Source organism: Pseudobutyrivibrio ruminis AD2017, from assembly GCF_000424305.1.
Taxonomy (GTDB): Bacteria; Bacillota; Clostridia; order Lachnospirales; family Lachnospiraceae; genus Pseudobutyrivibrio; species Pseudobutyrivibrio ruminis_B.
Map to the genome: position 1 here is coordinate 173,014 of NZ_AUJQ01000004.1, position 57,671 is coordinate 230,684.

Annotated in this window: 53 protein-coding genes and 1 pseudogene (1 of these 54 running past the window's edge); 1 reads left to right on the forward strand and 53 read right to left on the reverse strand. The window is 35.6% G+C overall.

Features of this window, described 5'->3' with window-relative positions; genetic code table 11:
• Nucleotides 1–335 precede the first annotated feature (335 nt).
• Nucleotides 336–748 (forward strand): annotated as a pseudogene (locus G611_RS16045) (IS110 family transposase).
• On the opposite strand, the gene G611_RS15685 reads toward G611_RS16045, so the two are convergent.
• The 53 genes from G611_RS15685 to G611_RS0102845 form a co-directional block, all read right to left on the reverse strand.
• The gene (locus tag G611_RS15685; RefSeq protein WP_028242282.1) at nt 651–2,354 is read right to left on the reverse strand and encodes a hypothetical protein; all 1,704 of its coding nucleotides are present in this window, start codon (nt 2,352–2,354) and stop codon (nt 651–653) included. The pseudogene G611_RS16045 and the gene G611_RS15685 sit on opposite strands and share 98 nt — an antisense overlap.
• 36 nt (nt 2,355–2,390) lie before the next feature.
• On the reverse strand, nt 2,391–3,449 hold the full coding sequence (locus G611_RS0102595) for an IS3 family transposase (RefSeq protein ID WP_028242283.1): 1,059 nt from the start codon (nt 3,447–3,449) through the stop codon (nt 2,391–2,393).
• Nucleotides 3,442–3,801 carry a hypothetical protein gene (locus G611_RS13660; RefSeq protein ID WP_051195022.1) on the reverse strand — a complete coding sequence of 120 codons (360 nt, stop codon included), beginning with the start codon at nt 3,799–3,801 and terminating at the stop codon, nt 3,442–3,444. Before G611_RS13660 ends, G611_RS0102595 begins: the two co-directional genes overlap by 8 nt.
• A 9-nt stretch (nt 3,802–3,810) precedes the next feature.
• Entirely contained in the window at nt 3,811–3,939 is a 129-nt protein-coding gene (locus G611_RS15560; protein ID WP_081656948.1) for a transposase, read from the reverse strand.
• A gap of 55 nt (nt 3,940–3,994) precedes the next feature.
• A complete protein-coding gene (locus tag G611_RS0102605; protein WP_028242284.1) occupies nt 3,995–4,951 on the reverse strand; it encodes a glycosyltransferase family 2 protein in 957 nt (318 codons plus the stop codon).
• Nucleotides 4,952–4,968: 17 nt separating this feature from the next.
• Nucleotides 4,969–6,105, reverse strand: a complete 1,137-nt coding sequence (rffA, locus tag G611_RS0102610; RefSeq protein WP_028242285.1) for a dTDP-4-amino-4,6-dideoxygalactose transaminase — start codon at nt 6,103–6,105, stop codon at nt 4,969–4,971.
• Nucleotides 6,102–6,842: a GNAT family N-acetyltransferase gene (locus tag G611_RS0102615; RefSeq protein WP_028242286.1), complete on the reverse strand. Its 741-nt coding sequence runs from the start codon at nt 6,840–6,842 to the stop codon at nt 6,102–6,104. The genes rffA and G611_RS0102615 overlap by 4 nt, the downstream gene beginning before the upstream one ends.
• Nucleotides 6,843–6,986: 144 nt before the next feature.
• The gene (locus tag G611_RS0102620; RefSeq protein WP_028242287.1) at nt 6,987–7,226 is read right to left on the reverse strand and encodes an acyl carrier protein; all 240 of its coding nucleotides are present in this window, start codon (nt 7,224–7,226) and stop codon (nt 6,987–6,989) included.
• 12 nt (nt 7,227–7,238) lie between these two features.
• Nucleotides 7,239–9,026 carry an HAD-IIIC family phosphatase gene (locus G611_RS0102625; protein WP_028242288.1) on the reverse strand — a complete coding sequence of 596 codons (1,788 nt, stop codon included), beginning with the start codon at nt 9,024–9,026 and terminating at the stop codon, nt 7,239–7,241.
• A gap of 8 nt (nt 9,027–9,034) precedes the next feature.
• On the reverse strand, nt 9,035–10,468 hold the full coding sequence (locus G611_RS0102630) for a DUF6056 family protein (RefSeq protein WP_028242289.1): 1,434 nt from the start codon (nt 10,466–10,468) through the stop codon (nt 9,035–9,037).
• A 209-nt stretch (nt 10,469–10,677) separates the two neighbouring features.
• The gene (locus G611_RS0102635) at nt 10,678–11,781 is read right to left on the reverse strand and encodes a hypothetical protein (RefSeq protein ID WP_155942227.1); all 1,104 of its coding nucleotides are present in this window, start codon (nt 11,779–11,781) and stop codon (nt 10,678–10,680) included.
• A 124-nt stretch (nt 11,782–11,905) separates the two neighbouring features.
• On the reverse strand, nt 11,906–12,883 hold the full coding sequence (locus tag G611_RS0102640) for a glycosyltransferase family 2 protein (protein WP_028242291.1): 978 nt from the start codon (nt 12,881–12,883) through the stop codon (nt 11,906–11,908).
• Nucleotides 12,876–14,402: a lipopolysaccharide biosynthesis protein gene (locus tag G611_RS0102645; protein ID WP_036947869.1), complete on the reverse strand. Its 1,527-nt coding sequence runs from the start codon at nt 14,400–14,402 to the stop codon at nt 12,876–12,878. Before G611_RS0102645 ends, G611_RS0102640 begins: the two co-directional genes overlap by 8 nt.
• Complete coding sequence (locus G611_RS0102650) at nt 14,392–15,342, reverse strand: GNAT family N-acetyltransferase (RefSeq protein ID WP_028242293.1); 951 nt, start codon at nt 15,340–15,342, stop codon at nt 14,392–14,394. The genes G611_RS0102645 and G611_RS0102650 overlap by 11 nt, the downstream gene beginning before the upstream one ends.
• A 17-nt stretch (nt 15,343–15,359) precedes the next feature.
• Complete coding sequence (locus G611_RS0102655) at nt 15,360–16,457, reverse strand: DegT/DnrJ/EryC1/StrS family aminotransferase (RefSeq protein ID WP_028242294.1); 1,098 nt, start codon at nt 16,455–16,457, stop codon at nt 15,360–15,362.
• Nucleotide 16,458: 1 nt separating this feature from the next.
• Nucleotides 16,459–16,800, reverse strand: a complete 342-nt coding sequence (locus tag G611_RS0102660; protein ID WP_155942228.1) for a hypothetical protein — start codon at nt 16,798–16,800, stop codon at nt 16,459–16,461.
• Nucleotides 16,801–17,609: 809 nt separating this feature from the next.
• Nucleotides 17,610–17,825, reverse strand: a complete 216-nt coding sequence (locus G611_RS0102665) for a hypothetical protein (RefSeq protein WP_196801527.1) — start codon at nt 17,823–17,825, stop codon at nt 17,610–17,612.
• Nucleotides 17,826–17,869: 44 nt separating this feature from the next.
• Entirely contained in the window at nt 17,870–18,250 is a 381-nt protein-coding gene (locus G611_RS0102670) for a hypothetical protein (protein WP_028242297.1), read from the reverse strand.
• On the reverse strand, nt 18,216–18,620 hold the full coding sequence (locus G611_RS0102675; protein ID WP_028242298.1) for a sugar 3,4-ketoisomerase: 405 nt from the start codon (nt 18,618–18,620) through the stop codon (nt 18,216–18,218). The genes G611_RS0102670 and G611_RS0102675 overlap by 35 nt, the downstream gene beginning before the upstream one ends.
• Nucleotides 18,611–19,576, reverse strand: a complete 966-nt coding sequence (locus G611_RS15095) for a glycosyltransferase family 2 protein (protein WP_028242299.1) — start codon at nt 19,574–19,576, stop codon at nt 18,611–18,613. The genes G611_RS0102675 and G611_RS15095 overlap by 10 nt, the downstream gene beginning before the upstream one ends.
• Nucleotides 19,576–20,838 (reverse strand): hypothetical protein, encoded by a 1,263-nt coding sequence (locus G611_RS0102685; protein ID WP_028242300.1) that lies wholly within the window; start codon nt 20,836–20,838, stop codon nt 19,576–19,578. The genes G611_RS15095 and G611_RS0102685 overlap by 1 nt, the downstream gene beginning before the upstream one ends.
• A 19-nt stretch (nt 20,839–20,857) precedes the next feature.
• Nucleotides 20,858–22,339: an MBOAT family O-acyltransferase gene (locus G611_RS0102690; RefSeq protein ID WP_028242301.1), complete on the reverse strand. Its 1,482-nt coding sequence runs from the start codon at nt 22,337–22,339 to the stop codon at nt 20,858–20,860.
• A 15-nt stretch (nt 22,340–22,354) separates the two neighbouring features.
• Complete coding sequence (locus tag G611_RS0102695) at nt 22,355–23,677, reverse strand: hypothetical protein (protein ID WP_155942229.1); 1,323 nt, start codon at nt 23,675–23,677, stop codon at nt 22,355–22,357.
• An 86-nt stretch (nt 23,678–23,763) separates the two neighbouring features.
• Complete coding sequence (locus G611_RS0102700; RefSeq protein WP_028242303.1) at nt 23,764–24,972, reverse strand: hypothetical protein; 1,209 nt, start codon at nt 24,970–24,972, stop codon at nt 23,764–23,766.
• A 22-nt stretch (nt 24,973–24,994) separates the two neighbouring features.
• Nucleotides 24,995–26,083, reverse strand: coding sequence for an acyltransferase (locus G611_RS0102705; protein WP_028242304.1), 1,089 nt, complete (start codon nt 26,081–26,083; stop codon nt 24,995–24,997).
• Nucleotides 26,080–27,951 carry a DUF6020 family protein gene (locus G611_RS0102710; RefSeq protein ID WP_028242305.1) on the reverse strand — a complete coding sequence of 624 codons (1,872 nt, stop codon included), beginning with the start codon at nt 27,949–27,951 and terminating at the stop codon, nt 26,080–26,082. Before G611_RS0102710 ends, G611_RS0102705 begins: the two co-directional genes overlap by 4 nt.
• A gap of 11 nt (nt 27,952–27,962) precedes the next feature.
• Entirely contained in the window at nt 27,963–29,441 is a 1,479-nt protein-coding gene (locus G611_RS0102715) for a DUF6056 family protein (RefSeq protein ID WP_028242306.1), read from the reverse strand.
• Entirely contained in the window at nt 29,442–30,860 is a 1,419-nt protein-coding gene (locus G611_RS0102720) for a hypothetical protein (RefSeq protein WP_155942230.1), read from the reverse strand.
• Nucleotides 30,861–30,913: 53 nt separating this feature from the next.
• Complete coding sequence (locus G611_RS0102725) at nt 30,914–32,542, reverse strand: hypothetical protein (protein ID WP_028242308.1); 1,629 nt, start codon at nt 32,540–32,542, stop codon at nt 30,914–30,916.
• Nucleotides 32,529–33,473, reverse strand: coding sequence for a glycosyltransferase family 2 protein (locus G611_RS0102730; protein ID WP_028242309.1), 945 nt, complete (start codon nt 33,471–33,473; stop codon nt 32,529–32,531). Before G611_RS0102730 ends, G611_RS0102725 begins: the two co-directional genes overlap by 14 nt.
• Before the next feature lie 18 nt (nt 33,474–33,491).
• A complete protein-coding gene (locus tag G611_RS0102735; RefSeq protein WP_028242310.1) occupies nt 33,492–35,195 on the reverse strand; it encodes a hypothetical protein in 1,704 nt (567 codons plus the stop codon).
• Nucleotides 35,196–35,316: 121 nt separating this feature from the next.
• Entirely contained in the window at nt 35,317–35,907 is a 591-nt protein-coding gene (locus tag G611_RS15100) for a hypothetical protein (RefSeq protein WP_028242311.1), read from the reverse strand.
• Nucleotides 35,908–36,037: 130 nt separating this feature from the next.
• Complete coding sequence (locus G611_RS0102745; RefSeq protein ID WP_036947873.1) at nt 36,038–36,997, reverse strand: KpsF/GutQ family sugar-phosphate isomerase; 960 nt, start codon at nt 36,995–36,997, stop codon at nt 36,038–36,040.
• Entirely contained in the window at nt 36,984–37,997 is a 1,014-nt protein-coding gene (locus G611_RS13675; RefSeq protein WP_036947960.1) for a homocitrate synthase, read from the reverse strand. Before G611_RS13675 ends, G611_RS0102745 begins: the two co-directional genes overlap by 14 nt.
• 1 nt (nt 37,998) lies before the next feature.
• Nucleotides 37,999–38,667, reverse strand: coding sequence for a cytidylyltransferase domain-containing protein (locus G611_RS0102755; protein WP_028242313.1), 669 nt, complete (start codon nt 38,665–38,667; stop codon nt 37,999–38,001).
• A 111-nt stretch (nt 38,668–38,778) separates the two neighbouring features.
• Entirely contained in the window at nt 38,779–40,197 is a 1,419-nt protein-coding gene (locus G611_RS0102760) for a hypothetical protein (protein ID WP_028242314.1), read from the reverse strand.
• Nucleotides 40,190–41,137: a glycosyltransferase family 2 protein gene (locus G611_RS0102765; protein ID WP_028242315.1), complete on the reverse strand. Its 948-nt coding sequence runs from the start codon at nt 41,135–41,137 to the stop codon at nt 40,190–40,192. The genes G611_RS0102760 and G611_RS0102765 overlap by 8 nt, the downstream gene beginning before the upstream one ends.
• A 42-nt stretch (nt 41,138–41,179) precedes the next feature.
• A complete protein-coding gene (locus G611_RS0102770) occupies nt 41,180–42,034 on the reverse strand; it encodes an NAD-dependent epimerase/dehydratase family protein (protein WP_028242316.1) in 855 nt (284 codons plus the stop codon).
• Between the two features lie 64 nt (nt 42,035–42,098).
• Complete coding sequence (locus tag G611_RS0102775) at nt 42,099–43,115, reverse strand: hypothetical protein (RefSeq protein ID WP_155942231.1); 1,017 nt, start codon at nt 43,113–43,115, stop codon at nt 42,099–42,101.
• A 29-nt stretch (nt 43,116–43,144) separates the two neighbouring features.
• On the reverse strand, nt 43,145–44,128 hold the full coding sequence (locus tag G611_RS0102780) for a GNAT family N-acetyltransferase (RefSeq protein WP_028242318.1): 984 nt from the start codon (nt 44,126–44,128) through the stop codon (nt 43,145–43,147).
• A gap of 9 nt (nt 44,129–44,137) precedes the next feature.
• Nucleotides 44,138–45,295, reverse strand: a complete 1,158-nt coding sequence (locus G611_RS0102785; protein ID WP_028242319.1) for a glycosyltransferase family 4 protein — start codon at nt 45,293–45,295, stop codon at nt 44,138–44,140.
• Nucleotides 45,296–45,297: 2 nt separating this feature from the next.
• Nucleotides 45,298–46,500, reverse strand: a complete 1,203-nt coding sequence (locus G611_RS0102790) for a glycosyltransferase (RefSeq protein WP_028242320.1) — start codon at nt 46,498–46,500, stop codon at nt 45,298–45,300.
• Nucleotides 46,497–47,267 (reverse strand): AglZ/HisF2 family acetamidino modification protein, encoded by a 771-nt coding sequence (locus G611_RS0102795; RefSeq protein ID WP_028242321.1) that lies wholly within the window; start codon nt 47,265–47,267, stop codon nt 46,497–46,499. Before G611_RS0102795 ends, G611_RS0102790 begins: the two co-directional genes overlap by 4 nt.
• A 9-nt stretch (nt 47,268–47,276) precedes the next feature.
• On the reverse strand, nt 47,277–47,888 hold the full coding sequence (hisH, locus tag G611_RS0102800; protein WP_028242322.1) for an imidazole glycerol phosphate synthase subunit HisH: 612 nt from the start codon (nt 47,886–47,888) through the stop codon (nt 47,277–47,279).
• A gap of 63 nt (nt 47,889–47,951) precedes the next feature.
• Complete coding sequence (locus G611_RS0102805; RefSeq protein WP_036947877.1) at nt 47,952–49,109, reverse strand: N-acetyl sugar amidotransferase; 1,158 nt, start codon at nt 49,107–49,109, stop codon at nt 47,952–47,954.
• 104 nt (nt 49,110–49,213) lie between these two features.
• Nucleotides 49,214–50,572: a sugar transferase gene (locus G611_RS13680; RefSeq protein WP_036947879.1), complete on the reverse strand. Its 1,359-nt coding sequence runs from the start codon at nt 50,570–50,572 to the stop codon at nt 49,214–49,216.
• Nucleotides 50,569–51,537, reverse strand: a complete 969-nt coding sequence (locus G611_RS0102815; protein WP_028242324.1) for a hypothetical protein — start codon at nt 51,535–51,537, stop codon at nt 50,569–50,571. Before G611_RS0102815 ends, G611_RS13680 begins: the two co-directional genes overlap by 4 nt.
• Nucleotides 51,537–52,616 carry a Gfo/Idh/MocA family protein gene (locus G611_RS0102820; protein ID WP_028242325.1) on the reverse strand — a complete coding sequence of 360 codons (1,080 nt, stop codon included), beginning with the start codon at nt 52,614–52,616 and terminating at the stop codon, nt 51,537–51,539. The genes G611_RS0102815 and G611_RS0102820 overlap by 1 nt, the downstream gene beginning before the upstream one ends.
• Nucleotides 52,617–52,619: 3 nt before the next feature.
• Nucleotides 52,620–53,885, reverse strand: a complete 1,266-nt coding sequence (locus G611_RS0102825; protein WP_028242326.1) for an O-antigen ligase family protein — start codon at nt 53,883–53,885, stop codon at nt 52,620–52,622.
• A gap of 20 nt (nt 53,886–53,905) precedes the next feature.
• Complete coding sequence (locus tag G611_RS15105; protein ID WP_196801529.1) at nt 53,906–55,447, reverse strand: ComEC/Rec2 family competence protein; 1,542 nt, start codon at nt 55,445–55,447, stop codon at nt 53,906–53,908.
• Nucleotides 55,435–56,607: a DUF6077 domain-containing protein gene (locus tag G611_RS0102835; RefSeq protein WP_028242327.1), complete on the reverse strand. Its 1,173-nt coding sequence runs from the start codon at nt 56,605–56,607 to the stop codon at nt 55,435–55,437. The genes G611_RS15105 and G611_RS0102835 overlap by 13 nt, the downstream gene beginning before the upstream one ends.
• Nucleotides 56,607–57,308: a cytidylyltransferase domain-containing protein gene (locus G611_RS0102840; RefSeq protein WP_028242328.1), complete on the reverse strand. Its 702-nt coding sequence runs from the start codon at nt 57,306–57,308 to the stop codon at nt 56,607–56,609. The genes G611_RS0102835 and G611_RS0102840 overlap by 1 nt, the downstream gene beginning before the upstream one ends.
• A 57-nt stretch (nt 57,309–57,365) precedes the next feature.
• Nucleotides 57,366–57,671 carry the final stretch of an N-acetylneuraminate synthase family protein gene (locus G611_RS0102845; protein WP_028242329.1) on the reverse strand. 744 nt of this gene lie beyond the right edge of the window, so only the last 306 of its 1,050 coding nucleotides appear in the window; the start codon falls outside the window, past its right edge; it ends in the stop codon at nt 57,366–57,368.

Here is a 57,671-nt window from a genome sequence, read left to right on the forward strand (position 1 = left end):
ATTTTTCCTGAAGCTTTGACTACTCGATAAAGTGTATTGCCATTACCCTTATCTGAATCGTTAATAAGCTAGATGTGCTATTTATATCTGAGCACTTATTTCAATCAAGTGTACAAGGATAATCGTTGGTGGATATCACAGTATCAATACTTAATTGAAAGGAGAACGTTATTATTTTCGTCGGTATTGATAGTACAAAACTTAATCACTTTGCAACAGCCATATCTTCTGATGGCTAAGTGCTACTAGAGCCTTTTAAATTTACCAATGACACTGTCGACGGCTTCTGTCTACTGGCTTCCAAACTCAATTCTTTTGAGTAGGACCAGCTCATCATTGGTCTTGAATCTACGGCTCACTATGACAATAACCTTTTGATGTTCCTAACACCAAAAGGCTATAATGTTTGCCTCATCAATCCTATTCAGACTGCGCAAATGAGAAAAACAACATTCGCAAAACTAAGACTTATAAGGTTGATACTATTATCCTTTGTAAAGTATTAATGATGCATCCGCATAGGTTCGTTACGCTCTATGACATAAGTCTTATTCAGCTCAAGAACCTCGGAAGGTTCAGACAAAAGATGGCGAAGCAGCGTACAAGATTAAAAATCCAGCTGACTTTAACTTTTATTTATGCTGTCAGCCCTATGCTTTTTGATAATTTTCAATATAATAAAGAAATAATACAAAATAACTTGCATACAACATCGGATACAAATATGCAGCTCTCCCTTCTGGCATAAACAACATTACCGCTAAAAATTCAACAAAAATAACTATAAATGATATGATGAACGGTATTCCTTTTTTCCATTTTCTTTTTTTATCTATACAATATAACAATTCTTTCAGAAAAAAAACTATGACTGAAAGGATTGCAACTACATGAATAATAATATTAAGCCCAGATTTTATTATAAGTTCTTGCCAAACACTTATGACCTCATTTATAATCACACTTAATGCTATCCTTGTTTGATTTTTCTCCCAAGCTTCTGTATTCCATGTTTTGTTAATTTCATTTTGTCCTATTTGCCATTTATCATATACGAACGACTCTAATTCTACTGTATTATCGCCATCGTATACATATGTTGTCCGATTAGCAGGCAGCTGCAATGCTTTATAAAAATTATTTATCTGAACATCCAAATATGTTGCAAGATTATGGATTATAATATTATAATAGGCAGACATATACGAAGACGCCTGCTCATCAGTCGCCATGGTCTGATTAAAATCCTGTCTTCCTTGATTCCAGTTAAAACTCCTATAGCCACCCATACCATATTCCTTTAGTACTTCTATAGGGATTATATTTTCTATCGATTTAATATCACCTTCTGCGTCTTCATAGGATAAGTTTGCATTAGGATTATTAAACACGCTATATAATACGTTAGTTGTATTTAACATCATATAATCTTGACCATAATATTTTTTTGAACCAAGCTCTTGTATTTGACTTAATACAACAAAAGAAATACAAATGGGCACAAGCAAATACAGTTTTACCTGTGATTTTGTCTTATTACTTAATGCGGCAAAAAAATATACCACTATACCTGCCAAGCCAACTAATATACCTTCACTTCTCCAAACCATCACGAATGTTGCCATTAGTGAAAATAGGATTGTCTGTTTTATTCCTCGTAACCATTCTCCTTTTTTTACAGAAAAATATATAAAAGATATATATAATAAAATTAATACCGTATAAAAATTATTTCTATATGCATTAAATGTTAAATGGTATGACTCTGGTAATAAAAAAAATAGCAACGATATATACTTAAAATCTTCATTATTACATGTTTTTTCAATTCCTAAATATATATAGCTAACTACAGACCAAAAAAAGAACCATTGAACAATAAATACAGCAATCGGGTGTGGCACTACCATTAGACAACCACCATATAATGCACCAGTATAGACACTTTGCCAATACGTTGGTTGAAATCTTATAGCCATCAAATAATTCGTATAATTATCTATCTCAATTCCCCAAAATTGAGGATATAGAATAACCCCACACACTATACCTAATAAAAGTATGCTTCCAAGAATAAACATGTCCGATTTATTTACATTTCCATGCAATATAAAAAAAATGATTTTCCACCATCCCAATATAATAAAGAAGCAAAATAATCTTGACAACAAATACACCAAATGAAGTTCACCTGATGCTGATATAACATTTTGATTTCTTACAGCCGTAGCATACATATCCCAATTTCCGAACCCAATAAATATCTTTCCCTGCCATGCAAACGAAAGCAAAAAATGTATAATAGGCACTATAATTTCATATTTACTTTTAATAAACTTATTGATTATTTTCAAAATCTGTTCCCCTCCTCTTTTTCCCTTCGTTTATTCTTAGGAGACTTTCGCCTCCTGCTTATCTCCAGTTACTTGTCTTGGATTCAACCACTCAATCTCTGAATATTTCCAGTTTCTGATATCTCCACTCCATCTTTCTGGATGTGCTTGCCTTTCCGCTTCATAGACTTTAGTTCTTTTCCTAAGAATCTCTTTATCTAATCCACGTTCTGCTGGTGTCACAAATTGTATACCACTGTGACGGTGTTCCGTATTGTACCACTTCACATAATTCTTTACCCGGAGACGTGCTTCTATGATGTCATTGAATCCTATTGGCTGATAATTAGGCATATATTTTAATGTCTTGAAAAGGCTTTCTGCGTATGAATTGTCATTACTTACTCTAGTTCTACTTCTTGAAGGAGTAACTCCAAGTGCATAAAGTGTTTCCAACATAGTTGCCCCCTTCATTTGACTACCATTATCTGAATGTAGCACCAAAGGGCGCTTATTCAAAAATACCTTTTCATTTCTGTATATACGCGATATTAGCTTTCCAGCCAAATCTGCAGATTCACAATCGTAAACTTCCCAACCAACAATCTTTCTACTAAATAAATCTGAAAACAAATATAAATAGTAATATTTTCCTTTGATTGGTCCATTTAGATATGTGATATCCCACATCCAAACCCGATTCGGTCCAGTTGCTTTATGTGTTGATACTACACGTTTTGTCTTAGCATGATCACGCCCTCTGTGTGACAACTCATTTACTTCTTTTAGCATCTTAAAAAAGCTACTTTTGCTAGCGATATAGATTCCTCTATCCGCTAGTATTGAATCAACCTCACATGGTGTCTCAGAAACGAATTCTTCTGAATTCACCGTGTTCAGTATCAACTGTCTTTCTTCCGGTTTCAGCTTATTTGATGGTTCCGGACGCACACATGTGGTGCGTTTATCTATATATTCGTTGTTAGTATTCTTCCAACGATTATAAGTTCTTTTACTGATTCCAAGTTCAGCACAAGCTTTGTGTAGTGCTGCTCCTGAATCAACAGCCTCACTGATTAGCAGTACTGCTGTTTTGCAATCTGAAGCGCTAATCATTCGACCTCGAAATCGCATTTGCTTTTTTTCTTAGCACTAAAAGTGCTGCTGTTTCTTCTAAAGCTTTTTCTTTTCTGGCAAGTTCTTTTTCTAAACGTTCATTTTTCTTACGTTTTTCTCGAAGTTCCTTGCTTGATTTTAAATTAAATTCTTTTGTAGAATCATTTGCATCTATACAGGCATCTCGCCATTCTTTGACTTGCTCTGGATAGATACCCTTTTCTCTGCAATACTCAGAAAATTCTATTTCTGATAAGTTTGCTGTTTCTAAAACAACTGTAAACTTATCCTGGCTACTCCATTTATCAGCATTCTTATACTTTGATGTAGCTGATAAACCTCGCTTGTTCATGGCTTCATCTCACCATCTGTATAAGGTATTAATTCCTACCCCAGTCTCTTTTTGAATATCCATAACGACCACATCTTCTTCGAGAAGTCTAGTCACTATAGCTTCTTTCATCTCCTTTGGATATCTGTTATAGCTCATACTCGTCACCTGTCCCTTTGGTAACTCCCATACCAAAATGGGAGATGGGTGACAACTACCCTACATCAGAGGGTGTATAATAGCTCTCCTTTGCATTAACCATCTCTTTTATAACATACTGTGGTGACTGATTAATTGTTATATAGATTCTTCCAACATATTCACCTATCATTCCAAGTACCAAAAGAATTAATCCCCCTAGTATTAATAGAACAGAAATGGTAGAACTCCATCCAATCATTTTAACTGGATTAACTAGCTTACTAATAATTACATAAATCGCATAAATAAAGCCTAATCCTGCTATAATGCAGCCACTATAAGAAGCTATTCTTAAAGGTATAATTGAAAAGGATGTAAAACCATTCATCCACAACCCAAACAACGACCTCAAAGTATACCCACTTTCTCCTTCCATTCTATCTCTATGATGGACTGAAACATTACATATATTTTTAGTAGTTCTTAACACCAAACCTACAACATATGGATAAGCACCTTTATATTTTACTACTTCATCGATAACAAAACGCTTAGCGGCAAAATAACTAGATATGTATAGCTCTTTTGGTTTGCCTAACATCACTTCTGTCATGATTTTGTTAACATGACTTCCCCAATTTCTAAATCTAGAATGCCTCTTATGTGAATACTCTGCATATACAACATCATATCCTTCATAAATTTTATTTAAAAGCTTGTCAACTTCATTTCCAGGAGTTTGCCCATCATCATCCAAACAAACAACAACATCACCTGACACCACAGAAAAACCTGCCATTAATGCTGCATGTTGACCGAAATTTTTTGCATGATTAATTCCAATAATTCTATCGTTATCTTTACATAATTTTCTTATTACAGCAAAAGTATCATCCGGACTACAATCATTTACCAAGATTATTTCATAATCGTCTTGAGCCATATCAACCATTTTCAGAGTTATCTCTTCAACTACTTTTTCTATTGTTTTTTCCGATCTATAGCATGGGATAACAAATGATATTTTCATTTCCGCACACTCCTATACTAATTATTGTGTTGATAAAAGTCTTTTACTACCTTAATTACTTTCTCTTGGTCTACTTCTTTAAGGCCATAGTATAGAGGTAGTCTAACAAGCCTCTCGCTTTCCTTTGTAGTATATACATCGTCCCCGTTAAATCTACCATACTTTTTTCCTGCTGGCGCAGAATGTAACGGAATATAATGAAATACCATTAGTACATCATTTTCTTTTGCATAACTTATCAATTCTGTTCTTTCAGTTAAATCTTTGCATTTCAGATAAAACATATGAGCATTATGTGTACATCCATCTGGTATAGTAGGACGTTCCACATAGCCAGCTTTTTCAAGCTCTTCAAACGACTCAAAATATTTGTTCCAAGATTTCATTCTATCATCAAAAATCTTTTTATACTGTTCTAGTTGAGCATATAAATAGGCTGCATTTAATTCTGATGGCAGATAAGACGAACCTGCCTCGACCCAGGTGTATTTATCAATCTGTCCTCTAAAAAATTTTGATCGATTAGTTCCTTTTTCTCTAATTATCTCAGCCTTTTCTATATCATCTGCATTCTTTATAAGCAAAGCTCCACCTTCGCCCATCGAATAATTCTTAGTTTCATGGAATGAATATGCACCAAAATCACCAATAGTTCCAAGCATTTGCCCATGATATGTACTAAAAATAGCTTGAGCAGCGTCTTCTACAACCTTTAAATTATATTTATTAGCCAAATGCATAATAACATCCATCTCGCATGAAACACCTGCATAATGTACAGGAACTATCGCTTTAGTCCGTTCTGTAATAGCTGCCTCAATTTTTGTTTCATCAATATTCATTGTGTCTGGTCGTATATCAACAAATACTACTTTGGCACCTCTGAGCACAAATGCGTCAGCCGTAGAAACAAACGTGTAAGAAGGCATTATAACTTCATCTCCAGGTTGTATTTCGCACAATAATGCTGCCATCTCTGTTGCATGAGTACATGAAGTTGTTAACAATACTTTTTCTGCACCAGTTTTTTCTTCTAACCAATTATTACATTTTTTAGTAAATTCTCCATCTCCACAAATTTTATGTTTCGATATTGCTTCAAAAATAAATTTTTCCTCCACCCCTATATAAGGCGGAATATTAAAAGGTATCATAGAACATTTTCCTCGTGTTTAATATATATATAATTTATATTTTTTATCTTATATCCTAGTTCCAAATGAGTCTTTAATGAATCGATATTATTCGATGAAACTCTAGCTTGTATTTTCTTTTTATTAGAATTTTTGGCTACTGCCATAGGGAAATATATAGTAGCCACTCCAAAGCCTTTATTGTTTGCATCAAATAACCCTGCTAGAAATGAATCCGCGTCACGTCCATTATTGGTGTCAAAAGAAATAGCAAAAAAACCTATTTTTTCACCATCCAAAGAAACAATATAAGGTGATGCATTTTTTGTATTCACCTCTTGCAAAAACCAATTTGCATATCTGTTTGCAGATTTTTCTACTGAGAAAAACGGATCTAAGGCTATTTTATCAGTTATAAAAATCCCTTTACGTATCATTTGTTCTATCTCATGTATTTCTTTATCACTAGCAGGATGACAATCCATGCTAGTAATAAATCTTTCAAGTATTGGGTCAAGCGACAATTGTTTCAAATTAGCCTCTAGCTCAAATTGACTTTCAGCATATAAAAAGCCTTCATTCTGAAGAGCATAACACATCTTCATCGAATTTACTGGGACTCTACAAACTTTATACTGAAAAATATCATTTCTAATATTTTCTAGTACAGTTTCAGCTCTATCACATGAATCTAAGCGATATTCAACCGCTGTCACACCAATATTCTGTCGTTCCCAAGGCATCTCTACTCTAATCATTTTCTATCCTCCAGCGACTATATTCAATTTATATTATAGCTATCCCCTAATACAATACTTTAAATCACACTATTTTCTAAAGAAATAATAATTTCACCTTATTAATGTATGCAAACATATAATCCCATATAAAATTTTCCACTATCAAGATTTACTTAATATTAAATCAATCATCGCACCTACATTTTTCATATTCATAATATCTCTCATTGCAAATTTCACATTAAATTCATCTTCAATAGCTGATATTATAGTTATATGCATCAAGCTATCCCAACCATCTATATCGCTAGCCATTGTCTTCTCCGATAATTCTATTTCTTCATCATCTAATATTTCTCTTACAAGTTCCTGTATTTTGTTTAAAACTTCATTTCTATTCACACCCTATACCTCTTATTTTCTTATAATTTTAATATACTTTGTTTTTCTATTATCATCGGATACTCTTTTTTCCCAAACAGTGTTTCCACTATCATCTTCAGATTTTTTTTCAAATCCTTGCTGCAAATAAAAGTCACGCACCATACCATTTTTCGATGTAGGATAATAATATCCATAAATATATTCTATCCCTTTATCCATACATGTAGCAATTAATTCGTCCATCATGGCTATTTCCATATCACGCTTTAATACTCTACAGCTCATTAACCACAATTCTATATGGAGTACTTTATCATCAATATGTCCAGCAACCACACTTACAACGCCATTATCACCGAATTTGTCACTCAATTTGCCATATAAAGTGATGTAATTTTCATTTTCTGCCATTTTTTGAATTTCAATCTGTGAACAACGTTTTGTCGTTAAATTAAATTGATTACTTTTATTTGTTAACTGTGCTATTCTTGAATAGTAAATATCTACAAAATGACCTATCTCTGCGACCATATCTAATGACTTCAAATAATCACCATAATCTGCAAAACACTCCCTTTGTTTGTTTCGCTTAATATTGGCAATATACATGTCATTTCTTTTAAAATCATCATCAGATAGTTTTGTTGTTTCAAAATATCCAGCTTCATCTAAAGTTTTTATGTATGATTCAATTTCACCAATTTCAGGGACTGAAACTCCCACCAAACTTTGTCGAATAATCTCACGCTCTGCCGGATTATCATCTACAAAAACAAATGACTCTGTTAACAAATTCAATTCATTAGCTTCTTCTACCAAATTTCTGTCTTTAGTATCCCAATTTGCCCTAAAAGATGCAAAATCATCATATTTCAGCACAGAATCTGGTCTTTCAAATCCTCCTCTTGCAACAGATTCATCATTCTTTGATATAACCGTCAAAAGTATCCCCTTATCTCTCTGTTCCTTCACATATTTTTGAAATTCTGCATAAGCTTGACCGAGCGAAGTCTCTTGACCTATTTCTATATTTTCTGCGCCATCATCACCAATAACCCCGCCCCATAATGTATTGTCTAAATCTAGTGCTAAAACTTTTTTATTCTTTCCTAATAAGGATTTTACGATTAAAGCTACGCCATACGATGTATACGGTATTGCATTAATGCACAAAGCATACTTATACATATCCCAATAAAATGGATTTGACCATTCCTTTAATCCATAATTTGATGATTCATAATTTATATCATGAATATAAAAATTTTCATGCTCACGACTATATTGATAAAAATGCTCATTTAATCGATTAACAAAATTTATTCTCCCCTGGAAATGACATGCGTCTTGATTTCCAAAATTTCTGTAAAATGGCAGTTCATTATTATTTTGAATAATAATACACCCATATTTATCTATTAAATGATCCCATAGCATTTTCATTCTATTATATTCAGCTTCAAGTTTGTCTTCTACTTGTTTATCTGAATCAATAACTTGAGGCCATTTACTGATATTCCTTGATGAAGTATGTATATATATTATCTCTGGCTCAAACTGAACAAGTTGAGGATTATCAAATAATCCATCTTCAAAATATTTATTATATTCAGATTCATAAAAAACTGGTTTTATTCCGAAATTTAACAGAAATATTTCCAATATGTTTTTTATTTCATCAGTTGTAGAGCCACCTAAAATTGCTATTCTTTTCTCAATAAAAACCCTAGATGAATCACTTAACAATTCCTTCTTAATTTTTACCTTTTTTCTTAATATCAATTCTGAATCGAATGGATAGTCCAATATATTCAACATATTGTATTTTACTCCGTCTGTTCCACTACTCTAATACTATTTTTACCAAAAAACTTTGCAACGCTTTCATTGACCCAGTATGTTTCATCATCTCTAATATCCGGATTTTGAAGAATCCAACTTCTCTCATAATCATTCGAGTTTACGCTAACCACTACATTTTCCTCAGCGGAAGTTTCTATCGCTTTAAATATATTTTTATAAAACTCAGATTCTTCTCTTACCATCTCTGCACTTTTTATTAAATATATATATGGCATTTTCACATCTAAATCATTGTCGTTAATGTAAAATTTTATATTTGTTACGCAAAAAACCAATGTAACAATTACTACGCTCAATATATTTCTTTTTACAATTTCTTTGCTTAATAATTCTATTTCTGATACATATGCCCCTAAATACAAGCCTCCAACTAGCACATAAGTCAAAATAGTAAAGTCTATAAAAAAATGAACCCTATTAGGCGTATAATCCGACATATAACCAAAGGTCACAGGAAAAACAACACCTACCAGCGATATCACACCAAATACCACAACCCAAAGGGGATTATATTTTCTTTTCAACTTTGAATTCATAACGCCAACACAAAACGTTACTATTAATAATATTATTGTAAATGGATTAGCTAATACCTCCATTAATCCTTCAATTATATTTTTTTCTGTGTAGTATATAACTTTGAATAAAGAAATTTCTCTATCCAACGATTCTTTTCGTGCAAAATTTCCTGGAGCGAAGACTGACACGCATCCTCCTATTATCATAGATACGAAGGGTACATATCTTTTATATATTTTTTTTTCGTCTGAAATAACGAGTATTATTAAAAAAAACAGCCCTAAAAAAATATCAAATTCATATACAGAGCATGCAATAAAGCCAACCAATGATGTGGTTATTATACTTAGCTTTGTAGATTCTCTTGAAAAAAAATTAATAATAACAATCTGATCGAGCATTAATAACATCACTGCCCATAAATAAGAATTACCGATAAACCAATAGAAAATCTCACTATATAATCTTTGGTTAAACAAGCTTAAACAAAATACAAGAAATATAAATACATATTCATTTTTTTCATCCCCTAATATATAAACACATATTTTATCTACATATCTTTTTAACAGCCATATAAATCCCCCAAAAGATACTATTAAAAAAATACCTATAGCATAGCTATATGCTTTTGCATACATAAGAGGGTTTAGTAAATACTCGATGAAAATTAATGGCCATTGCCCTCCCCATGTATTATAAAAATCTATAGTAGCTTTAATTACCTTAATAAAATAATTACCATTGATAGACAAATCTGATGCCATCGAAAAATCATCCGCTGATGGAACACTAAAAATAATCGTATTCAGCAATGGTAATATTATAATTAAAGTAATAACCAATGTACTTATATTCTTTTTTATTTGCTTTATCAAATAATCCCCTCCTTATCTATAAATAAATGTAAATATCCGTAAAATCAAGATTCCTAAGCTAATTGATTAAATATATAATTATAAAAATATAGTGTTAGCAATTTTATTATGCACTATAAGATATTATATAACTTTCTAAATAATACAACACTGGACATGTGCATATTATAGTCAATAATTATTGTCAAAATCAATAAATCAAATTACAATCACTCTTTCACTTTCTTTTGTAAGCAACATGTTCTAATCATACCACTAATGATAAGTCCCCATATCCATGTGTATATTTGTACTTTCGATATAGCCTCTGTTGAATAAAAAATATTAAATGCTAAAAAAGCAGGTACCAACAAATACTTAATTTCACTACTTACATTTTTATTAATAATCATTCTGAATGTATAGATTACCGTAAGGATTTTAAAAATATATATAAGACCAAATGAATACATTCCATAATCTCTTGCATAATCCAACCAAAGATTATAGCTAGTATTTATGCCATTTGCATTAATATAAAACCCTTTTCGATTGTTTTCTGTAAATAAATTTCTTACAGCTTCACCAATATTTTGGTATTTGTAACTATGTAAGATTCCACCATCTGCACCCCAGAAAGAATTATAATAAATGTTTCTGAGACCTCCTAAATTTACACGATACACCATAGTCAAAATCAGTATAAGCATTACAGACAATACTATGGTTACGATAGTGCTAATTATTGTATTACATTTTGTTTTAATAACCGTGTATGTCCATATAATTAATAATGCGAAAATTTCCAATACAAAAAAATAAGTATTGTAACGAGTATGTATTCTAATACTTGCTATTTGCACCAAAACATTTGCTATTATTATTAGGCAAGATACAAACTTGTTATTCTTAAAAGTCATCACTGCCCATATTAACGAAGCCGTTATCATAAAAAACATAACTTCTACTAAACGTCTATTCATCAAATCGGGATTATCTATAATATTCCCTAAAATAGTACCTTCTCTAGTATTCATAACACAGTAAATAGCACTAGATAGCGCATACACTGCCATGGGGATACTCATAGAGGCATATACAAGCTTTACCGACTTTTCATAGGTTTCAAAAGTATTTACCAATAGCACTCCTAGCAAATAGGCTACAACAGGTGACAAAATCTTACTAACATCAACAGTATCAGAATTACCTATGAAGTAAAATCCATAGTAAATTCCAACAACAAGTCCCAATGCTAAAAAAAACACTGCAAAATCAAATTGTACTTTACCGCATTTATAGGCTAAATAAATAACAATAACCGCTCCTACCAAACAGAACATGCTAATTGGTATAATCTCGGCTATTAGGCAATAAATCCCTAACAATGTGATTACTATATAACTGATATTATTTAAAAAACTATGTTCAGTGTGCATATATAAATCTGCGACCTTTCTATTGCTTGAGTATACTTTTTATTAGTCTTAGTTTATTAATAAAGCTTTGGGCTTTATCATTGGTAAAATCTAAATCAGCAGTTGATATTTCATTAAGATAACTTGTAAATAGATAATTATCTTTAGCAGTCATGCTATATGATGACATTATACCCTTTTTCAAAAACAAGTATCTCATTAGTGCTTGGTAGCTATGTATTGTTTGTTCTGTAAAAAAATATGTATCCTTATCCTTAAAATACTTACGATAAAAATTATATCCTATTGCATTTTCAATAAGGTGTCTTATTTCAGAGCCGCCCTGCCACATACCTTTTTCATGTATTCTATAAACAGATACAACATCATCAAAGGCATATAAAGGCCCCTTTTCCAAATGAAGAATTCGTCTGAAATCTTCTCCACGGAGTGCACATTCTTCAAATGTACCTACAGCATTTTTATAGCAATCCGGCAAGCCATTAATAAAAATGGTATTTCTAACCATTATTGCTGATGTATGTATGAATGGCATTGTTGCATTAACATAACTATCAAAATCGTAGCTATTATTCATGTACTTCTTTTCTACAACATAATCTGCCAGCTCTCCATTGCGAAGAAATCTTGTATTTCCTGCACAAAGCATGTATTCACGATGTGAATCCAAAAAATCTACTTGTTTTTGAATTCTATTATCATCACACCAATAATCATCTCCATCTAGAAATGTAAAATATTCGCACTGCAGGCCATCAAATATTCTATTTGAATTGCTAAGAGAACCACTATTCTTCTCAGCTAGCGCAAGCTCAAATTTTTCTGGATACTTTTCTTTATATTCCTTTAAAATATCTATAGTTCCATCAGTCGAACAATCATCTGCAACAATAATCTTATATTCATATTCCGTTTTTTGCGCTAGCACACTATCCAATGCCTGTCTTATATAATCCTTTAAATTATATGTTGTGATGCATACACAAACCTTAATCATGATTTCTCCTCAATATCCTGTTTATTATCCCAATTGAATATTTAAATTCATCCGTCATACCAAACATAATCAATATTATAACTATAGAGAATAAAACAGCACACATTCCTTTTATTATAAATGTGATAAAAATATTCACAAAAAATATTTTATTTATAAGTACAACACTAAGCAATACAGCAATCAAAAAACTTAGTAACATTTTCACCCAAAGAATGAAATATCCTTTTTTGCTTACCATGAGTTTTTTATCGTATAATAAAATAGATTTTAATGTTATCTGAATTAGTTGTGTCGAAATTGTTCCCAAAAAAATTCCAGCCATTCCGACAATTCTACCAAGCACAATTGAAATTATCAAATTTACTATACTTCCAATTATCCCTATATACTTATCAAAACTAAATAGCCCTGACACCTCCATATATTGCCACAATGGATCACAACAAATCTCTAAATATATATTAGCTATTGCTATTATGATGACATAATATTCTAAGATATATTTTTCGCCAAAAACGATTGCAACAAAGTCACTCGAAATTGCAAGTAAACCAGCTGAAACCACAATAGCATACATATAATAAATAAAAGTTGTTTTCTTCAAAACATCTGAACAGTGTTCTCCATCTTCTGTCACCATTAAATTTCCAACACTACCTCTAATTCCATTGGAAATTTGTCCAGTAAACATTCTTACACCCGTAAATAACATGGTGTAATTACTATATAGACCAACTTTAATTGTACTAACTAATTTAGAAATAAGAATGTTATCTGTTGAGCTTGTTACAACACCAGATAGTTTCTTTAAAAAAATATCCTTGATATCTTTAAATATTACACTCATTTCTTCCTTAGACATTGTATCTCTATAATCTAAAAAAGGATATGCGCGACTCACATATATACTAGCAACAATATTGATAAGCATTGACTGTGCAATTAATAAGCACAGGTACAATATATAATTATGAGTCAATAACAAGGCTATAATAATTGTGACTGTGCAAATAACTTTTACAACTAATGTTATTATTGATAATATATACTGCTTTTGATCAGCTGTTAGTAAAGATGTTCTGTATGAAAAAAAATAAGAAACTGCTGAATTAAAAACAAACAGTAAAAAAATCTTTCGTATATACGATACAGGAAAATCTACATCTGTAACCAATAACTCTACAAAAGGGGTAATACAAATTCCGACTACTAGTACAACCATTCCAATTGTATTATATGTTTTTTTGTACAATGTCATCAGCTGATTAATACGTTTTTTATCGTTCTGCTCAATAGGCAAATACAAATGATATATTATAGCCATACCTACGCCTAACTCAGCTAACGATAATACTGTTATTATTTCGGTGAATAAACCATTTAAACCTAAATAATCTTCACCTAAAGTCCTAAGGAAAAATACTCTTGTCACAAATGACAACAATACTGTTCCCACTGTGACAGCTATTCCCACCGAGGTATTTCTAATACTGTTAATTGTTCGACTATTCTTCATTATTTATTTCCCATGTGGTATATATATTTGTTCGTCCACCAAACCCTTCTTTCTGTGATATTAATCCATAGTTCAATATCCTACCATTATCTTCTGTGGATATACCAAAATCAAGCCACTCTTTATTTCCAGAGTATTTATCAATTACTGTTTTAATTACTAGGTCTAATGCGCCAATTTGTCTTGCTTCTTCATTGGCAGCCATATACTGTGTATGGACAACATTCTCATACTCAAAAATAATAGTACCCGCTATCATTTCTCCATCTTTTAATGCTGCAAACAAATGTATATTATTTGGAAATAAATCATGCAAATAGTTAATCTCATTAGCCGAATGAACCGCATTAGTATTGTGATGTTCTTGTAACACAGCATTTTCTAAATCAATAAATTTTGCATATGCATCAACATCTGTTAATATCTCGACATCTACTCCTTCACGTTTTGCTCTAGAAATTTGAGCTTTTCTACCTTTTGGCATCTTCAAAGGAGCTTTTAAATTCACGACAGTAGAGGCTTCTATTTTAAATATAGTGGCATTATTTATATAAAGCGCATATTTATCTTCTTCTGCAGGCTGACTATGATAAAAATGTGGAATAGTTTTATAAATTATTTTTTTTATTTCTTCTTTTTTTGAATATTCCTTTAAAGCATCAAAACAATCTAACATAGTATGCTGCTTCATTTTATCATTTGTAATAAAACCGCCATATGTTAATCCGCCATGAGATATTAATTCATTTTCTCTCTGTGACATCGGTAAGAGTGCCACTAAAGTCTCATCATCATAAAACATTAATGAATGGTCTTGAAATCTATCTGAATGATACTCCATATAATTGCGATTAAACATAAATAGGCTATTTTTGCTATTGTTATTAAAATCGTTCCACTCTTCTTTTTTCTCTGCCGAATATCTTACTATACTTATCATTCTAACCTCTCTGATTACTATACCCACGTATTTATAGCATCTATCACATAATTTATTTCTTCATCTGTCATACCATAGTACATAGGTAAGCTAAGCTCAGTTTCACTTATAATTTCCGCATTAGGGAAATCCCCTTTATGATATCCCAAATTCTTATAACATTCCTGTAAATGTACCGGAATAGGATAATGTTTATTTGTTCCTATCCCCTTATTGTTAAGATATCGTTCTAACCCTTTTCTATCCTCAGTTCTAATACCGAATATATGCCATACTGGATTTGCATAGTCTGGAATAAAAGGTTTTATTACTTTAGGATTAGTAATACCTTCCAAATATTTATTCGCTATATTTCTACGTGCTTCGTTCATTCTATCTAAATGGTTGAGCTTAACTAATAAAAATGCTGCCTGCATTTCATCAAGTCTTGAGTTATTTCCTACATATATATGATGGTATTTATAATCCGAACCATAATTGCCAAACGCTCTAACTTTTTTTGCTGTTTCTTCGTTAGAGCAAACAGTTGCACCGGCATCACCAAGTGCACCTAAATTTTTTCCTGGATAAAAGCTGAACCCTGCTACATTCCCAAATGAACCTATCTTTTTTCCTTTATAAGTTGCTCCATGAGCCTGTGCACAATCCTCTATAATAAACAAGTTGTGCTTTTTTGCAATTTCTACTATAGGATCCATATCGCATGGTTGCCCATATAAATGTACTGGCATAATCGCCTTAGTTCTATCTGTAATAGCATTTTCTATCAAAACTGGATTAATATTAAATGTTTTTAAATCTGGATCTACTAGTACTGGTGTTGCCCCAGTATATGTAACTGCTAATGCCGTTGCAATAAATGTATTAGCAGGAACTATTACTTCATCACCTACACCTATTCCTAACGCCTTAAGTGCCAGCATTAAAGCATCTAAACCATTTCCAACGCCTATACAATATTTTGTTCCACAATATTCTGCAAAAGCTTTTTCAAATTGTTCATCCTCGACGCCTTCTATATACCAACTTCTAGTATATACACGCTCAAAAGCAGCTCTTAAATCTTTATCTAATTCTTTTTCCATTGGTTTAAAGCTTACAAATGGTATTTTCATTTTATTTCACCTTTCTAAGTTCAATATCTTTTATTTCAATATTTCCATTATACACAATTTTAATACCCATTATCTTTTCACCCCAACCGCCACATAATTCCTCATCATCAACTTTTATATGCTCAAGTAATTCCAACTCTTTGTCATTTAGTTCATATGTATCATTATTTTTTACTGAATAAATAGATATTATACCTTTTCCTTTCACATTTGCTTTATATTCCAAGCCACCAGTAGGAATACCACAGTGCAAGTAAAAAGCCTCTCCTTCAATTTTTAATGTTGGTGTTTTTTCATCTAGGACCTCACAGTTTCCTTGGTATCCATCAGAATTCTTTGGCATATTCTTTACATCAGGCAAATATTCACTAATCGAATTCTCAAAATTTGGATTATATACTAAATTTCCATCCTCAATTATCTTATCAAAACAAAGACCATAGGCCTCTTTTTTGTAATCACGCTGATTCCTGCTCTATCACAAAAATTCAATATTTCATTCAAGAACACTCTTTCAGAGTAAGTATCGAGAGAATCTATTACTTCACTGTGTATAATGCCATTAGAATTATCATGACGCAGCTATTCTATAAAATCATAGAATTCTGGTTCAGCCTCATACATTTGCTCAGGATTCGTCAAATTAGAGTTATCATCATACACATTTTTTGTCCATCTTGTCTCGACGGATAAAATGTATCATGTGTAAACAAATAACCATTATTCCGAAGACAGTCCGTCCAACTTCTATTTTCCCCCGTTATTGAGGACTTAAATCTTGCTAAATAATTATATAAAACTTTATTCTCTAGATTATAGTAATACCGTCTATCTTTTTCATAGACAAAAGGACTGTGCGGATTACCAGGATAAGACCATGTACAAAAAGAAAAATCCTTATTATAATTATCTTTAAAACATGCATCCGTTATTGCAATATATCTTTCCCATATTTCGTGGTTCGCAGATGTTTTAGCTCCTGTAAATATACCCCCGGTATAACATTCCTTCTTTTCATTATATCTTCCAAATGATTTACCTTTGGTACCTAAATACCTATTAGATAAGTAATCTAATGTATCCAGAAGACCTGTATTATCTCTATATATACTATATCTATTTCTAAGTTCTTGACATTCGGCATCTGTAAGCTCACACTATTTTTTGCCCCACATTAGAAAAACTACAATTAAAATCCTCCTCAACCTCATTAGGAAAAGGATAATCCTTATAAGTAACAGCTACCACGTCATCAATTCTATAACCAAAAACATTTCTACCATCGCCTCTATCAGCACGCATTTCATCATTAGATGGAAAAACACGCTGATTTCCTTCGATTTTATAAGGATCCTGTCCATTTATCATAGGGTCCATAAATATATAATTTTCATGCTTCCAACAATGATTACCTATCTCATTTCCTGTTCAATAAGATAATCTATTTTAGAAATATATTTAATATCAAATATTTCTTCTTTAGGAATTGTGTTATAGGTATCATACGCATTATGCGAAGCAAATATAGGCACTACCATCATAAAATCGCTATCTCTAAAATCATCAAACCCAATAGCTAAATATTTATCATTACTATTCCTATTGTCATATTCTATTTTATTAAAAGTTGGCTCGTCATCATATTTACATTCAATAATGAAATTCGTCCAGCTTCCATACAATTTTGTTTTTATTCTATACTTAAATACTATCGCAAATATCCCCAATAATATAATTCCTAGGATAAATAATATTACTTTAATCGATTTTTTTGATAAATTTAAGGAATTCATCATAATCTCTTATATAATCCTTTTCATCATATAGCTCTGAGGCCAAAACCATCAAGACAGCATCTGGGGAAAAATCAAACATTTCCCTCCACATGTTATTTGCGACATAAAGTCCCTCGTATGGTTTCTCTAATGGAACTACTTTCTTTTCAATACCATTATCTAACCTTATCTTGCAACTACCATGTATACAAATTAAAATCTGTTCTAAACTCTTGTGTGCGTGATGACCTCGCACTACACCTTCTCCCGTATCATACATGTAATACACTCTTTTTATCTTAAACGGAATATCTTTGAACTCTTCCAATGCTACAAGTTGTCCTCTTTCATCACCATGTGGCTGAAACATATATTTTACTACTTGCATTTACTACCTCCGCTTTTCATATAATGAATTATTTTTTTTATTATAGAATACATATGTATTCTATAAAAGAATAAACGCACTCTAATTCCTGCCGATACACAACAATCCTCTGAAGCTAATAATTGTTCAAGAGCCAAATCGTATTTATTATCCATACAAGCTATAAAATTTCGATTCCAGTAATTGATCATACCATTATCTACATACTCTTTATATTCTTCTAGCATTTTCTTTTCGCTTTGAGCAAATCTCAAAAATCTAGCTTCTTCCTCTTGTCCTGCGGAAAAATGGCTTGCCGACTCATCTAAAAATCTATAGCCTACAAGAGGTTTGTCAAGATACCCTATACTTGCTCCCTTAGCCGCTAGACGTAACCAATATTCCCAGTCTTCAAAACACAAATCCTCTCGGAATAGACCATATTTATCAAACGTTCCTTTTCTAAATAAAACAGTTGGTGCAGCAATATAAGATGAATCATATAAATAATTTAGAATATCGTTCCCACTTGGGGGTATCTTTCTGTAAAACAATTCATAATTATTATTTAATGGCCATTTTGATTGCTCGTTTATTCTATAGGCATTTGCGAATACAATTTCATCGTTATTTTGCTCCAAATATTCGACTAGTGAGCTTATTGCATTGGGCAATAGCAAATCATCCGAAGCTATTGACTTTATATAATCTCCCGTTGTTTTTTTTACCAACTCGTTCATGTTACGAGATATACCTAAGTTATTCTCATTCCTATAGATAACACAAGCATTAAAACGATCTTCATTTTCTTTGACCCATTTCTGAGCTTTTTCATATGTTTTATCTGACGAAACATCATCCCCTATAATAAGTTCTATATTTTCATAATCTTGGTCTTTTATACTCTCAAGACAATCAATAATATATTCCTCATGGTTATATGTGGGAACTATAATACTAACCTTTTTTTCATTCATTATGCTAAATCCCTTCCAAGATTCGCTTTATCTTTTAATAATGCTAATTCATAATCACCTTTATCTTCAAGTTCCACACGTGCTCTTATCATTCCCCAATAGAACAATCCAAAAATAAGGAATTCTCTATGGGCAAAACCATTAGGCTCTAATGTGTAATATAAATGCAGATACAAGAAAGACGGTATTACCAAATACTTAAGATTAGTTTTTGATTTTATCATCAACAAAAACGCATCTATAAATGTAAGCAGCTTAAACATTAGTAATAATACTAATATAAACACACCATATTTATCACCATATTCCAACCACATATTATGTGACCCTTCAGGGCTGGCGTAATCAAATCCTCCAAGCAGATTATCTGGTATTGCTTTTATTACCGCCACCAAGAAATCATATCGTTGATTATGGAATACACTTCCACCACCTACTAAATATGAGTTCTTATACATTTTATACAGACCAAAAATGTTAAGCCTAAATAATATCAATAATACTATTATAGTTACAATTGCTGTTAGCAAAGCCTTGATAACTTTGGATTTCTGTGTTTTATCAAATGATTTCCATCTTCCAATTAATAAGACAAATATAAACATAGGTATCTGAATGATTGTATATGTAAGACTATATCTACCCTCATTCATAACCATAGCAAAAACTATATATGCATCTAATGCAACTATTATCCAAGCCTTTTTATTATTCTTCATAATCAACATTAAGGCAAATACTAGCGAGCTGATTATAAATACATAATTATATTCATGGGTTGTTCTGGAATAAAATTCTCCATTCCACAGATTGAAGAGATATTCTGTCTCGTATAAATGTAAGATTTTTCCTCTCACAACCTCTCCAATGCCTAACGTTATCATTCCTGCAGACATACAAAAATAATTTCTATAGAAATTATTATCTGCCATAGCTTTGTCTTTACCAACAGCAAGTTTACCGATAATGTATGGCCATACTAATATCCACGCATATGGTACTTCATAATCTATCCAGTTACGGCTATTATGAAATCCTATCAAGAAAAAGGCTGTAAAAATCAAAAGCATCTTCAAATCTATTTCTACATGACCATATATAAACAAACCTGTGATGGCCATAATAGAAATGATTATTCCAAGAGCTTTCAGCTGTGTGTATTGAATTCCTGTGTAGTAAAATCCCAGAATGAATAGCAGGGATGCAAGCACCACCTGCCATATTTTTGCTAAGGATTCTCTGTTAATAATTGTCTTATTCATTCAACATGATTCCTCTATATTAGAATTGGAAATAGATAAATTCTTGTCCACCAATATCCATTGAAAAAATTATAAATAACAAACAGCCCCAATATAGCACATATCGAACTACAAAGTGTTTGTTTGATACCCATTCTACCAATACGTTGTTTTTTGTCTTTATAATGCTTGATATAACTAATACAGCTGTTGCTCCTACAAGCATAAATGCATTTCTCATATCAAGACCTAACGCCCAGATATCCACTTTTAATGTGGCAAGATTCTTTAGATAAAACGAATTTTTAAGTACTACAAATGCCTCTGTTATACTATTTGCTCTAAAGAATACCCAAGCAATATCAGCCAAAACAAAAGTAACTATAATCTTAAGTATATACAGTACTTTACTATCTTCCGATATATGTAATGTAGTTCTAACCTTATTTCTAACAGGCATTAATATTTCGCCTATTATCTGATACATACCGTGAATCAGTCCCCAGGCTATGTAAGTAAACGCCGCACCATGCCATAATCCACTTACAAAAAAGGTTATCATAATATTAATATACTTTCTAACTCTGCCTTTTCTATTACCACCAAGAGGTATATATAGGTAGTCTCTTAACCAGCTACTAAGTGATATATGCCATCTTCTCCAGAAGTCTTTTATAGATGTAGCAAAATATGGGCAATCAAAATTATCCATCAAATTATATCCTAATACCCTGGCAGAACCTTTTGCAATGATAGAATAGCTCATAAAATCACAATATATCTGAAGTGCAAACAGCACACTGGCAAGCACAAGCTGATATCCAAAATATCCATACACATTGTTATAAACCACGTTAACCAAAACTGCTGCTCTATCGGCTATAACAAGCTTTAAGAAAAATCCCCAAAGCATTGTGAGAAGTCCTGATCTAACACGTTCATATTCAAACTCTCCTGGTGTAGAAAGCTGTTTTAGAAGATTCTTTGAACGTTCAATAGGCCCTGCCACAAGCTGTGGAAAGAAAGATACGAACAGTGCATATCTAAAAAAATTTTTCTCTGCATATATTTCGTCTCTATAAACATCCATTGTATAACTAAGAGACTGAAATACAAAGAATGAAATACCAACAGGTAATACAATATCTACAGTAGGTATAGTAACCGCAACATGTAGCTTCGCAAATATTCTATCTAATGTATCTATTGCAAAATTAGTATATTTGTAATAGAAGAGCATGCCAACGTTTAATATAAAACTACCTGCTACAACCCAGTTTTTAAGTTTACGCTCTTTTATTGCATCATATTTCTTTCCTTTGATGTTCTCCATTAAAAGACCGCTAGTATATGTAATTAATGTGGAAGCCATCAATAACAAAATATATTTAGGATTCCAACACATATAGAAATAATAACTTATTATTAAGAGCCAATAATTTCTGATTTTCTTTGGAATAGCAAAATACACTAATGTAACTACCGGAAAGAATATCAAAAATTGTGCCGAATTAAATAACATATATATCCTCTTTCTTTACTCAACAGTTATGTAATCTGAAAATTCATCTATATCTTTGACATATGCAATGTCTTTTATTCCTACCAACTGTTGATTTGAATTATCTATTATAAATGCACTTACACCTTCTGCAAGATAATTCCATCTATATTTTTTACCATTGAAGGTTACCATAGCACTTGTGCCTTCATCTTTTATTTCATACTCTATTTCATCATCATGAATAGAAGGGCTAGCATCATACAAATTATTACTTATACCGCTATCATCTACCATTGACTTCAATAGAATATCATTAGGCTTTAGGAACTGCATATTAAACTTATCTATTTGTCCCACAGAATCATGCAGCAATATTGTATAATTCTTATTTTTCATAAACTGGAACAAATACTGGGGTGCATTTTCTGTTGTCAGATAGTCATCAACCCCAAGCATTTGATTTTTTGTATATTTCTCGTTAAAGAGATTAACATATCTATTTTTTATAGTTGTAGTAAATACAAGAGCTCCATCATTATTTAAGTGTATTTCATCTGCAAATTTACTATTTAAGTATTTCTTATCAATCCAGTCAAATGATACATTATCATATCTTGTTATAAACTGATTATAATAATCATATACAGCTTTTTTGTATTTATCTGTCATTATAGTATTACCTGGTAATGGTGGCTTTACTATATGTACAGCTATATTATTATCTACACACAGTTTTATAGTCTTCTCAAAATACTCTCCATACATTGGCTCTATCAAAAAATCATCGTATACTCGATTTTGCGTTGTCTGGAATTCTGTTTTGCCTACTCCTACTACTCGCCCTCTATGCAACTCGGCCTCATCATATCCCTTAACATTCGCTTCATATCTGTTTTGCCCAATTGAATTTGTGAAGAATGTAATATATTTGCTTGGAAAATATATCTGATTTAACAATAAATCACTTATAGCATTCTTATGATAAAACATATCTGTTTCATCTGTTCTTCCTCTATTAACAATCTCCAGATTATCCATTAATTTAAACCTGTGCGATGGAACAATCATATTCCAAAATGCTTCCGTATTTTTAAAATGAGAATCATGATACGAAAGAAATACATCTGTTGGCGCCTCATTATTTTCCAAATAATCCTTCAGCACAAGATAGCCCTCTACTGTAGAACTACCTCCAACTGATAAATTAATTGTATTGTCAGAAAGGATTTCTGGTATGTATGCTGAATTAGAAGATGAATCGCCTATTATAACAACATTATAATATTTATCTTTTTCTGCATGAGCAAAATCCTTGTTCCAAAAACTATAAGCAAAATCGATATTACTGTAATACATCCTATATGAATAAAAGAATATTGACATTCCCCATAAAGGAACTGTTACCAATATGCATTTACATACTAATTTAAATATAACCTTCATCAATCTTTCCCTGTTATTATCTTTTGCTCCTCCCCCTGGTTTTCAAAATATCCCTCTTCTACAATTTGTTCTGTGTAGTTATTTGTCACCATATAATAGTTATCAGTTTTTTCTAATGTGTAGTCAAACCCCTCTATCCACTCATTTATATAATCCAAATCATATTCTGTTTTGATATCTTGATCAACAGCCAAATATCTCGCAAGTGAAAGTGTATTATCCGAAAAAACATCAGGATACATTTCCTTAATCTTTCTTGTAAATAAAAGTGCTCCATGATTATTCATATGGTTAGAATCCTTAAACTGGTCTATATCATATAGTTGTACTGGCCAACTAAAATCCACATTTGAATAGCCACTGGCTAAATTGGCATAGTAATCATTAATCTGCCTAATATACTCATCTGTATAAAACGTGTTTGATGGTGTAGGCATTTTTACAATATGAAGCTGTATACTGTTTTTAGCACAAAGCTGTATCAATCTTATATAATACTGTTCCTGTAACTTACTAACTGTATACTCTTTATATCCAATGTCTCCTTCGGGAACATAGACCTCATTTGATATACTACAATGTCTACCTATTCTTGCAGTAGTCTCATTATATGTTTTAGTATTTACTACTTTTCTGTTTTCCTCTAGACCCTTTATTACGGAATACATATATTTGCTAGGCATCCATAATTTATACATTATCACATCCGACCAATAGCTTTCAGATGTAAGTTCAGCTAAAGAGGCATCTGCATACTCCAGTATTGCTTTATATATTTCGTAATTTTGTTTTAATGATAATTTATGAACATAATTGCTATTTTTCCACGTAAAATCGTCCTGTGCTAAATGATAATCTGCGAAACTAATAAAGACATCTTTTGGAGCTTTATTATTATTAAGATAATTTTCTAAAGTGTAGTAATTTTCAACTACACCTGTACCTGCCAAAGCCAAATCTATTGTTGAGTCTGATAATAGTTCTGGCAAATATGCAGAATTTGCAATAGAATCTCCTAATATTACAGTGCTATAATATTTCCTGTTTTCATTATGCGTAAAATCATTATTCCATAACAAGCCCAAACTATCTTCATTAACAAAATTAAGTATTGATAGCTTACAATAAATACACATGATCCAAACAGGTATTAGCACCATAATGCATTTTGAAAAAAGCTTCGCCCATTTTTTTATATTTTTGTTCATAATCTAAATTCCTGATTATTATTTATAGTATTTTCCCTAGTAAATATGTTTTTTTCAATATCCATGTAATAATTGAACCTAAAGTGACACTAATAATAACCCATCCAATAGATTCCATTATCGCTGTGCTGAAATGAATATTAAGGTATCTATTATAATACAGCAATCCCTTTAATACTGGATCCAACAAATACACTCCAAATGTAAGCTTACCAAATGATACTATAACATAATCTAATGTTTCTTTATGATTTTGTCTTTCCTGTCTCTGTGTTACTAGATATTTGACTAATATAAACGCATAGATAGCAACCACATAATCAAAATCATAATGCTGTATTATGTCGTTACCATATCCATCCACCCTACCTTCTCTGTATGTCAGAACACAGGTTACAAGTATCGACATAACTGTTATCAGTGTCAAGTTTAACAGCTCTACTATTTTAACCTGTTTTATATCTAAACAATTATCCAAATAATGTCCCATTAATGGGAAAAATATGGCATTTGTGACGGCTAATGGCACTGTAATACTATCTGCAAGTGTAATAGGTGCCAAATTGTAATGAGCTAAAAAAACATTAAAACATGGCACAAATGATACCAATAAAAAGTGAAGGGTAAGTATCACATAAAAATCCGCCCTTTTCATATGAATAGCTATTCTTTGTAACAACGGCAACATAAACAAAAAGCAAATATAAGTATATATATACCAATATGAATATGTTTCTTCTATGGAATTTGCTGCCAGGCCATATATAAAATCCTTAAAATTTGCTTCATAACTAGGGTCATAAAACAAATCTAATTTACAATACTCTAAATATACTATTATTTCAAACAACAATAAAACTGCTATAAATCTAAATATCTTCTTCCAATAATCTTTATTGGTGTATTCATAATTCTTTTTTAACAATAATGCACCTGATATCATCAAAAAAATAGGTACATTAGCACGTGTAACAGCACTACCAGCCATGTATATCCATCTGGTAACTCCTTCCTCACGCATATATGCTGTATAACCGTGCAAATGGTTATACAGCACTAATATAATCGCTATTACCCTAAGTAAATCTAAATGAACCTTTCTCTTACTCATTTACGCTCCCCACACCTATTAAGATATGAAAAATACGCCACACATACTGGCAATGAATAAATAATAGGGAATGCATATCTAGATGCATACTGAATAACAGGTGCTAACAATATAATAAATATACTAAATATTAATGGTGTTGCCACGATTAAGAATCTTCTGGTTTTTCTATTCTTGAATGCTAATACTACCATAGCAAGTAATAATAATGTCGGAACAGCTGGATGCGCCATCATTCCCACTACTGGCGATGAATACCAGAAATTATTCCAAAAATATGCAAACTCCTGAGCTCCATCAAAAGCAGCTGAATCTTTAAATCCATGGTTATCCTTAAGCGGAGCCATTCTATCTTCATGTCCTATAAAGAACTGATTATAAACCACATTGTTTTCTTCAAAAGGATATATGAGGTAAAAGTTTTGGTTAAGGAATGCAGCAATGTATGTGTCTGGATATTTAAAGAACATCTTCATCCATGTAATTAAATATTTCTTTAAATCAGCTTTTGAAATATCCTCGTAATACAATCCCTTTACAGGATCCGCAATATATGGCTCATAAAAATGAACAAGCTCATCATACTCTATCACATTGTTGATGGCTTCCTTTTCTTCATCAGTCATAACAGCATCATACTTCTTAACAGTACGTGCAATCTGTTGTGCAGGAAGGGATAAAGCTTCTGTAAATGGACCATTTTTCATTCCTGTAGCTGCTTTTAATCCCGATTCCAGGCAATTGCTACACACTATTGTAATAAGCACGATTGCAATGATCCTGGTCGCGTAAGCCTTGTTTATCCTCTTTCTTTTTATAAATGCCACTATAGTAAATATAAGAATAGTTGGATAAAGTACGTATGCCCCATTATGTCTAAGTAATAAAGTTCCTGCTATTGCAATTACAGTCAATACTATATGTCTTCTACTTTTGATATATTCATCTATATCCAATAAACCATATATTATTTCCACAATCAGCAAAAGATTTGCCAATGCAAATAATCCATCTTTCAATGGCACATTAACTCTGTTTGCATAATATGGGGACAGAACACACATAATTAAATACAAGTATGTTATCCATTTCTGCACATCAAGCTTTTTGATTAGTGAAAACGAATATGTGATTACTGATACATATACCGCAAATTGAAATAACACTATTATATATAATCCTGCACTTGCATTACCTAATGCACCGCATATTCGGGTTAATATTCCAACTGTAAGTGTTGTTACTGCAGGATGATGTGCTGTCAAATCGCCATATCCATAATACTGAAATAACTGTGCCCATGTATCAGAATTCATAAATGCTGGGTAGCATATAACAGCAGGAACAATCCATGCCATAACTAGTATTAAGGCAATTGTTAAGTAGTAGTTCTTTTTTAATAACTTATCTAAGAAATTTTCATCTGCTAATACTGGTTTATTTATAAAATAATAGAATAATGCTATTAAAATATAGACTAAATAAAACCCTCCTGCCAAAAATATTAATGATTTTATCATTTGTCCATAAGAAGCAGTAAGATTTACAAACGAATCATCAATGACAAATGATTGTCCTAATAACCATACTGAAGATACTATAAAGCTAAATATACCTACAGCTATCTTACATGGCACATCACTAATATATTTTCTTGTTCCAATATAGTAAAACACTATAAATAAGATAGTAGCCTCAAAAGATTTGTTATCCATGCTAGAAAACAAATCATCGAATACAGCCGCTATTGCTGTCGAATATTCTTTGCCTGACGAATGTATCCCAAAGCTCATGGTCAGCATCAATGATGCCATGAATGCTCCTACAAGGCACACTATAGGTTTTACTTTTAATAACTTATCTTGCATTAATATATTTCCTATTCAACATGTAATGTAATACTGTTTTTTCCATATAATTTAGCTGCAGCTTGATTGCATCCTGCGTAGTAAATGTCAGGGCCTACTGGCCAATCACTATCAGATCCATCATCGAAGCTGGTGTAATAAACATACTGGCTCCATGTTAACTGGTCTCTATATATTATTACATCATCCTCTGGGCTATTTTTAGCTTCATTACGAATATCTTCCCAGTAATAATAACTTTCCTTTATTACACCTGCACTCTTAACAATATCTGCTGGTATAAATGGTGCCATACCTGAATGAAAAGACAACATATATACTACTGATATCAAACACCCAATTCCTATTATCGGTTTAGCTTTTCCTTCAAAAGCTATTCTATTTGCTATAAGTTGTCCTAAGCAAAATGCAATTACACCGAATCCAATTAGTATCAAATAATCTTCAATAAAATATGCTCTTGGAGAAAACTCAGCCTGTAAATCCTTACCATTACCTAATACATAGGGATAAATAGCTCCAACAGCAGAAATGACCGTGCAAACAATACCAAGTACTAGATGCCAAGCTTTAATTCTGGCATCTTTATACGCCATACCTAATACAACTATAAATAACACGATTAATACTAACCACGGCCTAGTTTTGATGCCGACAATTAATCTTGTAATTATACGATAAACTGTAACAAACAGCGCCTTTATATATTCTGGCTTTGTATCGTCTCTTTGTCTTTCAAAATTACCTGGTGCCGCAGCCATTAACAAACCACTGATTATATATAGTGCAAGCGGAATTCCTTTTTTTACAAGCTTAACATCTGCCATCTGTTTATTCCTGACAATAAACACAAACAACAGATAAAACACACCTGTAGCAACGCAATTCATCAAACTGGTACAGGTAATAATACCGATTATTACCATTTTCCAATAATCTTTACTTGCCTTTGTATTTGTATAAGCGGCTATATTAGAAAGATTCCATATGTTTAGAAACATCATAAATGAATAGCCTGGTACTCCTGACCACCAATTATAAACGTCACTGTAGTAATATCCTGTAAATAAAAGCAATGCAAATAAGAATGTAGCAATATTCAGTACTTTAGCATCTTCTACATATGATACATTCTTTATTAACCTTCTTATTGCCCAAAGAGTAGCAATTGTAACCAGCAGAAATACTACTATCATATATATGCCAAAACTATGTCCATTATCCCCTAACCAATATAAAGGATTAAACAGTACCTGTATAATAACAGCAAATATCCCTGACTGTCCAAACCAATGCATATAATTCCAACCGGCACGCATCAAAGCTTCACCAATTATACCTTTGCCCCACCAATTAATGCCTAATGCAAAATCATCATTTGCTGGCATTGAATAAAATACCGAATAAACAAATGGTGCAAATAATAATATATAGCCTATTGCAAGTAAAATAATGTATTTTTCTTTTATGGTCTTTTTTATAGTTTCCAATTACTCTTCCACCTGATTATTTTCAAAATGTAGTGTTATTGACTTCTTGCCATAATAAACATTTGGCATAATAAACTTTGAATCATAAACAGTGTCAAAATCTACGGCGAATTTTTCGCCATCTGTAAGTCCCATGAATAAAAAGTATGGTGACCACTCTACATCTGATTCTCTTGTAATAACCACATCCTCTTCATCAGAAGTTTCTATTTCTGTTATGATACCATCCCATAATTCATAGCTCTGAGCCATAAGTCCCTTGCTCTTTAAAATATCCAATTGCACAATATTTAAGTAAGCATAATTCTGAAGTAATGAAACGTATACAAACATTACTAATACAATAGATATTATTAATCTATTATTACTATCAAACTTGAAGCCTGTCTTCTGCGCAACCAATCGACCTATATTTAAGCAAATAATGCACATACCTATTTCCAAGAAATAATCCAAGGCATATTGCATTCTGTTATCAAGATATGTACCGGTAAAAGCCCTTCCATATAAATATGGAAATATAGTTCCTACTGTAATTACTCCGGTAAGAATAATACAATGAATCGTTCTATGAGCTTCGTTTTCAACTGTTGCCATTCCTAGCAGTAACATTCCCAACATAAGTGTCACTGCAAGAGGATGATCAACAATAATATCCTGTACTCTTGCGACAACATCTATTATAGACTGCTTGAATGCTCCAACGAAACTACTTTGAACTCCGTATACAGACTGTCTCGCAAAATTACCCGGCGCAAATACAACTGTAATTCCTAAAACTATATATCCAGCTAAAGGTATAGCATCCTTAATCTTCTTATTCTTAGCACTTTTCATGTATCTGCCACGGAAAAGCATTAAATAAATATATAAAACCGCTAATGGAATATCACAGAATTCATTTGTAGCTGGAATAATCCCAGCAAGTAACAAACCCACATAATATTTATTATCGTTTGTATCTATATATTTGATTGTAAACGCTATACTAAGCAATATTAGCATTAGTGGCAATGCATAAGCTGTGGCACCTACATACCAATTATAAGCTTCTGAATAGTAATATGTGCTAAACAATACTGCTATTGTAATTAAAACAGCTGTATCTGTTTTAGAGCCTGTTTGTATAATCTTTTCAAATATGACCTTTAATGTATATCTCAGAAGTATAAATAGTAGTAAAAACAATACTATCATATATAACCCATAAGCATGACCAAGATGCTTATGGAGATTAAGTGGATTAATAATCTTTTGAATAATAAAAATTAACCATCTTCCACTGTGATACTTCCAATTCCATATACTATATCCAAATGCATTTGCTATAAGATTATCAGAACATGTATTTGCACCAAATGCAAAATCATCACTAGCCGGAACAGCATAAAACATGCTCAAACACATTGGAATAATCAAAATTGAATATATTATTATATGCGCTATTTTTCTTAGATTAAATTCTTTCACCATTATTCTCCAATTACTTTTCTATTCATCAAGTAATAACCACTCATACCAACTATAAAACCAATGCTAATTAGCTCTGCTATACGCCATGCAATAGGTTCCACATACTTTACTGTTAAATACGACGCATCCACATCTGTATCTACTGTCAGGCAATTGTTAGCTGAAACTCCTGTGGAGATTTCATTGCCGGTTTTATCAAACACCTTTACATTATCATACGCCAGCACTGGTAGTACTTGTACTCCATTTTCCAGCTTTACATCTGTATTCTTTAGCGCCTCTGCATCGGTGCCTGCTGGCAAATACAGCTTATCTGCCCATTCTGTAATAGCAGTTTGGTTAGTCACATTCTTACCAAACGATAATGTATAGTCAAACACGCCTGTTGTTATTATAGCTACTGCTGCAACTATCACTAGTGTTGCTATCCTAATATGGTCAGCTTTTGTTATCTGGGACAGGCCATAAACCCCTGCTATTATAAAGCAAACTGCAATTATTGACAAAAATCTCCATGGATACTGCACTGAAGACATTATCCTGCCCAAGCCACCAAGCTTTAGCATAACATCCCATGGGAAATAAACTGTAGACATCCAGCCCGCTATCAGTCCAAATACTGTCAACTGGATGAAGTACTTATTAATCTTTTGCTTTTTAGCTATTGCAGCTATCACATATACAATCATTGCAACAAAGCATAGTAATATTAGTAACCCTACTCTGTAGCATTCCTCATGCTCAGTAGACCATGTGGTATTGTAACCATAGCCTAATGTAAATGGATGAAATAATTGGCTTATGTAAAGCCCTTCACCCCTAATGCTTTCTGCAAACAACGTAGAGTTGATGTTCAACTTCATCCCTGTGTAAGACATTACAAATGGAACAATATAAAATGCATTAATGCCTATTATCAACGCCACCGATAATAATAGTTGCTTAATAATTCTCATGGTGTCCTTGTAGTTTACCACCACAAACAATGCGCAAAACATAGCAACAAATTCGGTGGTAAGCACATGGCTTTCTATAAGACCAGTGGCTGCTATTATAAGTGGTAAGCATCCCTTAAAGCCTGGCTTCTCAGTTGTATATATTCTATATAATCCATAAATACACAGCGGAATAAAAATCATCGCTGTGTACTCACCTAATGCAGTACGTACATACAGATTAGTAAGTCTATATCCATACAATGTGTAGATGCCAGTTGATAGCAGTGCCAATACATTGTCCTTGAATAGCCCCTTAAAGCTATAATAGCCTACCAGAATAGTAGCTACATTTACTAATATCAAATAGATATTGTAAGCTCTGAAAACAGGAAGCCCCGCCATGTATAACAAGGCTGGAATATACAAAAAAACATTGCCATAAAATAATGAACTCACATATCCATGACCATACCAGGCATTAGCCTCGTACCTTACAGGAAACTGTCCAGCCTGCAAACCTTCAGCAATAGCTTGTATCCTGCCAAAGTGAAACTTTAGATCATGCCCATCATACACAGCGCTTCTAAATGCTGGAACTGATGATAGCACTATAAGTGTTATCAGAAACACTGCTATAACTATTCTGTTATCTATTATTTTCCTTAGCTTAGAAGCTTTATTCATCTTCATCAGATTCTTCCTGCACTAAATATATTGGTCTATTCTTTGTTTCTAGATATGTCTTGGCCATGTATTGTCCTTGGATTCCCAAGCATAACATCTGCACACCAGACACAAGCAGAATAATACATACCATTGATGGCCAACCACTGGTAGGGTCTCCAAATACTAGCGTACGTACAATAATTATCAAAATAAATACAAATGCTACAATGCACATGATTGTACCAAGAATGGATGCCAGCATAAGTGGTGCTGTACTAAAGGCCTCTATGCCATCCAATGCATAGATAAACAGTTTCCAGAAGGACCACTTAGTTTCTCCTGCTACACGCTCTACATTTTCGAATTCAAGCCATTTACGTTTGAAGCCAACCCAGCCAAAAATACCTTTGCTGAATCTGTTATATTCACCCATATCTAATATGGCATTTACCACACGTCTAGTCATCATCTGGTAATCTCTTGCGCCATCTACGATATCAGCATCACTTATCTTGTTCATAATCCTGTAGAATTTTCTAGCAAACCATGAACGAATTGGTGGTTCTCCCTTGCGGTCTACACGTCTGGTAGCTACGCACTGATACTCACCACTTTCAATGTATCCTAACATCTCTGGAAGCAGCGCTGGTGGGTCCTGCAAATCCACATCCATGATTACTACATAATCACCCTTGGAATGCTTAAGCCCTGCGTAAATCCCAGACTCCTTGCCAAAGTTCCTTGAGAAAGAAACATAGCGCACCCTCTTATCTGTTTTTCTAAGCTCCTTGCATACATCAAGAGTCCTGTCACGAGAGCCATCATCAATAAACAGCATTTCTATATCCACCTGGCTAAGCTTAGGCTCTATCTCCTGTATTGCCCTGTAAAAATGTGGTATAGCCTCTTCCTCGTTGTAACAAGGCACTATTATTGTAAGTAGTTTTTTACTCATTTTTTAATCCTCTAATATCTATCTTGAAAGTAACACGAAGTTACCATCACTTGCTACTTCGTTTGTATATATTGAAAGCAGGTACTTGCCTGTTTCGTTTTCTAAGAATCGTTCATATTTTACATGTCCTTTATCAAGCAACATATAATCTGCCATGTTTTCAGGATGAAGCTCATAATAATCCATAAGCTTTGTATTCACCTGTGTTCTGGCATATACAGAATATGTACCCTGCGTAGCTTCACTGTTAATATAACCTGTACTGTTAGCGCCGAATGCTACAAGAAGCTTATCATCTGCTGTAACATTACCATCCAAAAGACCAAGCACTGCTTCGTTCATTTCATATTCATCAAGTGGCAATGCAACACCCTTAAGTTCTCCTTCGGCGGTATATATCATAGGTTCAAATACATTACAGAAGCCACCATTGCTATCAGAAACCCAAATGCCATTGAAGAACATTGCAAGCAAAATAAGAACAACGTTCATGCCCTTATAATCTACATCTTCATCCGCGAATAAAAGAATAAGCGCAATCACCGTATACAATGTCATGTAACCTGGCACAGAAATGCCCTGGTTAGTAGACAGTGACCAAATCAACTGAGCTGCTATAGATATGCCAAATACAACCCAAAGAACATTCTTGCCTTCTTTGTCTATGTTGCTGTATGAGCCTATCTTAATATAAGCGTGTTCTTCCTTATCGCGCATGAAATATGGGAACCAAAAGAATAAAATCAGCATTCCGTAAACGAATCTGGAATCACTAATACTTTCTATTCTTAATGCAAATATTCCACCCATGACTATTATGAAGTAAAGAGTGAGAATAAATCTTTCTGTCTCTTCAGCAATGCCGTTAAGCTTTCCAATAAGATTGATGACAAGAATTGGGAAGTATGCTACAACTGCAAATGCACCGTAAGAAGCAAGCAGCTTGCCAAGTCTAATGTATATAGGATCATCGTAATCCTGATCACCAAAGTTAACTAGCTCTGCAATGATATTACCCCATCCGCTGGTAAACTGCAGATAAGAAACCACTGCAATGCCAATAATAAAGCACACTGCCAGGTAGGAAATAAAGCAAGCCCATGGTCCTTCATCCTTAACAGCAATGCATAACCAGAATATGCCTAAAAGCACAGCCATGATTATCATGGTAGGATATGCAAGCACTGCTATGCATACTGCAACACCGGTGAGCGCTGCATATACTGCCTTTCTTTCCTGATAAAACCTGAACATAAAGCATACGATAAGCATAATGGCAATATCGCAGTATGATTTGTATGAAAAATCCTTCCAGCCTATTACAAACATAAAATAAAACAAGGCTGCAGGATATGCACCTGATTCGTATTTACTGTTTTTGATGGCGATAAACAGGTAAATGGCTACCAATGCGCGGACAGTCAAATAACAGTATCTCATATACAGCACCAAACCAACATTGATAGATGCTGATGCAAAAAGTGGTGATAGCACATAGTAATAAAGTGCCAATAAAGGATAAGCTAACAAGCCACCAGTCTGTAAAGACTCCCAGCTGTCAATAAACATACGCTGTCCCTGAAAAACACCCTTGTAGATAGTGAGCAAACCATTCTCATCCACTGGATATCCGTATCTAGCCACCCCAAAAGACCAAACTAATATTATTAATGCAAAAATGATTTTGAAAACGATATGATTTTTGTTATCTTTCTCAAACATATTCTACCCCTAGTTTATTAATTTACAGTCAGAACTATTTTATACCATTCCGCTATAATATGCTAGTTTTTAGGGCAAAAATATAGGGCCGAGCTTTTGCTCGACCCTATTAAAATTAATTTTATTCGTCTGCTGGCTTAATACCAACTGATGGCCAAATCTCTTTGCCATCTGCATTGCGGATAACAATACCTGGATGATAGTTTCTTGTACATACTGCAACTGCACCCTTGTTAGGGCCCTTCTGTCCAGCTGTGAAATCGTATACGCTGTATACGTTTGTGTCATGCCAGATAGCGTAGTTGTATGTAGGCATTGATCTTGTTGTACCTGACTCAGCCATATGGTTAGCATAGTACATATAGTAAGCTACAATATCATCACCAAACTTCTCTGATAAATCAGGATTAAGTGTTGCGTATGCGTTGACATTGAATGCTTCTGATGGCTGTCTCTGCTCCCAGATACCAAATGTTACAAAGTGAGTATATAATGCCATTTCATCCTCACCGAGTTCCTTTACTACATCTGGATACATCTTTGCATAAACCTTAGCATTGAATGTCTTGTAGATTGTAGTAACTTCTTCTGCTGTAAGTACTCTTCTGTGAGCCTCTCCTGCTGCTGACATTGCGTTTGCATTAACAGTAAATACTGAAACTGAAAGAACTACTGCAATAGCAAGTGATAAAAATTTTGTAACTCTTTTCATACCATTCACCTTTCTTTAATTATAGATTATAATTATTATTTTTTTTCGCTTTTCTTCTATTTTGAGTTTAATCTATAAACTGCAGGTTTTCAATGATTAAATGCTAGATTTCAAAAACTTTTCATAAATATTAAACAATACCCGCACCAAGTATTGCCTGCATTCTGATAGTACCTACTACCTTGCCGTCCTTCATGACAGGAAGACATGCAATATTCTTTTCCTTCATGATTGAAAGAGCTTCGTATGCAAGCTTGCCGCTCTCTATTGTCTTAGGGCTAGAAGTCATAGCTTCCTTAGCAGACATTTCGTAAACCTTTGCTTCGTTTCTAAGCATTCTACGAAGGTCACCTTCTGTAATTACACCCTTAAGATTTCCTTCATCATCTACAAGTGAAACAAGGCCTAAGCCCTTGTTGCTAAGTTCGATGATAGCTTCCTTCAAAGATACATCTACAGAAATAACTGCGTTCTTTTCACCCTCATCCATAAGATCGTTAACACGATAAATAAGCTTCTTTCCAAGTGCTCCGGCTGGATGGAACTTACCAAAATCAGCATCCTTAAATCCATAAACACCGCTGGCTACAACTGCAAGCGCATCGCCATAGCAAAGCGCTACTGTTGTGCTGGATGTTGGTGCAAGACCTAAGTAACAAGCCTCCTCAAAATCAGGAAGAACCTGAACTATATCCGATGCCTCTGCAAGTGTAGACTCACCATTTCCTGTGATACCAATAAGCTTTGCGCCGATTAGCTTGATAGTAGGAAGAATCTTAACGATTTCATCGCTTTCTCCACTGAAGGAAATAGCGATTACCACATCATCCTTTGAAACCATTCCAAGGTCACCGTGCATTGCCTCTGCTGGATGCAGGAAGAATGAAGGTGTGCCAAGGCTTGAGAATGTGGCTGCAAGCTTTTCTCCTATGTGTCCTGGCTTACCCATACCTGTGATGATGACTTTACCTGTGCAGCTGATTACTTCACGTAAGATAGCTTCGAATTCACCATCGAGGGAATCACGTGTTTTTTCTAAGGCTGCTATTTCGATGTCGAAAACGCGTTTTGCTTCTTTAATTATGTTCATTTTTATATTCCTTATAAAGTTTTTCGATGTATTCTTCGTTGTAGTATTCAGCTTCGCTGTGGTCTACGCGGGAGAGGATGACATCGATGTCACGCATTGTAAGGTCACCCTTGTTCATGAGGAACTCAGGGTATGTACGATGTAAATCGTAGTATGCACTCATGGCGTATGGAAGCTTGAAGCCCCAACCGTACTTCTTATGAAGTGGTTCAATGTATTCGCTGATTGCATCATAGATTGCAGGAATGTTATATCCCTGGTCGAACTTGTAGTTCATGTATTCAGCAATCTGCTCCATCTTAAGGTTTCCTGGATCACGGCCCATTCCGATGAGGGAACCATCAATAACGTATTTACGTTCTGGATAGCTCTTTTCGATAGCACGCTGTGCCATAGCAAAAGCAAGTCCAAGGTTCTCGTGTAAGTGAATACCAATCTGGATATCCTTATCAAGGTGCTCATTTACGAGAATAAATCTCTTTTCAAAATCCTCAAGACGCATGTTTCCGAAAGTATCTACCATAGAAAATACTGTAGGATGTACTTCGTTAACGCGCTTGATTACGTTGATATATTCTTCATCCGTATATACGGTACAGTTAACTGGGTTCATAGAAACCTGATAGCCCTTCTTAAGAAGCTCTCTTGCTGTATCGCAAGCCCAGTCAAGCAAATGTCTCTTGAAGATAACACGTACATATTTGATAGTGCCATCACACTCTTCAATATGGTCTAAAAGATTTTGCTTTTCTACCATTACAGAAATAGTTGAATTTCCTAAATCCTTTGGAAGGATACGCTTAACATCCTCCATAGAATAGAATCTTGTGTAATCTGTTGAAAGTGGTGTATCCCACATAAATCCCACTTCAATAATATCTACCTTCGCCTCAACTAATTTTTCGATTGTACCTGTGATAGTCTTTTCACCATAATTACCCCCAGTGATGTGACCACCATCTCTAAGTGTACAGTCTAATAAACGGTATTGGTTGTTCATTTTAATTACCTTTCTTTAACTGATTCATGTAGATAGCGTTTGCAATCTCAAAATCCTCAGCATAATCAATATCTACTGCTTCTATTTCCTCAACCTCGCACATGTAAGGATTCTCAGATGTACGAGAATGATTTCTCATAAATGACTCTCTATTGAAAACAAATGTTGATGTTGTTTCGATATAGAATGGCTCCATATCCTGTGTACGTGGTGGGTTATACAAATCAAAGTTAAGTGGCTTGCCACCCTTCCAAAAGAATGTCTGCATCTTCTTTGCAGTAAATGCAGATTCGTACTCACCGCTCTTTACATGGTCTACACAATCCTTAATATGTTCTACTGTAACAAGAGGTGTAGTAACATGCTCAAGCAAATATACATCAGCCTCAATAGTCTTTACAAACTCCTCATAAATAAGGCGTCCCTTTGTAGTCTTCTCATCCAAAAACTTAGGACGCTGTAAAAACTGCACGCCCTCTGGAAGATATGGGATGATTGCCTCATCTGAGCAATATACATAAATCTCATCTACTGTCTTATCTTCCTTAAGCTGTACAAGCTTCTTTAAAACCACATTAATAAGTGGAGTGCCATCGCCAAACTGCTTAATGTTTTTGCCTGGCAATCTCTCATTATTCAACTTAATAGGAACAAAAGCTACTGTCTTCATATAAACTCCTAATCCGCCAGTTACGGCAACAAGCATTATATTTCTACACTCATCTAAGAATGATTCGCTTAAGAAATATAATAGCTTGTTACCTACTAGCTCATTTAAATTTTATAAAAACTGATTTATAAACGATGTTATGTTACGCATAGCATCTGGTTCAAACATGCCGTCTGGGTCTACATGACCGGCACCGCCAGAACGAATAAGTTCTATTACCTGCTCAGCTGTATCTACAAGCGGTACATGTTTTTCTTTTATAAAATACTCCATATTTATCGCTGTGTCACCAAAATTCAACAAAATGGTGTCGCAACCAAAACCTATGCCTTCCCAAACAGATGCTGTACGGGCGCTTACTACTATAGCACTTTCAGCAAGATATCTAAAGATGTGCTCGCCGTTGTTTGCGATAACCTCAAGCTTGTCTGTATTTGTCCAAGGATATTTTTCCTTGTAGCTTGCAAATTCAAAAGGATGCAACTTATAGATTACTCTATATTCATCTCCGATAAGTTCCGCAACCTTTGCTGCCACCTTACTTATTTCTTCACCTTCGTTTAGTGTAGAAATGAAGCAAATGGTCTTTTCCTGCTTAGGATAAAGGCTCTGATAATGATCGCGCTGCTTTTCAAAAAACGGAAATCCCACTGTAAGCATCTGTATGTTATCCGGAAGATGAACTATTGGAAGCTGTGTCTTGCTGTAAATCAGTTCATAATCAGGCAGCTCATTCAAATGATCCTCAGGGTTATACTGCATCGGTGTATGAGTTGGAAATGCAAACCCGTGGCTATATTCTGCCACTGGAATGCCTCTTTCATGAGCTAACATGCTCATAGCATAGCTTTCCATAGCATAGTAACAGATTTCGATAATAAGCTTTGGCTTAGCCTTATCCAAAATCTTGCCGCAGAACTTTTTAGTGATGTCGATGTAGTACATTCTATCTACCACTTCAGAAATCATATCTGCTGCTATATCTGTACCAAATTCAGCCTTTACAGCCTCAAATATAGGTATCAGCGCTTCTGTAACCTGAGCTGTTCTGCGCTGTCTTGTTTTTGTGTTAAACTTCTTAGAAAGCTTTACTGCAAGGTTAGTCTTGAATGCCACCCTATCTGTGAAATACACGTTATCCATGCCATTTGGCTGCATATGTCCGTGGTTTTCTGGGTGTTCTAGGATAACACTGTTGTACTTTTTGGCTACCTCATCACAATAGATATCTTCATAGATACCTGTATCTATGTTTTTGGTTCTTCTGCCGTTTCCTACAAAAAGTACATCTACATTCTTATATGTGAATGGCTTAAGGGCATTTAATGCCATGGTGAAGAGTTCCTTTTTTGTGAATGGGGCTTCTCCGTTACCACTGCCGCCTTTAGTGCCATAATATTTCTTTTTTATTGCATTATGGATTTCATAACGATAGAGGGCCCACACGTGCATGCCCTCTACTATTATCTGGTTACATTTATGTTCCTGCTCGAAGGCCAGGAAGTTTTGTATTGTTGGTTCTTTATTCATAGGTTTTCTCACTGATGATGTAGCGTGGACGCTGTTTTGTTTCCATGTAGGTTTTGCCTACATATTCTCCGATGACGCCAAGGGAGATGAGCTGGATTCCACCAAGGAAGCATACAGCTACCATGATACTAGACCAGCCACCAAGGGTGTTGCCAAGGATGTGCTGGACAATTGAATATATTAAAAGTATAAGGCTGATGAATGCCACAAAAACACCGAAGCCTGTAATCATACGGATAGGCTTGATGCTGAGTGATGTGATGCCGTCAAAAGCAAGTGAAAGCATCTTTGAAAGTGGGTAGTGACTTTCGCCTGCGATACGTTCGTTACGCTCGTAATATACGCTTGTGCTCTTGAAGCCTACTAATGGGAACATACCTCTAAGGAAGATATTAACCTCTTTATAGTTAGCGAATTCATTAAGCACGCGACTTGAAACCAATCTGTAATCTGCGTGGTTGTAAACAACCTCTGCACCCATGCTGTTAAGAAGCTTGTAGAAGCTTTCTGCTGTGAATCTTTTGAAGAATGTATCTGTGTCACGCTTGCTACGTACACCATATACAATCTCACAACCATCTGCGTAAGCATCTACCATTTCGTTCATGGCATTGATATCGTCCTGACCATCGCAGTCGATAGAAATAGTGATATCGCAAAGTTCCTTTGCTTCCATGAGACCTGCAAGAACAGCATTCTGATGACCGCGGTTACGGCTCTGTGTGATTCCAACAAAATGCTCATCTTTCATTGCAAGTTCTTTGATGATTTCCCAGGTTTTGTCTTTTGAACCATCGTTTACGAACATTATGCGGGACTTATCGTCGATTTTATCAAGTTTTACTAATTCGTTGATTTTGTCTAGGAAGAGAGGGGCTGTGATGGGAAGGACCTCTTCTTCGTTGTAGCATGGGATAACTATGTAAAGTACTGGCTTCATTTTTTAGTCTCCTTAAATTTGTTATTATTATGCCCTCATCAGTCAGCTGCGCTGACAGCTTCCCCCAGAGGGGGAAGCCTTTAGTATCGAATCTATTTTGGTGTTGTCGCCCCAGACGGCTTTGCTGTCGTATGGGCGGTCTGGGAAGGTGCCGTAAGCAAGACTGATGTCGAAGCCATTGTCTTTGATGAACTGTTCAACACGGTCTGCAAGCTTCATTGGCTTGCCTGTACAACATTCTATGATACCTAACACTTCATCCTGCATGCTGGCTTTGGCAACCTGCTCGCAGAATAAATCGTAATCTGTAAAATCGAACTGGTTCTGACCTGTTGTGAATGGGAATGTATCATCACCAGCTTCAGCTGCTGCTGTAAGCTTAGAGAAGATGCTGCAGCCCTTATGAGCATTACCTACGATGTAGTAGCCTCTGAGCCACTGTAGCTTAACCCCTGTTTCTTTGCAAAGAAGGATTGTAGCTTGGCGAAGTGCATTCTTAGCTATGCCATATAATGACTGAGGAGCACATGGTGTATCTGCTTTGATACAGCCTTCCATGAATCCAACCTCATGCATAGTTCCCATTACGCAAAGCTTTCTGATGCCTGCCTGGCACATCTTTTCAAGGAACTCATAATGATGTGGTAAATCCTTCATGTGGTTTTCAGAAGCGTGTCTGAAACCATCGCGCCATGCAAGATGGATTACTACATCTGGCTTTTCAAAATAGCTGTATGGGTCTTCTAAATCAAATATATTCGCATCGATTCTTTTAGCGCGGGCATCTACATCATCTGTGTGGAAATCTGTAGCGATGACTTCGGCTCCTAGGTCTAGCATTGTCTTTACTACGCCTTGGCCGATGTAGCCGTTGGCGCCTGTAATTAAGTATTTCATTATTTAATCTCCTTTGCCCCTCATCAGTCACCTTCGGTGACAGCTTCCCCCAGAGGGGGAAGCCTTATTTGAAGAGGTTATCTAACCATGCGTGGACGCTGTATTTTTTGCGGGTTTCTTCGTTTTCTACGTAAGGCTTATCCAGCCATGTAGCATCTGGTAATACGAAAGCGGAATAATCACCTGTGGCTTCGGCATTGTCGGCCTTGGCTGGCAAATCCTCCATTACCATTGCATTGTCTTCATTATAGAACTCGTAGTCCTTTAAATAAATGTTGTTTGTTACCAACTTTCTCTTGATTCCAAGGGTTTCCATTGTACGCATTGTCAAACCTTGCTGGTTTTCCTGTGCAAAATCCACCACTGCCTTAGATGATAAGCACAGGTTTCTGATGTATTCTGCTTCAAATGGTGCAAAGCTTACGATGTCCATATCAAGGTTCTTAACAAGCTTTGGATCCTTCAGCTTTTTGCCCCTGTACACGCTTGGTGCAAGATAAAGCTTGAGGGCCAGTTTCTTGTCTGGATTAGCTTCCTTTAATGCCTTGAAATATCTGTATCTGAATGGATAGAATGCTGCTACACTGACGTAATCGTATTTGTTTTCTACTGGATTAGTAACCTGATTTGCATCAAATTCATCTGTGTAGAACAATGGTAGCAGTTCGTAGTCGCTGTTATTCTTAGCATCTACGGAATCAAATGTTGAACGCCTGTCAAAAAGTCTTCCAAGCTCACCCTTGTGACGCATGTTTTCAAATGAATCCCAAGCGTAAAAGATTGTCTTAGCATTTGGCTTTAATGCCTTTTCTTTGATTTCATTTACGATATCTTCTGTAAGCACGTTACCGCGGATTACTAGGAAGTAATCGTAACCGCCTGCAGGCATTTCTGCGATGATTCTATCTCTCAGTCCTTCGTTAAATTTCTTGAAGATATTATCCTTCTTGAAAATCTTTTCTAAGTTCTTTAATATCAAAAACTTAGCTTTTTCTGGCTCTTCATCGTAAAAAGCTACGTTGGCTCCTCTGGCAATCAGGTCATCGTGAATCTTAGCCTGATAGCCATAGAACTTAGGCATTATAATCAATATATTTTTATATTTTAAGTCTACTGTGTATTCGAATTCTGGCTGCATCTTTTAATTGTATCCTCTGCTTCTTTACGAATGATATCTGGATTAAATACTTTTCTGAAACGATAGTATTCAACTGGGCGACCACCATATTCTCTAAAGCTATGGTTAATCTGCTTTACAACACTACCCTCAAAATCAAACTTAAGTCCCTTTTCATGGGCCTTTTCGATTGATTTATGAACAAGGGCATCATATGTCTGTAAGCGGCTGTGTTCTGGGATAGGACCACCTGCATCAAGATAAAGGCTTTCTTCATCCCAAATCAAAAAGCTAAGTGAAAGCACCTCATTATTCTCTGAAAGAGCTGCAAAAACCTCTCCTGCACCATGCTCATAAGCAGCATTATACACTCTGTGCCACTGTTCTCTTGTGAAAGGAACTGGAAGCCCCTGTCTTGCAAAAATCTTCTCATGCTCCGTATAGAAAGTATCTGCATCGATTGTTCCAAAATGATGAACGTTCTTTTCGCCCTTTCTAATCATGTTTTTATATTTACTGCTGATACCAGCATCAACCTTTTCCATATCTGATGTATCCTCGATAACATAAGTGTATCTAGGAATGACATTGTAAAAATGCCAGAAGAATGGAAGGAAGTTATTATATTTATACTGGAACTGCTGCTCGTATAAATCCAGCCCCAAAGACTCGATGAACTCAATTGCAGCATCACAGATTTCTTCCTCATAGCTTGCACGCTTTGCAAGAGACTGTGGGTCCTTTGGATAGCTTACAATAAGGCCGTTTGTCTGAGTAAGAGGTGGCTTTGTAATTCTTCTTATTCCGTTTTTCTCTTCAAGATAATATGGCATAGCAGCCCATACTCGACCGCCCTTTTCATATATCCAAACGTCCCAGTTTTCTGGACCTACAATGGCATCCAGCCACCATGGCTTTGAATATATACACACATAATTATCTTCACAAAATTTATCAAATAGTTCTTTGTTTGTCATAATAATCCTCTAGGTATAAATTCTTCTTGCAATAGTTTCATAGTCAAACTGAAGCTTTGCAAATGCAAATGATTTTGCCTTTGTCTGTTCTAACACTAATGGATTGTCCAGAATTCTCTTGAACACATCTGTCATGTCGTCTTCTGTTTCAACGAAGAAATAGTTTTCTCCATTGCAATCTGAATATGTCTCATCCTTGTATGTTTCATGTGGATATGTCATGTTAGCACATCCACAACACATGGCTGTTTCAAATGTAGAAGACTGACCACCTGGCTGGCAATATAAATCCACGCCTGCAAGGAACTGTTCAATCTCCTTGTTAACCTTCCAGCCCATAAAATGAATACGGCTGTCCGCATCAATAAGAGGACGGATGGTAGATTCCATATCCTCAGGTATAGAGCCAAACACAAAAAGTGCCATACGTGGGTCCTGAACCTTTGAGAAAGCCCTAAGGAGCTCTGCTGTACGCTTACCTGCAGAAAGCTTACCAGAATGAGCCATGATGATGGCATCCTGTGGGAGGGCGTATCTGTTGATGATGTCCTGTCTTGCTGCTGACTGCTGATCAGGTGTGTATATAATACCACCGATAGCCATGAATTCCATCATACTATCAGGGATTGCGTATATATCCTTTAACCAATCACGCATCTGAACTCCCAGATAAAGTATCTTATCAACCTCTGGAAGTGCCTTGTGTACGAAGTAGCCATGGATGAATTTGTAAAATGCCTTGCTGGCAGGTGTCATGGCTGAATTTGTATAATCCTCATGACTGTCCATGTAGAAATGGCACTCAGTATGCTTCTTGCAGTATTCTGCCACGTCCATCATTTCGTATCCGCAAACACCGTGGTAGAGGATTGAATCTGGTTGAATCTCCTCAAGATACTGCTTAAGCTTACGGCATTTTTGAATCTTTTCTGTCCACAAATCGCTATGGAAAACTCTGTCGTACTTAAGACGAATGAGTCTGGCACCGTTATCCATGATACGGTCTTCCTCTGGTCCTTCCACCAGGTTGCTACCCTCGTAATGGTAGACATCGGTGATGATTGTTACATCATGACCATCTGCTCTATTCATAGCGATAAGCATATTTTCTTGATATAGCATGCCCTCAGTAAAATGAGATGGCATTCCTATGTGTAGTATTTTCATACTTAACTCCTTGAATTGTAAATATCTAAATAGCCTTTGTACATTACACTATTATCATAATGCTCTACTGCAAACTTGCGAATTTCATCACTGGTAAGCCCCTTAGCAAGCTGAGCATCGATTGCAGCTTTTAAAGAGATAAGGGCGTTATCATCGTTTGCAACAAATGTACCATAAGGCTGTGGCGCTGTTTCCTTTGTACCACATTCATCAAGTCCAACTACAGGGGTACCACAGCACACTGCTTCCACACATGTGGTAGGGAAGTTTTCTGCCTTGCTGCAAATGATAAATACATTTGCCTCGGAGTACCACTTAGCAAGTTCGTCCTGATTTTTGGTTCTACTAATAAGCTGTACGTTACTATCTATTCTTTTGGTTTCGTCAGCTCCCACTAAAACAAACTGGGTATCAGGCATAGTCTTGGCCAAATCCAAAACCATTTGACCGCCCTTTCTTACATCCATGATATTAGGGGCTACAGCAAGAACCAATCTGTCATCCTCACCTATACCAAATGTTTTGCGAAGCTCCACATCCTTTGGTCTAGGATAAAAGATTCCTGATGTATCTATTCCGTTATTAATAACGTTTATACGATAATGACCTAAATAGGTTTCTTTTGTTTTATCAGCCAACCATTTAGATGGTGTGACGATTGATTTTATATTAAGCCCAGCCATAGCTGCCTTTTTGTCTGAAAGCATCTGGGCAGTTTTATCTATTCCAAATGAACTTACATATTCACGCAGATATGGGCAGTTGCCACATCCTGTTTTGTAGCCCTGGCATTCATATGCAAATCCACATTTTCCTGTGTACATATATTCACAATGGAAGGTCCACACAATTGGAATCTGCTTTTGTCTAAGATAATCAAGCAGCTCCAAATGGTTTACAAAATACGCATGCAATTCATGTATATGAATAAGGTCAGGCTTGAACTCTTCTATATACTGAATCAAACGCTTGGTAGACTTTGGCGAATAATAACCATTCTTTCCTGTGATTCTTGCAAGCAATGCATGCTTTTTTGTTTCGGAATCTATTCCGAATTTGTAAATACCTAGTTCATCTATAACATCTCCACGGCCGTAGGCGATTCTGGCTTCATGCCCATCAGCATTAAGCCTATTGTATAAATCGTATACTATCTTGCCAGTGGAGCTGTATTTGCAGTTTACATCTATAAGTAATATTTTCATTCTGTGTATATTCCCGCTTCTGTAAGCTCCTGCTCTGTAGGTGCTGTGATAAGTACAGCCTTTAATCTGCCGTAATATACAAACATGCTACCGCCTGCTGCTGCATGAGCATGTCCGTTTTGAAGTGCATCCTTAAGGTCTGATATTGAACCTGCGCCACCGCAAGCTGTAACAGGAATATCTACGGCATTAACAACCTGGTTGATTAGTTCTGTATCATAGCCTGTCATCATTCCATCTCTGTCGATGCTGTTAAGGAAGATTTCACCAACACCAAGCTCAGCTGCATGCTTTGCAAGCTCTACAGGAGTCATGTCGATAACCTTAGTGCCATCGCAGATAACACATTTATACTGGCCCTTAACAAGCTTTGCATCAATAGATGCCACAACTGACTGAGAACCTGCAAGTGCTACTGCATCCTTAACAAGCTGTTCATCCTCAACAAGGCTTGTATTCAAAACAACCTTCTCATAGCCGATTGCAAGAAGCTTACGAACCTGCTCAAGTGTCTTGATTCCACCGCCATAAGATAATGGCATGAATGCTTCAGATGCCATATCTGTAAGCAGCTCAAAATCTGGCTCGATTCCCTTTTTGCTGGCAGATATATCTAATACTGCCATCTCATCGATACCCTTACGATTAAAAATCTTAAGAGCATTTACTGGGTCTCCCAGATATGTTGGCTTTTTAAAATTAATTGTTTTTATTAAATCCCTGTCATCAATAAGAAGAACTGGGATGATTCTTGGTCTATTAAACATAGCTACCTCTTAGCATTTTTTGCAGAAATTTTCGAATAGTCTCATTCCAAAATCATGGCTCTTTTCTGGATGGAACTGCACACCGTAAACATTACCCTTGTTAACAGCACATGCAAATTCATAACCATAATCGCAGGTCATCATTACATCCTCTGGATTGTTGCAGACTGCATGATATGTGTGAACGAAGTAATATCTTTGACGTCCCTCAATGCCATCAAGAAGTGGAACATCCTTTTTAAATTCTACGATATCCCATCCCATGTGTGGAACCTTAAGATTCATTTCTGCTGGGATATTGAATCTCTTACAGCTGAAATCTATAAGGCCTAATCCTGGAAGTTCTCCTTCCTCAGATGCGTTTCCTAGAAGCTGCATACCAAGGCAGATTCCAAGGATAGGCTTGCCAGCCTTGGCCTGTTCCTTAATGACGTCCACAACGCCTGATTCGTTAAGTTTGCTCATGCCTGCATCGAATGCACCTACGCCTGGCAGGATGATTCTGTCTGCGGCTTTAATCTTTTCTGGGTCTGCAGTGATTACGCTCTTTTCACCAATAACTTTAAGCATGTTGGCGATTGAGCCTAAGTTACCTAGACCATAATTTATAATTGCTACCATTTATTATTACCCTCATCAGTCAGCTGCGCTGACAGCTTCCCCCTAAGGGGGAAGCCTGTTTTCCTAAAATCGCATGTTACGTTTTTCGATGCCGAGCATCTGGCTTATTTTGACACCGAGGCGAATCATCCACATAGAGTTTTTGTAGTCCTCAGGAGTGTGGGCTGGGGAGTTGATGATTTCATCAAATTCCTCTGTTGTTACACCAAGCTTTTTAGCGATGTATTCCTTATCCTGCTCCATCTGGTCTGTATCATATGGATTAGTCTTTAGCTTTTCAAGTGCCTCTTCTCTAGTCATTGTGCCTGCAAGGATTTGTGTTGAGAATACGTTCTTTCTGGTATCAAATCCAAACTTATATGGCAAATAATATCCTTCGAAAAATCTGGTAAATACGTTTTCATAATGCTTATTTTCGTATTTAGTCCAGCCGTATTTTTCATGTAGGAATTCTTCGGCCTTAGCCTTATCATATACTACATAATCCAAAGGATAGAAACGCTTCATTCCATAAACATATTTGTACAATAATCTGTATTTAAGGATTCCACATGTAGGATATGTCTTCATTGGGCGCTTACCGAATTTCTTATGAATGTCCTTATACATTCTAAGGTCGTTCATGTATATCCATTCTACTGGTGGACGTACAAATTCTGTACTGTTGTTGGAACCAGTGAGTACCCACTTAATCTTATGCTTTACAGCATAGTTGTAGAGGGATGCAAAAATAGCATGATCCTGAGGTGCATCACAGCTACTGATTCCTGATTTAAACATAGATAATTGGAAGTCGCTCATCTCCTTCCAATTAATGACATCAGTATACATATCAAGGTCCATGCCCTTGACAATCTTTTCGATATTTTCAACTGCAACATTAAGGTTCCAGCCTGTATCTACAACGTAGATAAGTGGACGAAGATGCATGATTTCCTTAGCTATATATGCAAGATATGAGCTATCTGCTCCACCTGACATACCAAGAATACAATCATAATCCTTGCCCTCGCCATCCTTTCTAATCTGAGCAGCAACTCGCTCTAGCTCCTCACGATTTTCCTTTGTAGGGTCCCAGTATGGCTTTATATTTTTTTCAAAGTTACGGCAGTGGTCACAGACACCTTCTTCGTCAAATTCAATCATGGAATCTGTTGTGTCCATAACGCACTGGGTGCAACGTTGGTATTCTCTTTTTATTTTTGGTGTGTATATTGGCATGTTAACCCTCATCCGCCCCTGCGGGGCACCTTGTCTCGCCTCCCGGCTCGGTCGTTGCTAAACAGGCTCCACTGGAGCCTAGCAACCCCAGAGGGGGAAGGCTTTTATTTATTTTGATTTAATGTTTCTAGGATTTCGTCGGCGGTTACTACTTTGTCGAATCCTTCGGTGCTTTCCTTCTTAAACACGATTCTGATGGTCATCAGGATGAGCTTAAGGTCAAGTAGGAAGCTATAGTTTTCTATATACATAAGATCAAGCTTGATCTTATCGTATGCTGATGTATTGTATTTACCATAGATTTGAGCGTAGCCTGTGAGGCCGCCTTTTACCTTGCTACGGAATTCGAATTCTGGAATAGCTTCTGTGTACTTCTGTACATGTTCAATACGTTCTGGACGTGGTCCTACGATGGACATATCACCCTTAATGATATTGAAAAGCTGTGGAAGCTCATCCACACGGGTGGCTCTGATTACATGGCCAACCTTTGTGATTCTGTCATCGTCATCTGTGGCTGGACGCTGTTCAGCATCCTCAACCATACTTCTGAACTTAAGGATATCAAATACCTTACCATCTCTAGTGACTCTGGCCTGCTTGTAAAATACAGGGCCGTGGTCTTCAAGCTTGATTGCAATTGCAATAATAAGCATAAGTGGTGAAAGAACCACCGAAGCTATAGAGCAAAGCACTACATCAAAGAATCTCTTGATTATTCTCTGTTCAGGTGTAAGGCCTGTTGTGTTTATCATTACAAGTGGTGTATCAAACTGATGGATACCCTCGCCACCTGAAATAATTACATCGGAAATCTTTGGTGTGATATATGTTTCGATTTCGTGCATGTAGCAGTACTTCAACAAATCGTTACGCTGCTCGGCACTAACATCGGAAATAACTAATCCATCGTAATCAGCCAGCATCTTCACAATGTTATCGATGCCTTCGTCGATACTAACAATTCGTCTGATATTGTAGCTATCAGCTCTTGTATCCATTTTGAGCTTAAGACTAACAGATTCTTTGTTTCCGTAAACCATCAAAAGCTTGCTGGCCTTTGAATGGCTTTGATATATTGCAAAGAAAATATATACGCTGATTCCAGAAATAATGAAATCTCCTAATGTAAGCCAAAGCATTGGCGCCATAGGAATCATTAAGTTAGCCATAAGGCACAGCTGGAAATATGTTACCGCATTTACGATAAATATTGCTATCCACTGAGAAAACAGAACATCTGCAATCTTCAGGATTCCGTATTTGAATCCTTCACATAGATGTATGATAACAAGCATCAGCACGAAATATATTCCCATCAGTACGTATTTACCACGGCCTAAGAATGGGTAAAAATATTCACGGTCGAAAATCTGATACTTCCACACGAAATAATATGCAATTGCCATGATAGCAAGCTCGATAACACTTTCTATCTTTCTAACTGTGTTTTTATTTTTCACGCGATTATCTCCAATACTTTGTTTGCAATATAATCCATATCAGTAGTGTCATAAATCTGTGTCACTGGAAGTGGCACCAAAAATCTTGATAACTTCTTTTCGAAATCGTTAGTATCAGGTGATTCTACAATCCATCTCCACCAACGAGGTACGAATATGTTGTTATCAACTAATGCCTCGCGGACACCTTCCTTTTCAACTAAAAGAGGGTAAACCATTGGGGCACCATTTTCTAAATTAATGTTTAGCTTGTTATAAGCTGCAAGCTTACTGTGTAATCTTTCGAAATTAGATAGTCTTTGTTTTTCTACGGATTCCACATTAACAGTGGACATAAGCGCCTTTGTAAGAGGTGACATGTAAGCCATTCCCTCTTCGTTAATATGCTCTTCGTTGTCCTTGGACATTCCGTAAGCTGCATTTGGGCCGTCTTCTATAGCCTTAAGTAAAAATGTGGCATTGTCTGCACTGCTTCCCTGTGGGATATCCAGCTTCTTTAATGAATCGCTGACAAGATATGCTCCATCAGGAACACCGAAAAACTTACGACAGCTGTATGCACTGTAGGTTCCACGCATTGGCTTTGTGTAAAAACCCTGTGTGTTATCAAATAAAACATGTGAATGTTCAGCAATGATATCCTGCTGCATCACATGAGTCATTATTCCAAAGTAATTCGTATATACGAATAAAGCCTTATCGTTAAACCCTTCCTTTGGTGTAACTGGCATAAAGCTTTCATCAATGTTGTAATAAAGTGGTGTCACCCCTACTTCCTTCAAACCAGCTTCGACTGTCTTGCAGGTATAATAAGGGATGTAACAGTGTGTAAAACCGCCTTCTAAACAGGCATAGGCGATAGCATTGCGCCCTGAATTAAGGGCAACGCTATCAAAGCCTTTGAATAAATCAATGTTTAGTTTGTTTAATTCTAATGGGAGGCAGCCTCCGTATTCTTTTTTCATTATTTATCAAATCGTCCTACAAAATCCATTGTGCTGCATTCCTTCATTGGAAGGTCTACAGGTTCGCCTGTTGCGGCTGACTTATAAATAGCAAGAACCATTTCAAGTGCACGACGTCCTGCCTCACCATTTACGTATGGCTCTCTGTCGTTTTCGATTGCATCGATAACATCCTTGTAAAGCTTTGTGTGACCAAAACCATATACGTTTGGAGGAAGCTCTGAGCATTCCTTCTTAACTTCTTCTGGCTCATCGATGTAATCTGAGAAGTTCCACTCCTCAAGAAGGTTAACTGCATCGCCACCAGCTTTTACAGTTCCCTTATCACCAAATATGTAAAGTGTCTCCTCAAGGTTCTTAGGGAAGACATCTGTTGTTCCTTCGATAATACCATAGCTTCCGTTAGCAAACTGCACTAAGGCAATACCTAAATCCTCTGCCTGAATGTATGGATGCTTTAATCTGTCTGTCATACCGATAACACGTACAACATCATCACCCATCATCCAACGAAGCAAATCGATATCGTGGATACACTGATTCATAAGTGCGCCACCATCCTGCTCCCATGTGCCTCTCCAGCTTGCACGATCATAATATTCGTGGTCTCTAGCCCAGCGGATGTGAGCTGTACCGTAAAGAAGCTTTCCGAATCTACCCTTCTCTAAAGCTTCACGAATCATCTGGATAGATTTGTTAAATCTGTTCTGGTGACATGCACAAACCTTAACGCCCTTGCGGTGACCAGCTTCGATAATCTTATCTGCATCCTCGAGTGAAAGAGCGATTGGCTTTTCAATGATTACATTACAGCCTGCCTCGATACAATCAAGAGCGATAGCTGCGTGCTTACCAGATTCTGTAGCAATGGCTACTAATTCTGGCTTCTGCTCAGCAAGCATCTGCTTATAATCTGTATATTGCTTAACATAATTCTCGTCCAAATCAAATTTTCTGATCTTGTCGAGAGTGTTTTTTAGGTCCAAATCACAAAGTGCAACTAAATCAAGTCCTGTCTTCTGTGATGCTACTACATGGTTTGGAGAGATTCTACCACATCCAATAATTGCATACTTCATTGTTTAATCCTCCTGATTTTTGCCTGCTGTTTTGATTAAAACAAAGGCAATAAAATATACTAAGTATGATGTTATATATTTGTAATACATATCAAGTCCTATATCCATAAAGAATACTGAAACTAAAAGGGATAGAACCAGTATGCATACCTGTCTGTTTTTAGAAATAAATGTTTTGATTAGCAGATAAACTGGGAACCAATAATAAAGTACAAATCCTACAATACCGTAAGAGAATAATACTTCCATAAAGTTGTTATGAATCTGCAAATGCTTGTACATAGTCACGCCGTTTTCACGGTATTCTTCTAAGTTAGAATATGGCATAGCCTTAAACGCATAGAAGCCATGACCGAAAAGTGGAGCCTCCCAGAAATGTTCCTTGAAGGCTGCTGCAACAGCCATTCGCTGGCCAGTGCTTGTGTGCAAATCGTAATCTGCATCATTTACACCTGTAAATAATTCCACGAATCTGCTTCCAATTATTCTATACAGAAGCGGAACAGTCATAACAAGAATCACCCCTACTACCATAGCGACAGCCAAGATAATGAGGTTTCGCTTTAAAATCTGTTTGTCCTTTGATGAACCAACAATCATTATAATAAATACGAACACTAATGGAATCATAGATGACTTGGAGCCAGATGCAAATATCTGGAATATTCCAAGCACAACTGCCCATCCATAGTATTTCAGCTTTTTATTAGCATATATATTATATAGAATTGGAACAAGACATACCAATATAATATTTGCTGTATCCACACAAGTACCAGCTGGTGTTGCACCAACACGTGATTCTGATATTGTTCCATCCACCCATTCAGACCAAACTGGATCGAAAATCAGGCTTGTGATAAGTGATGTTACAATCAAGCATGAACCTGCGGCTGATAAGATACCAAGCAAATCCTTATGATTATAATACAAAATAACCATAATACATAGCGATGGAACTATAGTAAGCAATGCGTACTGTCTGCTGTAAAAATCAAGTGGTGTTCCTATGTTGTAATGTCCATAGATGAACACTAACACTGAAAAAGCAACAAGCCAAAGTGAGGCAAGGTTCAAAGTGGATGCTTTTGCAAGGGCCTTATCCTTAAGCATAAGCACACCAATGAAAAGAATTGCCAAACCAGTGAAGGCTGCATTTGTAAGCATGAATCCCTTATTGTAGGTAACACCTAAGTTACATCTTGCAAAAAATATTGCTGCTATGATTATTGTTGATATGATCTTTTTGTTCTTTGTAATTAATTCCATAATTATTCTCTATTCTTAGCTTATAGACCAAATGCATTTGGGGCTGTATTGTACCAGACTACTCTTATATTCAATTGCTGAAGATAAGCACCCAATGCTCCTGCTGTATAATTAGCACTTGTCATGATTTTATCTGGTGTATCAAATATTGCTATTTGAGGACTTACAGTTTCGTAAAATCCTGTATCCTCTGGCATACTGTTGTTGCCGTGATGACCACACTGAAGTATGTCAGCCTTTAAGCTTTCTCCATAAGTCTTTACCAGATAATCGGCCATGTATTTACTATGACAATCAGCACATATTAGTGCGCTTCGACCTGCTGTTTCCATTTTGAAAACAAGTGAATCGTTGTTTGGAATATCCTCACCACAATCCACTACAACCTGATCGTAGCTGTTAAAGAATGTGATTTTTAAATCATCAAATGCGAGCACATCATTTCTGGCTACATAATTGATGTTATCAGCGTCCTTTGTGATTTCCATGAATGTATCAAAGGAATCTACATCATCCCACTCCTGTGCCACCTGATAGAACTTATCAGCATCAAGCGGAGTAACGTAAATCTCTTTTATTTCAATCCCCTGTGGGTCAGCATATATTGCGTTAAATGAATCTATATGGTCCTGATGATAATGGGTAAGAATCCATGCATCTACAACTCCACCATGAGCGTTAATAGCATCTCTTACTGTCTGTTCATTGGCAGCATCACCGCCATCTATAACGATAAAAGTGCCATCAGAAACATTTTCCACTGTATAGCAGATGCCCTGGTCTCCAGAAGCCATTGCATATTCTGTCATAATCCATGTAGGCTCATAAGGCTCAAGTACAGCATAATGTGCAGTGCGTCCATATAGCTTAAAGCCGTAGTTAAGATATGTGTTTAATACATTATCAACTGCGGATACAACCACATAGCTTACGTTATTTTCCTTAGCGTATCTGACTATCTCAGATGGATCAGGCTTTTCGTTGGTAAGCTCATATGCTTCATCAGGTAGTGATCTTGAGTATGGCATTGAAAATCGGCTATCCATCTGTCTTAGATAAACTGCGATATCTTGTGGCGCCATGATTCTGATAACATCGCTATCATCATCCGCAAACAAGTCACATATAGTAATTACATCCTGTGGTACCTTATTACGATTTTCTGCTTTAGTGAACCAATCTTCAGTGTAGATGCATTTGCCAAGCACTGCTATCAATGCGCAAACGCCAATTACACCTGCTAGCTTTTTAACACCTGTAAACCTTTTCAATACAAGTGTAAACATATAGGCTATAACAGCCATTATAGGAATCAGGCTATAAAACCTGAGATAATACTGGTCGAAGGTTGTAGGCTCTAAAAACTTCCTACATACGAACAAAGTAATAGGATTATATATGAAAACTAATACCACCACGGAAAACCATAGGAAGGTATATCGTTTTATTTTTTCTTTTTCCAAAAATAGTATGGCAATAAGTGCTACTGTAAACAGGAAAGCAAAACCGAAGCTTCCCCAGTATGCCTTTGTCATACTAAAGAAATAGTTTAGTGAAACCATTGAAGCCACCATTCATTTCTTCTTCTGTTTTTAAAGTATTTGAAATCGTAGCTCTGCATATCCTGCTGCAACATCCAAATAAACACATAGAATATACTTACATATACTGGTCCGATAAGGCTAGCAAGTAAATAACGGATTCCGTAGATTCTTCTGTGATATACACACATCATTGCCCATATCAACACTGTAAGTATTGGGATAAATAATACTGCTAAAGATGTAAGTGAGCTAACGCCTATTGATACTGCTGCAATAGGAAGCATGTATGCAGTCTTAATATCCTTTCTATATAGCCTTGTCAAATAAAGCATAAAGAATGGAACTGCGATTACGGAAAGTACTGCCTTCCCCTGCCAGATAGCACCTAGCAATCTGAATGTAGATGAATAATGTGAGTACAATCCAAAAATATATCCGACAGAAAGAACTATAAGAAAAATCAATCTGTCCTCAAGCTTATTAAACAGAAAGCTTGCCATATAATAAAAATTAAAATAGGCAATCAATAATAATAGCACTGGCAAAATAGTATGATACACAGTTGTTACTTCAAATCCTGATGTTGAAGACAGCATTGCCACATAGGTTCCCCAAGAAGCAACTGCTCTTTTCTCCTGAACATTAGGAATTGTGCCGTCAATATAATTAACGCAGGAAAGTGTATCTGTTTCTATTGTATCCTTGCTGGTAACTACGTAATCATAATCATCATAAGACCATTCATTGATTTCGTAACCAAATGCCATGTATAACTGCAAGGCAAGCAAGCCTGCAAAAAGTATCGCATATACGATAGTAAACTTATCCTCTTTGGTCTGTTCCTTGACTGATGCTATTTTAAAGCGCATCTTGTTAAAAGGTCTTTTGAGCTTATTTCTATCGACCCATATCCAGCCAAGCACAAGGATAACCATTACTACAGCATAGGCCTTTAGTAGCATTGTATAAGCACCATGCAGTGGATCATTTAATGTACACCAATTTTGAATCCACTCAATTATGGTGTATAAAATGTAAAAGATTGCCAGATTACCGAAGAAACCTACCAGATAATCGGCAATCCAATTAGTCCTTGCCCTATATGTAATTAGTCTGCCCACGGCTATTGGCAACAATGTAAAGTGCAATAGGAAGGCCAATGCTCTAATTAATATCATTAGTTAATTCCTAATTTCTTTTTCATCATAAATTCTGCGATTTCGAAATCGATTGGATAATCAATATCGATTGAGTCTGCTCTGCTCATAATGTAAGCATAAGTGTTATCGCAGTAGTAAGTGCGCTGCTCCTTAAGAAGCTTGTAATCCAAAATATAGATTGCACCGTTTGGGATATAGTATGTAGCGTTTGTCTGGCGGTTAGCTACGTTAGAGCCCTTAGCGCCAAAGCCTGCATTTTTGATACGGCCCTGTTCGTCCATGGTGTGATACCAACCTACTGGACATTCTGCCTCTGTAAACGAGATAAGTGTTGTGGCACCGTCATGCTCAAACTGCTCGATAGCTTCGTTGATGTTATTCTCATCACGAAGTGGAGCTGTTGGAAGAAGTACCATGAACTTCTCAACAGGCTTGCCTGTTTCGTTTGCTACAAATTCTGCTGCGTGAAGATATACATCTACAGCTGATGCTGTATCGCTGGCAAGCTCAGCTGGACGCATGAATGGAACCTCTGCGCCAGCTTCACGTGCAACACGTGCTATGTCTTCGTCATCTGTTGTAACGATGACTCTGTCTATTTTATCTGCTTTTAAGGCAGCCTGGATTGTGTGAGCAATCAGAGGCTTGCCGCAGATTTCTTTTATGTTTTTGCCTGGGACGCCTTTTGAGCCGCCTCTGGCTGGTATAAATGCTATCATTTTCCACCTCATCAGTCAGCTACGCTGACAGCTTCCCCTCAAGGGGAAGCCTTTTATTTATAAATCTGTCCACTGAAGAATATCATCATACTTTACATCATGATTTAATGTGCGGCCAAGAACCATTTCGTAGTACTTTGGTGAGATTCCTATGCCTGGGCGCTTGTAGTCAAGATCATCCATTGTAAGTACGTGGCCTGCTGGCATGTCGTGCTTAGCAACGATAGAACGCTTGAATTCCTCGCGGCGCTTCTCGTCCTCAACTACTACCTTGCGATAGCTTCCGAGCATGTTGTAACCACTTCTTGCAGCGTCACAGATAGCCTTAAGCTCTGCTGGGTCTGCACTAACCTTGTGATCCCA

What these genes read in the sequence shown, in the direction of transcription:
- G611_RS0102595 (WP_028242283.1), bottom strand. Translation starts at nt 3,449, where the DNA reads ATGATTAGCGCTTCAGATTGCAAAACAGCAGTACTGCTAATCAGTGAG.
- G611_RS13660 (WP_051195022.1), bottom strand. Translation starts at nt 3,801, where the DNA reads ATGAACAAGCGAGGTTTATCAGCTACATCAAAGTATAAGAATGCTGAT.
- G611_RS15560 (WP_081656948.1), bottom strand. Translation starts at nt 3,939, where the DNA reads ATGAGCTATAACAGATATCCAAAGGAGATGAAAGAAGCTATAGTGACT.
- G611_RS0102605 (WP_028242284.1), bottom strand. Translation starts at nt 4,951, where the DNA reads ATGAAAATATCATTTGTTATCCCATGCTATAGATCGGAAAAAACAATA.
- rffA (WP_028242285.1), bottom strand. Translation starts at nt 6,105, where the DNA reads ATGATACCTTTTAATATTCCGCCTTATATAGGGGTGGAGGAAAAATTT.
- G611_RS0102615 (WP_028242286.1), bottom strand. Translation starts at nt 6,842, where the DNA reads ATGATTAGAGTAGAGATGCCTTGGGAACGACAGAATATTGGTGTGACA.
- G611_RS0102625 (WP_028242288.1), bottom strand. Translation starts at nt 9,026, where the DNA reads ATGTTGAATATATTGGACTATCCATTCGATTCAGAATTGATATTAAGA.
- G611_RS0102640 (WP_028242291.1), bottom strand. Translation starts at nt 12,883, where the DNA reads ATGATTAAGGTTTGTGTATGCATCACAACATATAATTTAAAGGATTAT.
- G611_RS0102645 (WP_036947869.1), bottom strand. Translation starts at nt 14,402, where the DNA reads ATGAAGAATAGTCGAACAATTAACAGTATTAGAAATACCTCGGTGGGA.
- G611_RS0102650 (WP_028242293.1), bottom strand. Translation starts at nt 15,342, where the DNA reads ATGATAAGTATAGTAAGATATTCGGCAGAGAAAAAAGAAGAGTGGAAC.
- G611_RS0102655 (WP_028242294.1), bottom strand. Translation starts at nt 16,457, where the DNA reads ATGAAAATACCATTTGTAAGCTTTAAACCAATGGAAAAAGAATTAGAT.
- G611_RS0102660 (WP_155942228.1), bottom strand. Translation starts at nt 16,800, where the DNA reads ATGCCAAAGAATTCTGATGGATACCAAGGAAACTGTGAGGTCCTAGAT.
- G611_RS0102665 (WP_196801527.1), bottom strand. Translation starts at nt 17,825, where the DNA reads ATGATAAATGGACAGGATCCTTATAAAATCGAAGGAAATCAGCGTGTT.
- G611_RS0102670 (WP_028242297.1), bottom strand. Translation starts at nt 18,250, where the DNA reads ATGAATTCCTTAAATTTATCAAAAAAATCGATTAAAGTAATATTATTT.
- G611_RS0102675 (WP_028242298.1), bottom strand. Translation starts at nt 18,620, where the DNA reads ATGCAAGTAGTAAAATATATGTTTCAGCCACATGGTGATGAAAGAGGA.
- G611_RS15095 (WP_028242299.1), bottom strand. Translation starts at nt 19,576, where the DNA reads ATGAATGAAAAAAAGGTTAGTATTATAGTTCCCACATATAACCATGAG.
- G611_RS0102685 (WP_028242300.1), bottom strand. Translation starts at nt 20,838, where the DNA reads ATGAATAAGACAATTATTAACAGAGAATCCTTAGCAAAAATATGGCAG.
- G611_RS0102690 (WP_028242301.1), bottom strand. Translation starts at nt 22,339, where the DNA reads ATGTTATTTAATTCGGCACAATTTTTGATATTCTTTCCGGTAGTTACA.
- G611_RS0102695 (WP_155942229.1), bottom strand. Translation starts at nt 23,677, where the DNA reads ATGTATTACAGTAATATCGATTTTGCTTATAGTTTTTGGAACAAGGAT.
- G611_RS0102700 (WP_028242303.1), bottom strand. Translation starts at nt 24,972, where the DNA reads ATGAACAAAAATATAAAAAAATGGGCGAAGCTTTTTTCAAAATGCATT.
- G611_RS0102705 (WP_028242304.1), bottom strand. Translation starts at nt 26,083, where the DNA reads ATGAGTAAGAGAAAGGTTCATTTAGATTTACTTAGGGTAATAGCGATT.
- G611_RS0102710 (WP_028242305.1), bottom strand. Translation starts at nt 27,951, where the DNA reads ATGCAAGATAAGTTATTAAAAGTAAAACCTATAGTGTGCCTTGTAGGA.
- G611_RS0102725 (WP_028242308.1), bottom strand. Translation starts at nt 32,542, where the DNA reads ATGAAGATGAATAAAGCTTCTAAGCTAAGGAAAATAATAGATAACAGA.
- G611_RS0102730 (WP_028242309.1), bottom strand. Translation starts at nt 33,473, where the DNA reads ATGAGTAAAAAACTACTTACAATAATAGTGCCTTGTTACAACGAGGAA.
- G611_RS0102735 (WP_028242310.1), bottom strand. Translation starts at nt 35,195, where the DNA reads ATGTTTGAGAAAGATAACAAAAATCATATCGTTTTCAAAATCATTTTT.
- G611_RS15100 (WP_028242311.1), bottom strand. Translation starts at nt 35,907, where the DNA reads ATGAAAAGAGTTACAAAATTTTTATCACTTGCTATTGCAGTAGTTCTT.
- G611_RS0102745 (WP_036947873.1), bottom strand. Translation starts at nt 36,997, where the DNA reads ATGAACATAATTAAAGAAGCAAAACGCGTTTTCGACATCGAAATAGCA.
- G611_RS13675 (WP_036947960.1), bottom strand. Translation starts at nt 37,997, where the DNA reads ATGAACAACCAATACCGTTTATTAGACTGTACACTTAGAGATGGTGGT.
- G611_RS0102755 (WP_028242313.1), bottom strand. Translation starts at nt 38,667, where the DNA reads ATGAAGACAGTAGCTTTTGTTCCTATTAAGTTGAATAATGAGAGATTG.
- G611_RS0102760 (WP_028242314.1), bottom strand. Translation starts at nt 40,197, where the DNA reads ATGAATAAAGAACCAACAATACAAAACTTCCTGGCCTTCGAGCAGGAA.
- G611_RS0102765 (WP_028242315.1), bottom strand. Translation starts at nt 41,137, where the DNA reads ATGAAGCCAGTACTTTACATAGTTATCCCATGCTACAACGAAGAAGAG.
- G611_RS0102770 (WP_028242316.1), bottom strand. Translation starts at nt 42,034, where the DNA reads ATGAAATACTTAATTACAGGCGCCAACGGCTACATCGGCCAAGGCGTA.
- G611_RS0102775 (WP_155942231.1), bottom strand. Translation starts at nt 43,115, where the DNA reads ATGCCTAAGTTCTATGGCTATCAGGCTAAGATTCACGATGACCTGATT.
- G611_RS0102780 (WP_028242318.1), bottom strand. Translation starts at nt 44,128, where the DNA reads ATGACAAACAAAGAACTATTTGATAAATTTTGTGAAGATAATTATGTG.
- G611_RS0102785 (WP_028242319.1), bottom strand. Translation starts at nt 45,295, where the DNA reads ATGAAAATACTACACATAGGAATGCCATCTCATTTTACTGAGGGCATG.
- G611_RS0102790 (WP_028242320.1), bottom strand. Translation starts at nt 46,500, where the DNA reads ATGAAAATATTACTTATAGATGTAAACTGCAAATACAGCTCCACTGGC.
- G611_RS0102795 (WP_028242321.1), bottom strand. Translation starts at nt 47,267, where the DNA reads ATGTTTAATAGACCAAGAATCATCCCAGTTCTTCTTATTGATGACAGG.
- hisH (WP_028242322.1), bottom strand. Translation starts at nt 47,888, where the DNA reads ATGGTAGCAATTATAAATTATGGTCTAGGTAACTTAGGCTCAATCGCC.
- G611_RS0102805 (WP_036947877.1), bottom strand. Translation starts at nt 49,109, where the DNA reads ATGCCAATATACACACCAAAAATAAAAAGAGAATACCAACGTTGCACC.
- G611_RS0102815 (WP_028242324.1), bottom strand. Translation starts at nt 51,537, where the DNA reads ATGAAAAAAGAATACGGAGGCTGCCTCCCATTAGAATTAAACAAACTA.
- G611_RS0102820 (WP_028242325.1), bottom strand. Translation starts at nt 52,616, where the DNA reads ATGAAGTATGCAATTATTGGATGTGGTAGAATCTCTCCAAACCATGTA.
- G611_RS0102825 (WP_028242326.1), bottom strand. Translation starts at nt 53,885, where the DNA reads ATGGAATTAATTACAAAGAACAAAAAGATCATATCAACAATAATCATA.
- G611_RS15105 (WP_196801529.1), bottom strand. Translation starts at nt 55,447, where the DNA reads ATGGTTTCACTAAACTATTTCTTTAGTATGACAAAGGCATACTGGGGA.
- G611_RS0102835 (WP_028242327.1), bottom strand. Translation starts at nt 56,607, where the DNA reads ATGATATTAATTAGAGCATTGGCCTTCCTATTGCACTTTACATTGTTG.
- G611_RS0102840 (WP_028242328.1), bottom strand. Translation starts at nt 57,308, where the DNA reads ATGATAGCATTTATACCAGCCAGAGGCGGCTCAAAAGGCGTCCCAGGC.